This is a genomic window from Stenotrophomonas sp. LM091 (genome assembly GCF_001806305.1).
In the GTDB taxonomy this organism is placed as follows: Bacteria; Pseudomonadota; Gammaproteobacteria; order Xanthomonadales; family Xanthomonadaceae; genus Stenotrophomonas; species Stenotrophomonas bentonitica_A.
Window position 1 is genome coordinate 917,610 of the sequence record NZ_CP017483.1, and the last position, 55,801, is coordinate 973,410.

Genomic DNA, 55,801 nt, shown 5'->3' on the forward strand with positions numbered 1-55,801 from the left:
TTGCTGCTGTCGTCCTTGTTGATCAGCCAGATGATCAGCGGGCCGAGGAACCAGGTGAAGATGCCCAGCAGGTGGGCCACCAGCGCCATGGTGCGCTGATCGGCCGGTGCCGGGGCGCTCACCGGCGGCGGCGGGGTGGTGACGTTGTCGAAATCGCTCACGTGAAACTCCTTGTTCGAGGTAATGGGTATTGCACGCGGCAGGCTCCCCGCCTGCCAGGGCAGCCCCAATAGAATACGTCAATCGTTACCGGCAACGGTCATTCGTCCTACAAGGATCGAACCGGTGTGCACGTGCGAGCGGGTGTCGATGTCGGCACCCACCGCTTCGATGCTGGCGAACATCTCTTTGAGGTTGCCGGCGATGGTGATGCCGTCCACCGGGTAGCTGATCTCGCCGTTCTCCACGCGGAACCCGCCGGCGCCGCGCGAGTAATCACCGGTCACGCTGTTGACGCCCTGCCCCATCAGTTCGGTGACCAGCAGGCCATTGCCCATCTGCCGGGCGATCGAGACCAGATCGTCCGCGTTGGCGGTGACCTTGAGGTTGTGCACGCCACCGGCGTTGGCGGTGGTCGGCAGGCCCAGCTTGCGCGCCGAATAGCTGCCCAGGATGTAACGCTCCAGCACGCCATCGCGGATCAGCGCCGAATTGCGCGTGGCCACGCCATCGCCGTCGAAGGCGGCCGAACGCAGCCCGCGGCGCAGCAGCGGCAGTTCTTCAATGCCGAACCACGCCGGGAACAGCCGGGTGCCAACGCTGTCGAGCAGGAAGCTGGCGCGGCGGTACAGCGCCCCGCCGGAGACGGCGCCGAGCAGATGCCCGATCAGCGAGCGGGCCACCTCCGGCGAATACAGCACCGGCATCTGCGCGGTGGTCATCGAGCGCGGCTCCAGGCGGGCGACGGTGCGCTCGGCGGCGCGGCGGCCGATCGAGGCGGCATCATCCAGGTCTTCCCGGGCCAGGGCGCTGCTGTACCAGCCATCGCGCTGCATGCCATCGCCCTGCCCGGCGATCAGCGCGCAGCCGATCGAGTGGTGGCTGCTGCGCTCGCGGCCGATGAAGCCGTGCGAGTTGGCATACACCGACAGGCTCTGCGCGGTCGCGGCGGAGGCACCGTCAGAGTTGCTGATGCGGGTGTCGGCCTCACGCCCGGCCGCTTCGCAGGCCAGCGCCAGGTCCAGCGCCGCATCGGCGCTGAGCTCCCAGGGGTGCCAGCCGTCCAGATCCGGGAACTGGCGGGCCATCAGCGCCGCTTCGGCCAGCCCGGCGGCTTCGTCGTCCTCGGTGTGACGGGCGATCGCGCAGGCCTGGGCCACGGTCGACTCCAGGCTGCTCTCGCGCAGGTCGGCGGTACTGGCACTGCCCTTGCGCTGGCCGAAGTAGACGGTCACGGCGATGCCGCGGTCACGGGTGGACTCGACCGTTTCGACCTCGCCCAGGCGCACGTTCACATCCAGCCCGCGCTCATCGCTGCAGCTGACCTCGGCCTGGGTGGCGCCCAGGGCTTTGGCCCGCTCCAGCAGGCGTTGGGAGATGTCAGCCAGCTGCTCCAGGCGCTGCAGGCTGTCGTCGGCCGGGGAGACTTCAGGGGAGATCACGTTCAATGCTTTATCCTGTACAGGTGAGTGCCCGGCGCGACGCCGGCACAGTTTACGGATGTGGAAATAAGACGATGCGCGGACGCGACGAAGAAACCGGTGAATTCCTTGATATCAGCCGCAGCCAGAACCGCCGGGCTGCGCTGGACGTGCTGGCCCTGGGCGAGAAGCTGGTCTCGCTGACCCCGGCCCAGCTGGCGCGCCTGCCGGTGCCCGAAGACCTGCTGCCGCACATCGCCGAGGCCAAGCGCATCACCGCTCATATCGCCCACAAGCGCCAGCTGGCGTTCCTGGCCAAGCACATGCGCCGCGAAGACGACGCCGTGCTGGATGCGATCCGCAACGCGCTGGATGCCAACAGCGAGACCTCGCGCCGTGAAGTGGCCACCATGCACCGCGTGGAAGACTGGCGCGAGCGCCTGCTCAAGGACGGCGACAAGGCGCTGGGTGCGCTGCTGGATGAGTACCCGCATGCCGACCGCCAGGAGCTGCGCACGCTGGTGCGCAACGCCCAGGCAGAGAAGGCCAAGAACAAGCCGCCGCGCGCCTACCGAGAGATCTTCCAGGTGCTGCGTACGCTGCTGCTGCCGGCCGCGCTCGGCCTGGAGGGCGTGAACGCCTCGTCCGACGATGACCTGGACGACGCGGTCGATACCGATACCGACGGCGACGAGAACGCCGAGGACTGAGCCCCGGCGCTCACGCGGCACCGCCAGCACCAGGCTGGCGGCCGCGTCGTCGGGCAGCACGAGGGCACGCATCCCGGCTCAGGCCTGGGTGCCGCCCACGGTGATGCCATCGATCAGCAGGGACGGCTGGCCCACGCCGACCGGCACGCTCTGGCCATCCTTGCCGCAGATGCCCACGCCTTCGTCCAGGGCCAGATCGTTGCCGATCATGCGCACTTTCTGCATGGTTTCCGGGCCATTGCCGATCAGGGTCGCGCCCTTCACCGGCGCGGTGATGTTTCCGTCTTCGATCAGGTAGGCCTCGGTGGCCGAGAACACGTACTTGCCGCTGGTGATGTCGACCTGGCCGCCACCGAAGTTGACCGCGTACAGGCCACGCTTGACCGAGCGGATCATCTCTTCCGGATCGTGCTGGCCGGCGCGCATGTAGGTGTTGGTCATGCGCGGCATGGTCATGTGCGCGAACGACTCACGGCGGCCGTTGCCGGTCGGCGCCACGCCCATCAGGCGCGCGTTGAGCGAATCCTGCATGTAGCCGACCAGGATGCCGTCTTCGATCAGCGTGGTGCACTGGGTCGGGTGGCCTTCGTCATCGATGTTCAACGAGCCGCGGCGCCCGTCCAGGGTGCCGTCGTCGACGATGGTCACGCCCGGCGCGGCCACGCGCTCGCCGATCCGGCCGGCGTAGACGCTGGTGCCCTTGCGGTTGAAGTCGCCTTCCAGGCCGTGGCCGACCGCTTCGTGCAGCAGCACGCCGGGCCAGCCCGGGCCGAGCACCACGGTCATCACGCCGGCCGGGGCCGGGATCGCCTCCAGGTTCACCAGTGCCTGGCGCAGCGCCTCGCGGGCGAAGCCCTCCGGGCGCCCCTCGGCGAACAGTTCTTCATAGCTGTAGCGGCCGCCGCCGCCGGAGTAACCGGATTCGCGACGGCCATGCTGCTCGACGATCACCTGCACGTTCAACCGCACCAGCGGGCGGATGTCGGCGGCAAGCACGCCATCGCTGCGCGCGATCAGCACCGTGTCCACGCCCCCGGAGAGGCTGACCATCACCTGCTGCACGCGCGGGTCGGCGGCGCGCAGGTAGCGGTCCAGGCGCTTGAGCATCTCGACCTTGGCCTCGTTGCCCATGCCATCGATGGGGTCCAGCGCCGGGTACAGCGCGCGGCCGCTGCCACGCACCAGCGAGCGGGCCGACTGCGCCCCGCCCTCGCGCGAAATCGCGCGGGCCGACTGGGCGGCGGCCAGCAGCGCATCGCTGTGGATGTCATCGGAATAGGCGAAACCGGTCTTTTCACCGGCGATGGCGCGCACGCCCACGCCCTGTTCGATCGAATGCGCACCGTCCTTGACGATGCCATCCTCCACGCTCCAGCTCTCGCGGCGCGCGTGCTGGAAATAGAGATCCCCGAAATCGATGCCCGGCCCCAGCAGGGTGCCGAACGTGCGTTCCAGACCGCCCGCATCCAGCCCGGCGGGCAGCAGCAGACGGTCGGTGGCCAGCGAAAGTGCGTTGTTGTTCATGCTCTTTGATCTATGGGCGCCGGGCGCAATCGCAACCCGGGCGCGGGAAAGGGGTCAGCGCGCCGGGGGTGCGGCCGGCGCCGGCCTGGGCGCGGTGTCGCGGTCGATCACCTCGACCTTGGGTTCGGCCCAGGGGCCGGTCACGCGGTAGGTCTTGGCGCCGATCTCGCCCAGCGGCTTGGACAGCACCGCGTTGGCCGCCGCGCCTACCGCGGCGCCCACCGGGCCGCCGGCCACCGCGCCAACGACGGTCAGCAGGTTGCCCGCACGCGGGTTGACGTCGATGGTCTGGTCAAAGCGCTGCTGGCGCAGATCGGCCTGGCCGCGGATGGTGATGTTCGCCGCCGGGCCTTCGATCAGCACCTTGTCGGTGGTGGCCATGCCGTCGCCGAAGGCCACGCTGCCTTCGACCTGGTTGAAGGCGAAGCCCTTGGAGAAGAAATCGCGGAAATCGAACATCAACCGGCGCGGCAGCTGGGCCACGCTCAGCAGCCCGAGCACGCGACCGGCGCCCGGCTCCAGCTCCAGCAGCTGGCCGTTGCGGGCATGCACGTCGAGCTGGCCCTGCAGCGCGCCCAGCTGGAAATCCGACGGCCCCCCCTGCCACCCGGCAGTCATGCTCAGCTGGCCCTGCCCGCCACGCAGCTGGCCGCCGTAATCCAGGTTCTGCATCAGCCCGCCCAGGTCCTCGCTCCTGACCTGCACGTTGAACTGGCTGCGCGCGGCCGCGCCCATGCCCATCCAGCGGCCATCGACGTCGATCTCCTGCTTGGGCGCGCGGAACTGCAGCTGGTCCACGCTCAGGCCGTTGCCCATCGGGCGGGTGCGCAGCACCGCCTGGCCGAGCCTGGCCTTGCCGAACTGCAGGTCCTCGATATCCAGCGACAGCGGCGGCACCTTGGCCGGGTTGGTGTCATTGGCACTGGCCTGGACCCGTGCAGGCAACGCCACGTCCGGCGGCAGCAGGATCGGGGCGCCATCACTGGGCGCCTTGACCGGCGTGGGCAGCGATTGCCAGTGGACGCGGCTGAGCTTGCCGACGATGGTGCCGCCATCGGCATTGGGCACGCTCAGGCTGCCCGCCAGCGAGGGGCCATCCAGGCGCACGTCCACGCTGTTGCCGGTCGGACGCAGCTGCAGCCGGGTCTGCTCGAACACCCCACCGGCCAGCAACAGCTGGCCGACCTGCACATCCACATGGCGCAGCGGCATCGGGTCCTTGTCATCGCCCCCCTCGGGCGAACGGGCCAGGCCGATCCATTCCAGCGCATCCAATGAACCGCTGCGGCCGTTGACCACCAGCCCGCTGGCGGGGGGATCCCGATCCACATGGTCACTGCCGAGCGTGACCTGTACGCCGGTCTGGTTGTCATGGGTGCGGGCAGCCAGCGCCAGGCGCTGGCCGAACGCCACGTCCACGCGGCCACTGCCCATCGGCAGCTGCGCGGTCACGGCCGTGGCCAGCGGCGTGGCGGCCGGTTTGTCCAGCGGCGCGGGCAGCTCCAGCGTGGTGCCGACCAGGTCCGAATGCAGCTTGAGGACGGTCGGCGGCTCGACCTTGCTGCCGGCGGCGACCTTGGGCAGGGTCACCCCGATGGTCCAGCGCGAGGTGCCTTGGATATAGGGCTTGAGCCAGTTCAATTCCGGCGCGCGGTCCAGCAGCGCACCCGCCGCCAGCGAAGCGGTCAACTCGGATTCAAAGGCCTGCTGCGGGTCGCGCACGAACTCGCCGGCGCGCAGGCTGAGCAGCCCGTCCTGGCCTTGATGCCGCACGGCAAGCTGTTCCGCATCGAAGCCGCCATGGCCGTAACGGGCCTGGCCGCGCATGTTCTCGAAGACCAGGTCGAAACGCTTCTCGGTGAGCGTCGCACCGTTGAGATCGACCGTGCCCTGCAGGTGGCCGCCCCCTTCGTCGTGGTGCAGCGGCTGCAGCAGATCGAAGGTGACCGCAGCCGGTCCCTTCGCGGTCAGGTTGTCCAGGGTCTCGCCGTAGGTGGCCTGCAGCGGGCTCTGCTTGAGCATGGCCAGCAGTGCACCGGCATCGCTGCGGCTGGTCGCCTTGACGTACAGATCGGTCACGCCGAAATCCGGGATGCCGGCGTCGAAGTGGTCCACCGCCACGCCCGCCAGGTCGCCCTTGCCATGCAGTTCGAAGCCCGGACCAATGAAGGCGATGTCCGCATCGACCTTGTTCATCGCCGGCCAGTCGTGCTGGAAACGGATGCTGCCAGCGTCGATATGTCCGGTCGCTTCGAAGCGGCCATTGTTCTTGTCGAAGGGCCAGTCTTCCAGATCACCGGTCACCAGGCCCACGCCGCCGCGCACCTGCCCGGAGACCAGCGCGGCGTCCAGCCAATCGGTGGCGGCCTTGCTCATCTTGGAATGGATCCAGAAGCGTTTGGCGGCGGTCATCGGTACATCGTCGATCTTGGCCGCCAGCTCCAGCCACGGGCGCGTGCCGTTGTTCTGGAACCAGATCCCGCCGCGTACATCGGCCGCGTAATCGGTGCCCTGCACGCGCAGGGCCGGGGTGCCGATGCGCCATCCGCCGGCTTCATCGCGCCAGCCGACCAGGCGGCCAGCCAGGCGCACGTCGTGGCGCTCGCCGAAGCCGCTGGGCCAATCAAACTGCATGACCCGCTGCGGCTGCAGCTCCAAGGTGAAGCCATCGGCGTCGCCATCGAAGCGGCCACCCACGCCGCTGAGCCCTGGCGAATGCCCGACCGCGGCAAAACGGATGTCTTCCAGGTCGCCTTCGACCGACAACGGGCCGCCCTGTTCGCCCGCCACCCGCACGCGGGTCATCCGCACCTGCGGCGAGGCGTCATGCAGCCACTCGCGCAGGCCGGGATCGATCCTGTCGGTCAGCGCCAGGCCGCGCAGCAGCGCGGTGGCATCGATGTTGTCGCCGGCCAGCGCGAAATGCTGCCCGCCGGCCAGCAGCAGCCCATCCAGTTGCTGGGTGCTGCCTTCCATGCCGATCCGCAGGCGCGGCGCATCGGCGCGCCAGCCACCGTGCACCCAGCGCCAGCGCGCGCGCAACTCCAGCGTGTCCAGCGCCAGCTGCGGGTGGGTGCCGTCTGCAAGCTTCACGCCGCGGACCTGCACGTTCTGCAGGTCCGCATCCGTGGTGACCATCACCACCCGGTGGTCGCGCAGATCCACCCATGCATTGAATTCACCGGTGCCCTGCTGCAGACCGATGCCGCCGAACTGCAGCAGCGAGGACCACGCACGGAAATCGGCTGGATCGGCCGACAGCCACGCCTGCCCATCGCCGCGCTTGCGCTCGAACTCCAGCACCGCTGTAAGCGGCTGGGCGGCAGGATCGGCCCAGGCACGCGCGCCCACGCGAAGGCGCTGGCCGTTGACGCGCAGGCGAAGGTCGATCCGCGGCAGCGATGCGTTCACGCCCAGCGAGGGCGCATCGACCCGCAGCCGCCCGCCGATCACCTGCAGCTCGCCCAAGCGGCGCAGTGTTTCCAGCGGGTCACCCGCAGCCGACTGCGGCAGCCCTTGCACCGACCAGCGGCCGTCATCGGCGCGCTGCAGCACCAGCGCCAGGCCACGCAGGCGCAGCTCGGTCAACGAGTGACCCGGCAGCAGCCCGGCATACATCGACACCAGCACCTCGGCCTCGCCGATGCGCAGGCCCTGCCCTTCACCGATCCGCAGCCCTTTGAGCTGCAGCAGCGGCCCACGCCGGGTCCAGGCGGTATCCAGCGCATCGAAACGCACCGGCTGGCCGGCACGCGCGCTCAGCCATGCCGCCACCCTCTCCGGATGGCGCTCGGCCAGCGGCAGCAGCTGGCTGGCGGTGCCGACCAGCAGGGCCACGCCCACGAGCAGGACCGCCACCGCATACACGGCATGGCGGCGGATCCGGCGCAGGCGCAGGCGCAGCGGTGTGCTCATCGGAACCTGGGAACGCCGGACCGGCCGCGGTCAGAGCAGCACGACATCGAACTGCTCCTGCAGGTACTGCTCGTCCGCCTGGAAGCGGATGCTCTTGCCCAGGAACTCCTCCAGTTCGGCCACCGCCGAGGATTCCTCGTCGGTGATGCGCGCGACCACCTTCGAGGAGGCGATCACCAGCAGGCGGGCCGCATCGAACTGGCGCACCGCCCGGGTGATCTCGCGGAAGATCTCATAGGTCACCGTCTCGGCGGTCTTGATCGACCCCCGCCCGCTGCACTCCGGGCACGGCTCGGAGAGCTGGCGCTCCAGGCTTTCCACGGTGCGCTTGCGCGTCATCTCGACCAGGCCCAGCGGCGAGAAGTCATAGACGGTGGTCTTGGCATGGTCGCGGGCCAGCGCCTTCTCCAGCGTGCGCAGCACCTGGCGGCGATGCTCGGCGTCATCCATGTCGATGAAGTCGATGATGATGATGCCGCCCAGGTTGCGCAGCCGCAGTTGGCGCGCCACGGCCTGCGCCGCTTCAAGATTGGTGCGGAACACCGTCTCTTCGAGATTGCGCTGGCCCAGGAACGAACCGGTGTTCACGTCGATGGTGGTCATCGCCTCGGTCTGGTCGATCACCAGATAGCCACCGGACTTGAGCGGCACCTGCTTGTCCAGCGCCCGGCCGATCTCGTCCTCGACCCCGAACATGTCGAAGATCGGGCGATCGCCGCTGTACAGCTCCAGCTTCTCGGCCAGCACCGGCATGTACTTGGCCACGAATGCCTGCAACTGGTTGAAGGTCTCCTTGGAGTCGACCTTGACCTTGTCCACGTCCTTGCGGATCAGGTCGCGCACCGAGCGCAGCGGCAGGCTCAGGTCTTCATAGATCACGCTGCACGGGGCGGCATCGCGGCCACGGCGCTCGACCACGTTCCAGACCCGCGACAGGTAGGCCACGTCCTCGGCGATCGCTTCGGCCGGCTGGCCTTCGGCGTTGGTGCGCACGATATAGCCATAACCGCCGTGCTGGGCCGACAGTTCAGTCACCAGGGTCTTCAGGCGCGCGCGCTCGGCCTCGTCTTCGATCCGGGCCGACACGCCCACCACCTTGGACTGCGGCAGCAGCACCATGTAGCGCGAGGGAATGCTGATCTGCGTGGTCAGCCGGGCCCCCTTGGTCCCGATCGGATCCTTGACCACCTGCACCACGATGTCCTGGCCGTCGCGCAGCAACTCCACGATCGGCACCGAGGACGGCGGCGGCAGGGTGGTGCCTTCGGTATCGGCGCTGGCCACCGGGGCCGGGCGGATCACGTCGTTGGCGTGCAGGAACGCGGCGCGCTCCAGCCCGACCTCCACGAACGCCGCCTGCATGCCGGGCATCACCCGCTGGACCTTGCCTTTATAAATGTTGCCGACGACGCCACGGCGCCAGCCGCGTTCGATATGCAGCTCCTGCAGCATGCCGTTTTCGATGACGGCGACGCGGGTTTCCCGCGGGGTGACATTGACCAGGATTTCTTCAGACATGGGCGACTCCCTTCAGTTCAAACGCCTGCAGCAACTGCTCGGTCTGTTGCAGGGGCAAACCCATCACACCCGAATAGCTTCCCGCCAGGTGGCGGATATATCGTTCGGCGCCGCCCTGGATCGCATAGGCGCCGGCTTTGTCCATCGGCTCGCCCGTGGCCACGTAGGCGGCGATCCGGTCCTCGTCGATCGCCGCGAACGTCACCTCCGAGACCACCAGTACGCCCTGCTCCCGGCCGGCGGCGACCAGCGCCACGGCGGTCATCACCTGGTGGGTGCGCCCGGCCAGCGCGCGCAGCATCGCGCGCGCATCGTCGGCATCGACCGGCTTGCCGAACACGCGCCCATCCAGCACCACCTCGGTGTCCGAGCCGAGCACCACCGCGTCGGGGTCATGGGCGACCAGCGCCAGCCCGGCACGCGCCTTGTCGGCGGCGACCCGCTGCACGTAATCGGCGGCCGACTCGGCGGGCGCACGGACTTCGGGCACGTGAAGGTCGAGCGCCCGGAACGGTCGGTCCAGGCGCGCAAGCAGTTCGTTTCGTCGGGGGGATCGAGAGGCGAGATAAAGCATCGAGGAAGCATAACCTGAGGCTACTGTCTGAATCGCAAGCAACACCCTCCAATCGTCATCAACCCCATCAAACCTCACGACGCGTTCATCGCCCCGACACCAACCTCAACGTCTTCACAAGGAGATGTACATGCGCCGCCCGTCCCTGTCCCCGTTGCTGCTCGCCCTGTCCCTTGCCCTGGGAGCTTCGATGACCGCCCACGCCCAGTCCCAGCCCGCCATCGCCGTGCCGGCCGACGGCACCCTGCTCAACATTTCGGCCAATGCCGAGGCCAGGCGCGTGCCGGACGTGGCAACGCTGTCGGCCGGTGTCGTCACCCAGGCCGTGGACGGCAACACCGCCATGCGCCAGAACGCCGAGCAGATGACCAAGGTACTTGCCGCGATCAAGGCCGCCGGCATTGCCGAGCGCGATGTGCAGACCAGCGGCGTCAACCTGAGCCCGCAGTACCGTTACGCCGACAACGAGGCGCCGAAGATCACCGGCTACCAGGCCAGCAACACGGTCAGCCTGAAGGTGCGCGACATCGCCAAGCTCGGCAAAGTGCTTGATGCACTGGCCGCGCAGGGCGCCAACCAGATCAACGGCCCGCAGTTCGAGATCGACCAGCCCGAGCCGGTCTACGACGAAGCCCGCCTGGCCGCACTGAAGAAGGCCCAGGCCCGCGCCGAAACGTATGCCAAGTCGCTGGGCCTGCGCGTGCGCCGGATCGTGAGCATCTCCGAAAGCGGTGGCGGCAACTTCCGCCCGGTGATGATGCGTGCGGCGGCCGCGCCGATGGCGGCCGATGTCTCCACGCCGGTGTCGCCGGGCGAATCGACCGTGTCGGTCAACCTGGACGTGGTGTTCGATCTGGGCCGGTAACACGTCGCAGCAGAGCGGACCCACGGTCCGCTCCTGCCTGGGATGACGGCGCCTTGGGGCGCCGTCATGCTGTCCGCGGTCATAGCCCGACTGCAGTCCGCGGCGCACCGCCATCGTCGATGGTCAGGTCGCAGGGGCCGATGGCCGGGTGCCGGTGGAATTCTCGTTGCCGCGTTGGTGCGTCCGGAGAGCACCGCGACGGGGCTCTCCCCATTCATACAACGTGCTCACGCCATCGTTCCCGAATTAAGCAATTTTTCACACTTGCGTCACCTGCCGGAAACCTAGATTGGCGCCGTTGCCACCGTTCTGGTGTCGACTTATTGACATCTAGGTTTTCCCAGTCAGGAGAGAAGCTGTGAAACACCCGACCCAACGCCGCGACGACAGCCGCCGCAATACCCTGGCCCATTCCATTTCCACGATCCTGACCAGCGGCGCGCTGCTGCTGGTAGGGGCCATGGCGTCGTCCTCCGCGTTCGCGCAGGAGCAGGCGACCAACCTTGACCGGATCACCGTCACCGGGTCGAACATCCCCCGCACGAATACCGAAACCCCCTCCCCCGTCCAGGTGGTCACCCGCCAGGAAATCGACCGTACCGGCAAGACCACGGTCGCCGAGTATCTGCAGACCCTGACCGCGGACGGGTCAGGCTCCATTCCCAAGACCTTCGGCAACGGGTTTGCCGGCGGTGGCGCCGGCATCTCGCTGCGCGGCCTGGGCGCCGGCTCCACGCTGGTGCTGTTGAACGGCCGCCGCATGGCGACCTACGGCCTGGCCGATGACGGCCAGAAAGTCTTCACCGACCTGAGCACCATTCCGCTGGATGCGGTCGAGCGCATTGAAGTCCTGAAGGACGGCGCTTCTGCGATCTACGGTTCGGACGCCATCGCCGGCGTGGTCAACATCATCCTGCGCAGCGACTTCAACGGCGCCATCCTGCGCGCCTCCTACGGCCTGTCCGGCGACAGCGACGGCGATGCCAGGAAGGCCACCCTGACCGCCGGCACCGGCGACCTGGCCACCGATGGCTGGAACGCGTTCTTCAGTCTGGACGTGGGCAAGACCGACGCGATCAAGATCAGCGACCGCAAGAACCGCAAGTGGATCGGCACCGGTGATATCCGCCCGTGGGGCTATGGCAACAACGCCCAGTTCCTGGGTGGCGCCGCGCTTTCCGGCGGTACCCGTGGCGGTGTAGGTCCGAACGGTTCGGTGTTCGACGACCGTGCGGTGACGGATGACGACCCCGCCTTCCTCGTCGCGCTGCCGGGCTGCGCCGGCTTGACCACCATCCCCGGCCAGAACGATGTCACTGCCCAGCAGCAGGGCTGCCTGTGGGATCCGGCCCAGCTGTACCGTGACCTGACCCCGGAAGAGAAGTACGTCAACGTATTTGGTCGCGCCAGCTTCGCCTTCGGCGAGGGCGGTGAGATCTACACCGAAATCGGCTACTCCAAGAAGGAAACCACCTTCAGCAACACGCCCTCCGGCGTTTCCGGTGGCTGGGGCTATCCCGGTGGCCCGGTCAACGCCAACAGCGGCGATGGCGCCACCGTGCTCAGCCCGACCCACCCGGACAACCCGATCCCCGGCCAGGCCTCGCGCCTGCGCTACTCGGCCTGGGATGTCGGCCCGCGTGTGACCGAGAACACCAACGAGTTCAACCGCTTCCTGGTGGGCGTCAAGGGCAACTGGGGCGAGTGGAGCTACGACACGGCCTACCTGCATTCGGGCACCGACCTGGTCAACAAGCGTACCGGCTTCCTGAACTACGACGCCGTGCGTTGCGTGCTCGGCAACCCGGCCTGCCCGGCAGGCGTGTGGCGCATCGGCGACAACGCGGGGCTGAACTCGCAGGCCCTGTATGACTACATCTCGCCGGACATCAGCGCCCGCGCCAAGTCCAGCCTGGACATGTTCGACTTCACCGTGTCGCGCAGCCTGGCCGACCTCAAGGGTGGCCCGCTGGGCCTGGCGCTGGGTACCGAATGGCGCAAGACCAGCAACAGCCTGACCCCGCAGACCTTCACCGACCAGGGCCAGATCATCGGCCTGGGCTACTCGGCCTACGACGGTACACAGAACGTGTACGCCGGCTATGTCGAGCTGTCCGCCCCGGTGCTGGAGCAGTTGGAACTGTCCGGCGCGGTCCGTTACGACAAGTATGAGAGCGGCGAAGGCAAGGCGACGCCGAAGGTCGGGATCAAGTGGACCCCGGCCGACTGGATCGCCGTCCGCGGCAGCTATGCCGAAGGCTTCCGTGCCCCCAACCCGGCCGAGAACGGCGACGGTGGCCTGGCCGCGTTCTCCAACGCTTCCGATCCCGTGCGCTGCCCCGGCGGCAACCCGGCCCCGGGCGCGAACGATGACGATTGCGGCGCACTGCCGGTCGCCATCATCACCCGCCCCAACGCCGACCTGAAGCCGGAAGAGTCCAAGAGCTACTCGGTGGGTCTGGTGCTGCAACCGACCTCCAGCACCTCGATGACGGTCGACGCGTGGCAGATCAAGCGCACCAACGAAATCGCCCAGGGCAGTACGGCCGAAGCGATTGCCGCGGGCAATGTGCTGCGTGACAACAACCTGCTCAATGGCGTTCCGGGCACCGGCAGCATCCTGGCGGTCAATACGCAGTACATCAATGCGGCATCGACCCGCGTGCGCGGTATCGATACCGACATCCGCCAGACCTTCGACATCGGTCCGGGCCAGCTGGAGATGGACCTGCAGTGGAGCCACGTGCTCAAGTTCGAGCGTACCGATGCCGACGTGACCGTCGACTATGCCGGTACCCACGGCAACTGCGACGTCACCAACTGCATCGGCACCCCGAAGGACCGCATCAACTTCGGCACCACCTGGAAGCAGGGCCCGTGGAGCGTCAGCGGCGTGGCCAACTACATCTCCAAGATGGAGAACACCGACTTCCGCGGTCCGGACGGCTCGTATCAGTTCGCCTATGCCGACGGCACGGATGTCACCAAGATTTCCTCGTTCACCACCTTCGACCTGTCCGGTCGCTGGAACATCACCGAGGCCTTCGAACTGAATGCATCGGTGCAGAACCTGTTCGACCGCATCGCTCCGCTGGATCCGACCACCTACGGTGGCGTGAACTACAACCCGCTGCACTTCAGCGGTGCGATCGGCCGTTACTTCACCGTCGGTGCCAAGTACACCTTCGAATGAGGTAGCCGCACTTGGGGAACAAGGAGCCCGGGCAGTGCCCGGGCTTTTTGTTGCTCGGCCACGCGAGTTGCGCACATCGCAGGCAAAAAAAAGCCCCGCATCGCTGCGAGGCTTTTTTTCAAATCTTGGCGCCCGAAGTTGGACTCGAACCAACGACCCCCTGATTAACAGTCAAGTGCTCTAACCGGCTGAGCTATTCGGGCGGGGTGCGCATTGTAGCCCGTTTTTCGCGAGATGTAACCCGTCTGGCGACAACTATTTCACGCACGGTGATACGGATGATTGGCCAGCATGGCCGCAGCGCGGTACAGCTGTTCGGCCACGACCAGGCGCACCAGCATGTGCGGCAGCGTCAACGGCCCGATCGACCATTTCTCGTCGGCCATCGCCGACACCTCGGCCGAGTGGCCTTCCGGCCCGCCGATCAGGAACGCCAGGTCCCTGCCCTGCCCACGCCAATGCTCCAGACGCTGGGCCAGCTGCTCGGAACTGAGTTGGCGGCCCGGCACATCGAGCGCGACCACATAGGCATTCTTCGGCAGCGCGGCGATCACCCGCTTGCCTTCGTCATCGGTCGCGCGGCGCGCATCGCGGCCCTTGCCACGCAGGCCGGGCTCGATCTCGACCAGCTCGAACGGCAGCCAGTGCGAGAGCCGCTTCTGGTACTCGGCAAACCCCTGCGCGACCCAGGATGGCGCGCGCTCGCCGGTGGCGATCAACCTGGCTTTCATCGGTGTCCTCCGCAGCTACCGCAGGCGGCGCCGCAAAAGACAACGGCGCCATCGGCGCCGTTGTCGTGACCGGGCACGCTGCGATCAGCGTGCGTCGTAGTCGTCGTCCGCATCGTCGAGCAGCTCGATCGGCGGCTGGTCGCCCACGGTCCACAGGCGCTCGAGCGCGTAGAACTCACGCACGCGCGGCAGCATCACGTGGACGATCACGTCGCCCAGGTCGACCAGCACCCATTCGGCTTCGCGCTCGCCTTCCACGCCCAGCGGCATCACACCTAGCTTCTTGGCGAACTTCACCACTTCATCGGCAATCGACTTGACGTGACGGCTGGAGGTGCCCGAGGCGATCACCATGTAATCAGCGACGCTGGAGCGGCCGATGACGTCGATCTCAACGAGATCCTTGGCCTTCAGTTCTTCGGTGGCCCCGCGCACGCACTCGAGCAGCTGCATGACGGAGGGCGCCGGATTGGGCAGTTGGACCTTGATGGTCTGGGGCTGGGCTTGGTTGCTCAAAGCGGGTCAACTCGATAAATGTGGGGCCGATTATACGGGGCGGCGGGGCCGCGCGTATTCACGACGGTGTTGCGCCGTACAGGCGGTGACCGAGGATGTAGTCGGCCACCGGCGCCGGCAGCAGCGCCTGCCAGGGACCATCGGCCTGGATCTGCGCGCGTACGGCGGTGGCCGATTCCTCGCGCAACGGGGCCTGCAGACGCAGCAGGCGCCCGGCCGGGGCGGTGAACAGCGCGCGCTCGTGGCTGGCCCAGCGTCCTTCCAGGGCCTTGGCCAGGACCGGGTCGAGCGTCTCGGCCAGCGGGCTGCCCGGGCGGTCGGCCACGATGAAATGCGCCAGCTCGAACAGCGCGCCCCACTCGTGCCAGCTGGGCAGGGCCAACAGGCTGTCGGCCCCCACCAGCCAGGCGATGGGCTGGCGCGGGCCCAGTTCGGCGCGCAGCTCGCGCAGGGTATCCACGGTGTAGGACGGTACGCCGGGCTGGCGCTCGGCGCGGTCCAGCTCGTGCCGGTCCAGCAGCAGGCCCGGTTCGTCGCCGACGGCCAGGGCCAGCATGGCCAGCCGCTGCGCGGCATCGGCGCCAGGGGCGGCGCGGTGCGGCGGATCGGCGGCCGGCAGCAGGCGCACGGCCACCTGCAGCTGGTCGCGCGCGGCGCGGGCAATGGCCAGGTGGCCCAGATGAACCGGGTCGAAGGTCCCGCCGTAATAGATGCGCAGCCCCATGGGCTCAGGCCCGGGCGAGCAGGCGCACGGCACGGGCTTCGGACACGGCGATCAACAGCCGCTCCAGCGCCAGCCAGGCATCGCCATCGGCGCGCCCCTTGGCGATGCGGTCCACCAGCCCGGCCTCGGCCACGAAGCGCTCCCAGCGCTTGACCTCGGGATGGCGCTGCAGGGCGCGCTTGAACGGCGCCTGCCGCGATTCCCAGATGCCGCGGCTCTTCATTTCCGCGGCCAGGTTGCCACCGCGCGCCTGCACCCGCGCCAGACCGGCGGTGGAAAGCAGCTCGCGGATCACGATCGGGGTCAGGGCCGCCACGGCTTCGCCTTCGGCACGCAGCCCGGCGATCATGCGCAGCACCGCGGCAGGCTGGCCGGAGAAGGTCGCTTCCACCAGCCGGAACACGTCGTAGCGGGCGGCATCGGCCACCAGCGACTCCATCGTGTCCACGTCCAGCGTCTGGCCGTCGGCCAGCAAGGCCAGCTTGTCGATTTCCTGGGCGGCGGCCAGCAGATTGCCCTCCACCCGCTCGGCCAGGCGCTGCACGGCCTGCGGATCCGCGCGCAGGCCCTTGCCACGCAGGCGGCGCTCGATCCACTCAGTGAGTTCGTGCGGCTTGATCGCCCACGCCACCGAGATCACCCCGGCACGGCCCACCGCATCGGCCCACTTGGTCTGGTGGGCCTTGCTCCATTCGTTGCAGGTGATCAGCAGGATCACGTCCGGCGCCGGGTTGGCACAGAACTGGCTGATCACTTCAGCGCCTTCCTTGCCCGGCTTGCCGCTGGGCAGCCGCAGTTCCATCAGGCGCCGGGCACTGAACAGGCTGGGGGCGTTGAAGCTGGCGTCGAGCTGGTTCCAGTCGAAGTCACGGCCATCGGCATCGAACACTTCGCGTTCGTTGACGCCGTCGGCGCGTGCCCGTGCACGCACGGCGTCGGCCGCTTCCAGCACGCGCAGTGTTTCCGGCCCGGCGATCAGATACACCGGAGCCAGCGGCTGGCTGGCCGGTTGGCTGGCAAGCTGTTCGGGACGAAGTTCCATCCGGGCAGGCCGATCCGCGGGCGGAGCGGGCTCAGCGCCCCTGCGGCACGTCGGCCGGCACCGCCGGCGTGGCCGGGGTGGTGGCCGGCGTCGTGCCGGGCTTGGCCGGGGCACGGCCGTGCTCCAGCTCGGCACGGACCACGCTGTCGATGCGGCGCATGATCGAGGCTGACATTTCACGACGCAGTTCGTCGGCGAGGATCTCGCGCTCGGTGGTGGTACCGGTGGCGTCGGTCGGCGGCGACACGTAATCGCGCGAGAGCTCGATCACCTGCTGCGGCACCAGTTCGCTGCCGTCTTCGCGGCGGAAGATGAAGATCACCGCGTAGCGCAGGCTGTATTCCTGGGCACGGCCCTGGGCATCGATCGCGATCGGCAGATCGCCCCAACGCTCGGACAGCACCTGGAGCTGCGCGGCCGGTTCGGTGCTGTCGCTGTCGGCAATCTGCGCGCCCGAGGCCTGCAGGCCACGACGCAGCAGCTTGACCAGTTCGCTGTAGGGCGCGGTGGACACCACCTGCACCGCCGCCGTATCGGCTGGCAGCATCAGCTTGTTGCGCAGATGGAAGCCGCAGCCGGCGAGGGTTGCGGTCAGGACAAGGGCAAGCAGGAATCGGGTCATGGACACAGTCTGTAGGAGCCGGGCGGTCGCGGCAACAAGCAGTGATCGTGCCGGATGCCGCGTGAACAGGACTTGATACCGGGCGGCCTGCATGGCGCGTCCGGACCCTGCCCCTGGAGATCCGTGCCACCGGGCGCGCAGGCACCCGGTGGCACGACAGCATCAGCCCTGCGCAGCGGCCACGATGTTCACGATCTTGCCCGGCACGATGATGATCTTGCGCACGGTCAGACCTTCCAGGAACTTGGCCGCGTTCGGCTCGGCCAGGCCCAGCGCTTCGATCTGATCACGCGGGGCATCGGCAGCGACCTCGATGGTGCCGCGCAGCTTGCCGTTGACCTGCACGGCCAGCGTCACCGCATCGCGCACCAGCGCGGCCGGATCGGCCTGCGGGAATGCCTGGTCTTCCAGCAGTTCCTCAGCGTGGCCCAGCACCTGCCACAGCGCATGGCTGGCATGCGGGGTGATCGGGTTGAGCAGCAGCACGGTGGCGCGCAGCGCTTCCTGGCGGACCGCACGGCCCTGCTCGCTGACGTCATCGAACTTGGCCAGCGCGTTCATCAGTTCCATCACCGCGGCGATGGCGGTGTTGAAGCTGTGGCGGCGGCCGTAGTCGTCGCCGACCTTGCCGATGGTTTCGTGGGTCTTGCGGCGCAGCGCCTTCTGCTCGGCGTTGAGCGCGGCCACGTCCAGCGCCGGGGCGGCACCGTCGGCGGCGTGCTTCTGCACCTGCGCCCACAAACGGCGCAGGAAGCGGGCCATGCCGTCCACGCCGGCTTCGTTCCACTCCAGCGACTGTTCCGGCGGCGCGGCGAACATCGAGAACAGGCGCACGGTGTCGGCACCGTACTTGCCCACCATCACCTGCGGGTCCACGCCGTTGTTCTTGGACTTGGACATCTTCTCGGTGCCACCGATCACCACCGGCTGGCCGTCGGCGATCAGGGTCGCGCCGACGATGCGGCCGCGCTCGTCGCGCTGCACATCCACGTCGGCCGGGTTGATCCAGTCCTTGGAGCCGTCCGGGTTCTGGCGGTAGTAGGTCTCGGCGATCACCATGCCCTGGCACAGCAGGTTCTGCGCCGGTTCGTTGCTGTCCACCATGCGCGCATCACGCAGCAGTTTGTGGAAGAAGCGGAAGTACATCAGGTGCAGGATCGCGTGCTCGATGCCGCCGATGTACTGGTCCACCGGCAGCCAGTAGTTGCCGCGCTTGTCCACTGCGTCGCGGGCACCCGGGGAGGTGTAGCGCGCGTAGTACCAGCTCGACTCCATGAAGGTATCGAAGGTGTCGGTCTCGCGCTCGGCCGCGCCGCCGCAGTCCGGGCAGGTGGTCTTGCGCCATTCCGGATCGGCCTTGATCGGCGAACCGGTGCCGACGAAATTGACGTTCTCCGGCAGGACCACGGGCAGCTGCTCTTCCGGCACCGGCAAGGCGCCGCACTTCGGGCAGTAGATCACCGGGATAGGGCAGCCCCAGTAGCGCTGGCGGCTGACGCCCCAGTCGCGCAGGCGGTAGTTCACGCGGCGCTGGCCCTGGGCCTTGCGCTCGAAGCGCTCGGCCAGTGCTTCGAAGGCGCCCTGGAAATCCAGCCCGTCGAACTCTTCGGAGTTGACCAGTTCGGTGTCGCGGGTCTTGTCGCCATACCAGTCCTGCCAGCGCGTGGCGTCGTAAGCGCTTTCTTCCTTGCGCAGCGACTTCAACGCGATGACCTGGCGGATCGGCAGGCCGTACTTGTTGGCGAATTCGTTATCGCGCTGGTCATGGCCCGGAACGGCCATCACCGCGCCGGTGCCGTAGCCCATCAGCACGAAGTTGGCGACCCACACCGGCACCTGGGCGCCGGTGACCGGATGGATGGCGCGCAGGCCGGTATCCATGCCGCGCTTTTCCTGGGTTTCCAGTTCGGCTTCGGAGACGCCGCCCTGCTTCATCTCGGCCAGCAGCGCCGCGAGCGCCGGGTTGGACTTGGCCGCGTGCTGGGCCAGCGGATGCTCACCGGCGATGGACACGAAGGTCACGCCCATCACGGTGTCCGGACGGGTGGTGAACACGCGCAGCGGGTCCAGCGTGCTGCCATCGGCATCGCGCACGTCGAACTGGATCTCCAGCCCTTCCGAGCGGCCGATCCAGTTGCGCTGCATGGTCTTGACCGAGTCGGGCCAGCCCGGCAGTTCATCCAGGCCGTCCAGCAGTTCCTGGGCGTAATCGGTGATGCGCAGGAACCACTGCGGGATCTCGCGCTTTTCCACCAACGCGCCGGAACGCCAGCCGCGGCCGTCGATGACCTGCTCGTTGGCCAGCACGGTCTGATCGATCGGGTCCCAGTTCACCACCGCGTTGCGGCGGTAGGCCAGGCCCTTGCGCATCAGGCGGGTGAACATGCGCTGCTCGTGCACGTAGTACTCGGGCGTGCAGGTGGCGAACTCGCGCGACCAGTCGATCGCATAGCCCATGGCCTTGAACTGGCCACGCATGTGCTCGATGTTGGCGTAGGTCCACTTGGCCGGCGCGGTCTTGTTCTTGATCGCCGCATTCTCGGCCGGCAGACCGAACGCATCCCAGCCCATCGGCTGCAGCACGTTGTGGCCGGTCATCCGCTTGTAGCGGCTGATCACGTCACCGATCGTGTAATTGCGCACGTGGCCCATGTGCAGCGCACCGGACGGATACGGCAGCATCGAGAGGCAGTAGAACTTCGGCTTGTCCGAGGTCTCGGTGACCTCGAAGGCACGGGTGGCATCCCAGTACTGCTGGGCGGCGGATTCAACCTGCTGCGGATCGTAAACGTTGGGTTCGACGCTGGTCATAAAAACGCTAGTGCGGCGGCAAAGCGGCACAGGGTACCGCAGTGCGGCATAGGGCTCCAATCGAGGTGGCCCACCGCAGCGCCCAAACCCGTCATCTCATTGAATTGACTGGGGATTGGCCGAATACGTCATCGCCCTGCCCTGGCCCCGGCGCGGTGCCGGGGCGCAGCGGCAGGTGAACCGCGCTCAGGCACGGCGCGCGCCCGGGGCCAGCGGCAGTACCGCCACCAGCCAGACCAGCCACGCACCGAAGGCCACGCGCTGGGCCAGCGGTGCCGGCAGCAGGGCCTGCAGGGCGAACGCCGCCAGCAGCACGCCCAGCCCGCAGGCCAGGTGCAGCGCGCCCACGGCGCGCCACGCCGGCAGCCGCAGCGCGCCGATCCCGGACATCACCGCCCCGGGCACGAAGGCCAGCACCCAGACCATCCACGCGCTGGCGTGGTATTGGCTGGCCGGGTTGTCCAGGTCGCTGGTATCCAGCGGCAGCACGCCCATCGCGGTGAAGCCGACCCCGGCCAGCATCAGCAGCTGGGCGCCAACGCGCATCGACCACGGCGCCGTGCGCGGCACCCGCAGCAGCAGGCGCAGCGCCACCAGGCTGGCCAGCAGGCCGGGCAACGCGAACCCGACGATATTGAAGGCCAGCGCATGCGGCACGCCCATCGCGCCCAGCAGCGCCACCGGGTGGCCGATCGGATCGAACAGCGGCAGCGCCGCGCCGAAGCCCAGCACCGCGCCCACGAACAACACGGCGGCGGCAATGCCGAGCGCCCCTTCCCAACGTTGGATTCCCTGCATGTTGCTCACCCGGCTGCGTTACAAGGCCCGTATTGTCGCCGCTTCCACGCCGATCCCCGGCCGGGGTTGCGTCCGGCCGCGGCCGGCACCATACACTTGATCTCCAGTTTCCCGGTTGATTTGAAACCATGAGCGATCTGCCCCAAGTCTTTGACGCCACCACCGAGACCTTCGAGACCGAGGTCCTGCAGAAGTCCCTGCAGACCCCCGTGCTGGTCGATTTCTGGGCCACCTGGTGCGGCCCCTGCAAGACCCTGGGCCCGATGCTGGAAAAGCTGGCGGGCGAATACCACGGTGCCTTCGAGCTGGCCAAGGTCGATGTCGACAAGGAACAGCAGATCGCGGCCGCGTTCCAGATCCGTTCGGTGCCCACCGTGTTCCTGGTCAAGGGCGGGCAGATCGTGGACGGCTTCCCCGGTGCGGTGCCGGAGGGTCAACTGCGCGAGTTCCTGACCCAGCATGGCGTGGTCCCGCTGGAGGCGGCCCCGGACGAGGAAGAAGCCGTCGAGGCGCCCCCGCTGGATCCGCAGGCCCAGGTCGACGTGCTGCGCGCGGCGATCGCCGCCGAGCCGGACAAGGAAGAACTCAAGCTCGACCTCGCCCTGGCCCTGCTGCAGACCGGCGCCACCGCCGAGGCCACCGCGCTGATCGATGCGCTGCCGGCCAATCTGTCCACCGATGACCGCGCCGTGCGCGCCCGTGCCCGCCTGGAGTTCGCCAGTGCGCTGCAGGAGGCTCCGGCCGCGGAGGTGCTCGACGCGCGCATTGCGGCCAACGGCGACGACCTGCAGGCCCGCCACCTGCGCGGCGTGCAGCTGCTGCTGTCCGGCCAGGACGCCGCTGCGCTGGAGCAGTTCCTGGACATGCTGCGCCGGGATCGCACCTATGACGACGGGCGTCCGCGCAAACTGCTGATCGATGCCTTCAAGGTGATCGAGGATGAAGATCTGGTCGGCCAGTACCGCCGCCGCATGGCGTCGCTGCTGTTCTGATCGCCGGCGGCCAGCGCCTCTCGGGGCGCTGGCCAGTCGAACCTGCCTATCCCAACTGGCAGCTTTGATGTGTGACGTGAATCACGTTCAGAAACCCTGCACGGCTCCCGGGCAATAATGCCGCCGCGGCCCACTGGAGGCTGCGATCCATCGGGGAGGATGAGGTCTGGGCCATGGCGGCCTACCTGGCTGCGCCCCGCCTTGCAGGGCCGTGAATGACCGTGAGATTGACCCGATTGCCTCGTTTCGCTTTGGCTGCCCGCCTTGTGGTGCTGGTGGCGTTGCTGATATCCGCCGCGCCGCTGCTGGCACAGGACTGGACCTACCGGGTGCGTCCCGGCGACACGATCTGGGACCTGAGTGCCCGCTACCTCAAGCCGTCCATCGCCTGGGAACAGCTGCAGTCGCATAACGGCATCGCCGATCCCTACCGCCTGCCCCCCGGCAGCCAGCTGCGCTTCCCGGTGGCCTGGCTGCAGGTGCAGCCCGCGCCGGCACGCGCGCTCGCCGTGCGCGGCCCGGTGCAGAGCCAGGCCGACGGCCAGCCCCGTCGCGATGTGATCGAAGGCGATCTGCTGCGGATCGGCCAGGAGCTGGTCACCGGCGAGGACGCCAGCGTCACCGTGGTGTTCGCCGATGATTCGCGTCTTCAGCTGCGCGAGCGCTCGCGCCTGCGCTTCGACCAGCTCTCGCGCTACGGGCACACCGGCATGGTCGATACCCGCCTGCGGCTGGAACAGGGCCGCGCCAGCAACCGGGTGACCCCTGCCAAGGGACCGGCCTCGCGCTACATCATCGATGCACCGACCGCGACCAGCAGCGTGCGCGGCACCGTGTTCCGGGTCAGCGCCGGCCAGGACGGCCGCGGCGCGGCGACCGAAGTGCTGGAAGGCCGGGTGCAGGTCGGCAACCGCCGTGGCCAGCGCCTGGTCAGCCGCGGCCAGGCCACCCGCAGCCCCTCGCTGGACACGCGCCCGGCCGGCCTGGAGGCGTTGCTGCCCGCACCCATGATGGCGACCCAGCCGCAGCGGCTCGCCACCCTGCCGGCTGCCGTGGCCTGGCAGCCGGTCAGCGATGCTGCCGGATACCGGGTCGAGGTGGTCCGCGCCGATCAACCCGACGTGCTGCTGTTCGGGCGCGATACCGCTGCCACAACGCTCACCCTGCCCGACCTGCCGCCAGGCGAGCTGCGCCTGCTGGTACGGGCGGTCAGCGCAGCGCAGGTCGAAGGCCTGGACGCCAGGCAGGACTTCCTGGTGCGCGATCAGCCGGTCCCGCCGCTGACCGTGCGCCCACTGCATGGGCAGACCCTCAACAGCGCGCGCCCGCGCTTCGAGTGGACCCGGGTGGCCGAGGCCGAGCGCACGGTGCTGCAGATCGCCCGCGATCCGCAGTTCCTCACTCTTCTGCTTGAACAGGACACCCGCGCCACCCACCTGTGTCCCATCCTGGATCTGGCCCCGGGGGACTATGTCTGGCGCGTGGCGTCGGTGGATCGCAACGGCGACCGCGGCCGCTTCGGCCAGCCGCTGCCGCTGACCATCACCGACGAGCCGGTCGACCCGGCGCTGCAACCACCGGAAGCCGCCCAGGGCCAGCTGACCCTGCGCTGGCAGGCGGGCGAACCGGGCCAGCGCTATCGCGTGCAGCTGGACCGCCGCGGCGATTTCAGTGCGCCGCTGCTGGATCGCGAACTGGACCAGCCGGAGGTGTCGATCAAGCGCCCCTGGCGCGGCACCCTGCATGTGCGCGTGCAGTACATCGACGACGACGGTTACGCGGGGCCGTTCTCGCCGGCACAGCAGATCGCCCTGCCGTGCCGCACCTGCTACGCCACCGGGGGCAGTGCGCTGCTGTTGTGGCTGCTGCTGTGACGCCGCTGCATCTGCCCTGGCCCCACCGCCTCCTGCTGGCCGCGCTGGTCGGTGCGCTGGCGGTCGCGGCCAGTCACTGGCAATGGTTCTGGAAGCAGGACGAGGCGGTCTACGACGCCTACGTCGGCGGGTGGGAGTACACCCCCGACGCCCGCCTGCTGATCGTGGCGATCGACGACAACAGCCTGCAGCAGCTGGGCCAGTGGCCGTGGCCGCGCGGCACCCACGCGCGCCTGCTGGACCGGCTCACCGACGCCCGCGCCGAGCGCGTGGTGCTGGACCTGATGCTGTCCGAGCCGGATCGGCAGGACAGCTCCCAGGATGCCGAACTGGCCGCGGCGATCCGCCGCAACGGGCACGTGGTGCTGCCGGTACTGGCGGCCCCGGCCAGTGGCCCGCGCATGGCCGAGGAACTGCTGCCGATCCCGCTGATCGCCGCCAACGCGGCCAGCCTGGGGCACAGCGATATCGAAGTCGACGGCGATGGCGTGGCCCGTGGCCTGTACCTCACCGCCGGGATCGGCTCACCGCACTGGCCGGCACTGGGGCTGGCGCTGGCCGACACGCGCGGCCCGCTGCCGGGCCTGCATGACCCCCAGCCCGATCTGGCCTCGCCCTATCAATGGCGGCGCGACCACTATGTGCGCGTGCGCTACGCCGGCCCGCCCGAGCGCTTCCCGCAGGTTTCCTATGCCGACGTACTCAACGGCGAGGTTGATCCGGCCTTGCTGCGCGGGCGCCGGGTGCTGGTCGGAACGACCGCCAGCGGGATCGCGCCGCGCTTGCTGACGCCCACCACCCGCGAGCGCTGGATGAGTGGCAGCGAGTACCAGGCCAACGTCGCTTCGATGCTGCTGGCCGACAAGGTCATCAACCCGCTGCCGTCGGCATGGCAGAGCGCCCTCACCGGGGTGCTGGTCGCGCTGTGCTGCCTGTTGTTGACGCTGCCGCGGGCATGGCTCACCGGCGTGCTCGCCCTCCCGCTGACGCTGCTGCTCAGCTTCGTGCTGCTGCGTGCGGGCAACCTGTGGTTCGCACCGGCTGCGGCCCTGACCGGCATGCTGGCCGTGCTGCTGGCCTGGACGCTGTGGCGGGTCAGCGCCTGGCGTCGCCAGGCCAACAGCGATGCGCTCACCGGGCTGGGCAACCGGCTGCGCTTCGAGCAGACCCTGCAGGCCGAGCACGACGCCGGTCGGCGCAGCGGGCGGCCGCTGAGCCTGGTGCTGATCGATGTGGATCACTTCAAGCGCCACAACGACGAGTTCGGCCACCAGGCCGGTGACACCGTGCTGCGACGGATCGCCCAGGAGATCCGTGCGCACGCGCGCCGCCCGCGCGACATGGCCGCGCGCTTCGGCGGCGACGAGTTCGCGTTGATCCTGCCCGACACGACGCCGGAAGGTGCGGCGCAGGTGGTGCAGGACCTGGTCGCACGGGCGCAGGGGCTGGAGATTCCGGCCGGCCGCGGTGCGACCACCCATATCACCCTGAGCGCCGGCGTGTTCACCCGGGTGCCGACGCCGAGCACCGAACCGCGTCACTTCTTCGAAGGAGCCGATGCGGCGCTGTACCAGGCCAAGGCGGCCGGGCGGAACGGCTATGCGGCCGATGACGGCGGCCCGGGCTGAGCCCCCCGTCAAGCACCATACGCAAGCGAATGGTAGACTCCGGTCACCTCCCCAGCGTGACGTGATCCGAATGAAGGCCGCTGTCTTCCGCCACGGCATCAACCTGTGGCCGCCGTTCCTGTTCACCGGCATCCACGTGACCGATGTCAGCCCGGACTACCGCCATGTGCGCGTCGAGCTGCGCATGCGCCCGTGGAACCGCAACTACGTCGGCACCCACTTCGGTGGCAGCCTGTTCGCGATGACCGATCCGTTCTGGATGCTCACCGTGATGCAGAACCTGGGGCGCGATTACTACGTCTGGGACCGCGCCGGCGAGATCGAATTCCTCAAGCCGGGCCGCGGCACGGTGGCGGCCGAGTTCCGTCTGGACGAGCCATTGCTGGACCAGTTGCGCGCAGCCACCGCCGACGGCGGGAAATACCTGCACTGGTTCAGCAATGACATCGTCGATGCCCAGGGCGAGGTCATCGCGCGCGTGCGCAAGCAGGTCTACCTGCGCCTCAAGCCCGGGGCGCGCCAGCGCGCGGGGTGAACGACAGCGCGCTGCTATGCTCGCGCGCCGGCTCTACCCCACGGACGACCATGCGCCTGCCGCTTCTGATCACCCTGCTGCTCACCGCCCTGCCCGCCGTTGGCCAGGAACTTCGGATCCCGCCGGTCGCCTACCCGGTGCTGCCGGCCAGTGCCACCTCCGCGGCCGGCTTCGTGCCCGCCGGCTGGCGTATCGAGCAGCAGTTGAGCGGCGACCTCAACGGTGACAAGCGCGATGACCTGGTACTGGTGCTGCGCCAGCAGGACCCGCGCAACATCGTCGAACACGATGGCTTAGGGATCAGCCCGCTGGACAGCAATCCTCGCCTGCTTGCCATCGCCTGGGCCACGCAGGACGGCTACGCGCTCGCCGCGCAGAACCACACGCTGATCACCCGCCATGAGGCGCCGAACCTCTCCGACGTATTCGAGGACGGCGCAGGCGTCTCGATCGTGCGCGGCACCCTGCGCACCACCCTGTTCTTCTTTTCCAATGCCGGCAGCTGGTCCACCGGCTCGGCCAGCTTCACCTTCCGCTGGCAGGATGGCGCCTTCGCGCTGATCGGCTACGACCGCAGTTCGTTGATGCGCAACTCCGGGCAGACCGAAGAGCTGAGCATCAATTACTCGACCCGCCGGGTGCGCCACGCCGAGGGCAGCACCGACGCCGACCGCGAAACGGTGCGTTGGGAAACGCTGACCTCACCGCGCCGCTGGACCCTGGAGACGGTGGGCGACGGCAGCAGCTTCGAACCGCTGGCGGACGCCGAGGGGGGCTGAACCGCCGCCGCACCGCGCGCGGTTCAATGTGCCGGCGCCTGCATCGGCACCTGCAGGGTCGGCCCGCCCTCGTCCCTCACCACGCGCCGGTCCACCTGCAGCCACAGGCCATCGTCGCTGAGCACCGGGGTGCGGGTGGGCGAACGCAGCGCCTCCGGCAACCTCTCAAGCGCCACGGATGCCTCGCCAAGCTGCTGGCGCAGCCAGCGCTGTGCTGCTACCAGGCGCAGCATCGCGGCGGCGTCCTGCGGACGGCCCGCGTACTGCTGCATGTCCGGCCCAGGAAGATTGGCCAGGCTGCAGCCCAGCGGATTGGCGATGCACGCAAAGCGATCCTGCGCCGGCCCGGGAATCGGGGCGGGCGCATCGCGCGCTGCCACCAGCTCGGCACTGGCAGCGCACGCCCACGCGTAGCGCGGCGCCATGCGCGCCTGGGTACGGGGCACATCCAGCAGCAGGCGATTGCCCTTCGGGTCTCCGCTGGCCAGGCGCAACCCCGCCCCGGCCAGCGCGAACTCACCGCGCATCGCCGTGCACAGGCTCTGCTCGCCGGACGTCATGGGCGTCAGTGCGGCCTCACAGGCCGCAGGCAGCGTCGCATCGGCGGGCAGTTCGACCAGGATGTCGGCCAGCAGCCGCGCGTTGGTCTCCACCACCGCCGCGCCGATCATGCTGGTGATCAGCGTATCGCCCTGCCCCGTCATCCGGCGCCCACTGAGGATGTCCGCACACGCACCAGCGAGTGCGGCGCCACTGTCGCCACGCACGTGGGCAAGCGCATGCGCCGATACCGGGTCGAGCATCGGGTGGAAGACCGGCAGCGGCACCATCGGGTCGGTATCGAACGGCATGAACGGGGAGACGAAGTGCCCATGGCCGGCAATCGCGGCCACGCGCTGGTGAAGCGCATCATGACCGGCATGCGCGGCGGCGAAACGCTCCGGGTCGGCGCGCACCGCCGCAAGACAGCCCATGCCCCGTCGGCCACACCGCGCCAGCGCGGGCAGCGGCGTAGCGAGGTAGCGTCCTTCCGCGCTGGAGTCCACCGGCCGCTGGCCGGGCGTGCCGGTGCGCCAACGCTCCACATCCTGCGCCAGCACCGCTTCGCGTGCGTTGGCATCCAGTCCGTCGTAGCGCAGGGTCCACAACGCGGAGAAGCCGTTGCCGCCGTTCGTGGGCACGGGCGCCTGCAGCAGCCGCATCGCCTCGCGCTGCTCAACCGGCAGCGGCCAGAACCGCGAGGCCGCCCAGACCACCGCGACCGCCACCATCAGGCTCAGGATCGAGATGCCCACCCATTTCAGTCCATTCTTCAACACAGCATTCTCCCCGTACCCGCGTCCTGCGGGGACGGGCAGCGTAAACCGGGCATCGCCACCGCTACAATGCGCGGATGTCGCCCGAAGCCCCCCAACTCGTTCCGCGTCCCTCCCTGCAGCGCCTGTTCCTGACCGGCCTGCTGACCCTGCTGCCGATCTGGCTGACCTGGGTGGTGGTCAAATTCGTGTTCGTGCTGCTCTCGGGCATTTCCAGCCCGCTGGTGGTGCCGTTGTCCGAGCAGATCGCTGCCTCCTTCCCGCATTACCTGGGCTGGATCAAGGTCGAGTGGATGCAGGACATCATCGCCTTGGCCGCCACGTTGCTGGTGATCCTCTCGGTGGGTGTGCTCAGCCGCCGCGTGATCGGCCAGCGCCTGCTGCGCTGGTTCGGCGCGGTGATCAAACGCATCCCGTTGGCCAGCATCATCTATGACAGCGCCAAGAAACTGCTGGACATGCTGCAGACCGAACCGGGCAGCACGCAGCGCGTGGTGCTGATCGATTTCCCGCACCGGGACATGAAGTCGGTCGGGCTGGTCACGCGGGTGATGAAGGAAGAAGGCAGTGGGCGCGAGCTGGCCGCGGTGTACGTGCCGACCACCCCCAATCCGACCTCGGGCTATCTGGAAATCGTGCCGGTCGAGCTGCTGACCCCGACCGACTGGACCGTGGACCAGGCGATGAGCTTCATCATCTCCGGCGGTGCGGTCGCGCCGGAAACCATGCCGTTCACCCGCGCCGGCGATCGTTGAGCGTGGCGGCAGCCTCGCGCTGCCGCAGCTGACCGCGCGCCGTACATGACAAAGCTGACCGGGGGCCGATGCTGGCCGTACGCAGGCGAATCGGGCAAGCTCCCTCGTCTGTGCGTTTACGGAAACAGCCGATGCCCCACCCCGCCCGCGCCCTGGCGCTTGCCATCGCCGTACTGATGGCCTTCAGTGCCGCCGCTCCGGCCGAAGCCGCCAAGAAAAAGGCCACCCGGCCCGCCGCGGCCCAGTCCCGGCCCGCCGCCAAGCCCAAGGCCAAGCCGCGTGCACGCCCGGCCGCCGCCCCTGCCCGCCAGCCGCTGGTACGCCAGCAGAGCAAGGCCGCGCAGCTGGACCGGATCTACGATGAGTACTGGGATGCCTCGATGCGGCTCAACCCGCTGCAGGCCACCTTCCAGGGCGACAGCCGCCACAACGATCAACTCCCCAACATCCTCTCGGCTGCGTACCGCCAGCAGTCGCATGATTTCACCGTGGAATGGCTGGGCAAGGTCGAGAAGATCGGCCCGGATGGCCTGACCGGCCAGGACCTGCTGAGCTATGAAATCTTCGTGCGCGATGCGCGCATGTCGCTGGCGGCCGAACAGTTCCCGGGCTGGATGCTGCCGGTGAGCCAGTACTACAACCTCGGCAGCATCATGGCCATTCTCGGCTCCGGCTCCGGCGCCCAGCCGTTCAACACGGTGCAGGACTACGACGGCTGGTCGCGCCGTTCGCTGGGCATCCCCGCACTGTTCGAACAGGCCATCGCCAACATGCGCCAAGGCATGGCTGCCGGCGTGGTGCAGCCGCGCGACCTGATGGAAAAAGTGCTGCCGCAGCTGGATGCGGTGATCAAGCCCACCGCCGAGGAAAGCATCTTCTGGGCGCCGGTGCGCAATCTGCCCGAGGATTTCCCCGAGGCTGACAAGGCGCGCATCACGGCCGAGTACAAGCGCATGATCGAGTTGCGCATCATGCCGTCCTACCGCGCCCTGCGCGGCTTCATCGCCACCGAGTACCTGCCCGCCGCGCGCAGCACCGATGGCCTGGCCGGCCTGCCCGGCGGCAAGGCCTGGTATGCGCAGACCATCGTGCAGAGCACGGCCTCCACGCTGACGCCCGAGCAGATCCACGCACTGGCCGAACAGCGCGTGGCCTCGCTGCAGGCACAGATCGCCACGATCATGAAAGACAACCGGATCCGCGGCTCGCAACAGAAGCTGCTGCGCACGATGCGCACCGACCGCGATTTCCAGTACGCCAACGCCGATGCACTGATCAACCGCTACAAGCAGCTGCAGCGCCAGGTCAATGCGCGCCTGCCGACCCTGCTCGGCACGCTGCCCAAGGCGCCGATGGAGATCCGCGCGGTGGAGCCCGAGCGTGCCGCCACCGCCGGCGCGGTGAGCTACCAGCAGCCGCTGCCGGACGGCATGCGCCCGGGCGTGCTGTACATCAACACCGGCGATCTGCCGAGCCGCCGCCGCTGGGCCGCACCGATGCAGTTCCTGCACGAAGGCATTCCCGGCCACCACGTGCAGCTGGGCCTGCAGCAGGAGCTGGACAAGCTGCCGCGCTTCCGTCGCCTGGGCGGCGATATCGCCTTCGTGGAAGGCTGGGGCCTGTACGCCGAGTCGCTGGGTGAGCAGTTGGGCGTCTATCAGGATCCGTACGAACGCATCGGCTATCTCCAGGCCGCATTGACCCGCGCCGCACGCATGGCCGCCGACACCGGCGTGCACGCGCAGGGCTGGAGCAAGCGCCAGGCCGTGGACTACCTGGTCAAGACCGCGGACATGAGTGCCAGCGATGCCAATGCCGAAGTCGAGCGCTTCATGGCCCTGCCCGGGCAGACCCTGGCCAACGGCCTGGGCGAGCTGAAGATGATGGAGCTGCGCGACAAGGCCAAGGCGGCACTGGGGCCGCGTTTCGATGCACGTCGCTTCCATGAGGAAGTGCTGCGCGATGGTTCGATGCCGCTGGATATCCTGGATGCCAAGATCGCCCGCTGGATCGCCAACCAGGGCGGTGCAGCAGCACCCGCCCCCTGACCGCACAAGGAACCGGACATGCGCATCGTGCGGCATCTACGTGGGTGGATCGGCGCGATGTGCATCGCCGGCAGCGGATCAGTGATGGCCGCGCCGGCACTGACACCGCCGGATCAGGGCATCGATGCCCTGATGCAGCGCTACGACGGCCAGGTGCCGGGCGCCGCGGTGCTGGTCCTGCATGATGGCAAACCGGTGTTCCGGCGCGGCTACGGGCTGGCGGTTCTGGAAGATCGCACCGCCGTGACCGCACAGACCAACTTCCGGCTGGCCTCGGTCAGCAAGCAGTTCACCGCCGCGGCGATCCTGCTGCTCGCCGAGGACGGCGCGCTTGCTCTGGATGATCCGCTGAAGCGCTGGTTGCCCTCGTTGCCGGCCGCCGCCGATGCGATCACCCTGCGCCAGCTGCTCAGCCACACCAGCGGCCTGCTCGACTACGAAGACCTGATGGCCGCCGACGCGACCGCGCAGGTGCATGACCAGGATGTGCTGCATCTGCTGGAGGCTCAGGACCGGACGTACTTCACACCCGGCACGGCCTACCGCTACAGCAACAGCGGCTACGCGCTGCTGGCGCTGGTGGTCGGCAAGGCGTCCGGCAGCGATTTCGCGACCTTCCTGCGCCAGCGGATTTTCCTGCCGCTGGGCATGCGCGACAGCGTGGCCCATCAGGACGGGGTGGACGATATCGCCCGTCGCGCCTATGGCTACAGCGAGGTCGACGGGCGCTGGCAGCGCACCGACCAGAGCCTGACGAGTGCGGTGCTCGGGGATGGCGGCATCTATTCCTCGGTGGACGATCTGGCCCGGTGGGATGCCGCGCTGTATGACCAGCGGCTGCTGAAAGCGACATCGCTGACGCAGATGTTCTCCCCTGCCACGCCCACCGCCGAACCGGACGTGCCGTTCTACGGCTTCGGTTGGCGCCTCAACGGCGGCGCACACTGGCACAGCGGCGAGAGCATCGGTTTCCGCAACGTGATCCTGCGCTACCCGGCGCAGCGCCTCACCGTGATCGTGCTCAGCAACCGCAACGCACCCGAACCCTATCCGCTGGCGCTGCAGATCGCCCGGCGCTGGCTGGACACCCTGCAATGAACGCTTCGGACACCTCCCCGCTGACCGGCATCCACCACGTGGCCCTGATCGCCTCGGATTACGCCCGCTCGAAGGATTTCTATACCCGCGTGCTCGGTTTGCGGGTGATCGCCGAGAACTACCGCGCGGCGCGCGACTCCTGGAAGCTCGACCTGGCCCTGCCCGACGGCAGCCAGCTGGAGCTGTTCTCGTTCCCGGGGGCGCCGCCGCGCCCCAGCCGCCCCGAGGCCCAGGGCCTGCGCCACCTGGCCTTCCGCGTGCACCTGCTGGAGCCCATGATCGAACGTCTGGCCGCGGCCGGGGTGGCCTGCGAGCCGATCCGGGTGGACGAGTACTCCGGGCGCCGGTTCACCTTCTTCGCCGATCCCGACGACCTGCCGCTGGAGCTGTACGAGATCCCGGCCGACGCCGGCTGAACCGTGCGCCGGGCACGTTCCGTACCGGAGCGAATGGGTATACAGTCGGCCTTGTACCGGCCGTCTGCGCCGGCGTTCACGGACATCCCTGGGAGGGGAACATGCGCAAGACCTTCAAGACCCTGTTGCTGGCGCTGCCGCTGATGATGGCTGCGATGTCGGCCAGCGCAGCCGACGGCGCCGTCGGCCGCTGGAAGACCATCGATGACAAGACCGGCAAGGTGAAGTCGATCGTGGAGATCACCCAGGCCACCAACGGCACCCTGACCGGCAAGGTCGTGGACATCCTGCACTCGGACAAGGGCCCCAACCCGGTCTGCGATGGCTGCGAGGGCGCCAACAAGAACAAGCCGGTCAAGGGCATGACCATCCTGTGGAACCTCAAGGCCGATGGCGCCAACGCCTGGTCCGGCGGCACCATCCTGGACCCGGGCAACGGCAAGACCTACAAGTCCAAGATGAAGCTGCAGACCGGTGGCGCCAAGCTGGACGTGTCCGGCTGCGTGGCCTTCATCTGCCGCGCCCAGACCTGGGTGCGCGAGTAAGCCCCGCGCAGGTTCCAGCCTTGGTAACCCGGCTTCGGCCGGGTTACTGCGTTTTGGCATGCGATAATCCCCGGTTCCCCTGGCAACAGCGCTCACCATGACCCGCACCGCTCTCGTCACCACCGCCCTGCCCTACGCCAACGGCCCGCTGCACCTGGGCCACCTGGTCGGCTACATCCAGGCTGACATCTGGGTGCGCGCGCGTCGAATGAGCGGCGGCAAGACCTGGTTCGTCTGCGCCGATGACACCCATGGCACCCCGATCATGCTCGCGGCCGAAAAGGCCGGCGTGACCCCGGAAGCCTTCATCGCCAGCATCCAGGCCAGCCATGAGCGCGATTTCGCCGCGTTCGGCGTCGCGTTCGATCATTACGACTCGACCAACTCGGCGGCCAACAAGGCGCTGACCGAAGCCTTCTACCTCAAGCTCGAGGCCGAAGGCCACATCGCGCGCCGCTCGGTGGCCCAGTTCTACGACCCGGCCAAGGGCATGTTCCTGCCGGACCGCTACATCAAGGGCATCTGCCCGAACTGTGGCACCCCGGACCAGTACGGCGACAACTGCGAAGTCTGCGGCGCCACCTACAGCCCGACCGATCTCAAAGACCCGAAATCGGTGATCTCCGGCGCGACGCCGGAAATCCGCGATTCGGAGCATTTCTTCTTCGAGGTCGGCCGCTTCGAAAGCTTCCTGCGCGAGTGGCTGGCCGGCGACGTCGCCCTGCCGGGCGTGAAGGCCAAGCTGGGTGAGTGGCTCAATGCCGACGGTGGCCTGCGCGCGTGGGACATCTCGCGCGATGCGCCGTACTTCGGCTTCCAGATCCCCGGCCACCCGGGCAAGTACTTCTATGTCTGGCTGGATGCGCCGATCGGCTATCTGTCCAGCTTCCAGACGCTGTGCGCGAAGACCGGCGAAGACTTCGAGGCGCACCTGCGCGCGGGCACCAGCACCGAGCTGCACCACTTCATCGGCAAGGACATCGTGAACTTCCACGGCCTGTTCTGGCCGGCGGTGCTGCACGGCACCGGCCACCGCGCCCCGACCCGCCTGCACGTCAACGGCTACCTGACCGTGGATGGCGCGAAGATGTCCAAGTCGCGCGGGACCTTCGTGATGGCGCGCACCTTCCTGGATGCCGGGCTGGAACCGGAAGCGCTGCGCTATTACTTCGCGGCCAAGTCCTCCGGCGGCGTGGACGATCTCGACCTGAACCTGGGCGACTTCATCGCGCGCGTCAACGCGGACCTGGTCGGCAAGTTCGTCAACCTGGCCAGCCGCTGCGCGGGCTTCATCAGCAAGCGCTTCGAGGGCCGCCTGGCCGCTGCGCTGCCCGATGCCGCCCAGTACGACCGCTTCGTCGCCGCGCTGGCGCCGATCCGCGAGGCGTACGAGCGCAACGATCCGGCCAGTGCACTGCGCCAGACCATGGCGTTGGCCGATGAAGCCAACCGCTACATCGACGATGAAAAGCCGTGGGTGATCGCCAAGCAGGACGGCGCCGATGCGCAGCTGCAGTCGGTCTGCACCCAGGGCCTGAACCTGTTCCGCGTGCTGGTTACCGCGCTCAAGCCGGTGCTGCCGGCCACCGCCGCGCAGGCCGAGGCCTTCCTGGCGGCGCCGGTGCAGACCTGGACCGACATCGCCACCCCGCTGACCGCGCACACCATCGCGGTGTACGAGCCCCTGTTCACCCGTATCGACCCGAAAAAAATCGACGCCATGACCGACGCTTCCAAGGACACCCTGCAGGCCGCCACCCCGGCCCCCGCCGCCCCGGCCAAGCCGGCCAAGCCCGCTGCCGCACCGGCACCGGCGGTGGCCACCGATGGCGAGGCCGCGCCGGCCTACATCGGCATCGACGACTTCGCCAAGCTGGATCTGCGTATCGGCAAGGTGCTGGTCTGCGAGTTCGTGGAAGGCTCGGACAAGCTGCTGCGCTTCGAACTCGACGCCGGTGACCTGGGCAAGCGCCAGATCTTCTCCGGCATCCGCGCCAGCTACGGCGAGCCGGAGCAGCTGGTCGGCCGCAGCGTGGTGTTCATCGCCAACCTGGCCCCGCGCAAGATGCGCTTCGGCCTGAGCGAAGGCATGATCCTGTCGGCCGGTTTCGACGGCGGCGCACTCGCCCTGCTGGACGCCGACAGCGCCGCGCTGCCGGGCATGCCGGTCCGCTGACCGCGACGGCAGGGCGGCCACCGGGTCGCCCTGCCACGCTTTTCTGCCTGGAGGTGTGGGTTGGAACTGGCGCTGTTCGATTTCGACCACACGGTCACCACCTGCGATACCTACGGGCGTTTCCTGCGCCGTGTGGCCACCCCCGAACAGCTCGCGCAGGCCTGGTGGAAAGTGGGCCCGTGGCTGCTGGCCTATCGCCTGAAGCTGATCTCGGCCGAACGGCTCCGCCGCCGCGTCACCCGCCTGACCTTCACCGATCGCCATCTGGAGGACATCACCGCGCAGGCCGCTGGCTACGCGCGTGACGTGCTGCCCGGCGTGATGCGGCCGGAGATGCTCGAGCAGATCCAGTGGCACCTCAAGCAGCAGCACACGGTGGTGATCGTGTCCGGCTCGCTGGACCTGTACCTGCGCCCGTGGTGCGAAGCGATGGGGCTGGAGCTGATCTGCAACCGGCTGGAGAGCCGCGACGGGCGCCTCACCGGGCGCTATGCCGAGGGCGACTGTGCTCCGCACAAGGTGGCGCAGATCCGCCGTCGCTTCGACCTTCCGCGCTATCTGCGCATCCATGCCTACGGCGACAGCAGCGAGGACCGCCCGATGCTCGCCCTCGCCCACGAACGCTGGTACCGCGGCAACCCCATGAAGCCGCGCCGGACGGCGCCGGCCAGTGCCCCACCCGCCCGCGACAGCCGGGCCTGATGCCCCACCGCGCAGCCACCGCCACGCCATGAGTCTTCCCATCGACACCCTCACCGAACGCCTTGACCGGCTGTTGCCACAGACCCAATGCGGGCAATGCGGCTACGACGGCTGCCGCCCGTACGCCGAGGCGATGGCACGCGGCGAGGCGGGCGTCGATCATTGCCCGCCAGGCGGCGATGCCGGCGCACGCGCGTTGGCGGATGTGCTGGGGGTCGTCGCGCTGCCGTTCGACCGCTCGCGCGGCGAACACAAGGCACCGCAGGTCGCGGTGGTGATCGAAGCGGACTGCATCGGCTGCACCAAGTGCATCCAGGCGTGCCCGGTCGATGCGATCGTCGGCGGTGCCAAGTACATGCACACGGTCATCGCCGATCTGTGCACCGGCTGCGAACTGTGCATCCCGCCGTGCCCGGTGGACTGCATCGCACTGGTCAGCGTAACGCGGTAGGGCCGGCCGCGGCCCTGCTCGCGACAGCGGCGACAGCGGGGCGCATGGCGATGCGTCGATCTCCATGGCGCCCCTGCTTCACGGCACGGTTACGGCAGGGCCGCCGTCACCACGATCTCCACTTTCCAGCTCGGGTCGGCCAGCTTGGCTTCCACGGTCGCACGCGCCGGGGTCATGCCTGCCACCACCCACTCATCCCACGCGGCATTCATGCCGGCGAAATCGCCGATGTCGGCCAGGAAGATCTCCGCGCGCAGGATGTGCTGCTTGTCACTGGCCACCAGTGCCAGCAGCTTGTCGATCTCTTCCAGTACCTGACGGGTCTGCCCGGTGATGTCCTGGCTGGTGTCTTCGGGGATCTGCCCGGACAGATACGCGACCTTGTTGTGGACGGTCATTTCGGACATGCGCGGACCTACGTCGAAACGTTCCAACATGGCGTTTGCTCCTCTGGATGAAACCGCATTGTCACCGATGCAGCGTGCGCCTGCCGGGGCCGGTGCGCAAAGCAGCCACAGCACGCACAGCGCCGCCGCTTGGCAAGCGTCGGCATCAGGCGCACGATTTGCCGGACCCGGCAGGCACGCCCGCCGTTGACTCTTTCATCGCCCATCCCGGAGCACGCTGTACCGATGACCGACACCGCCCCTGCTCCCACGCCGGCCCGCGCCCCTTGGCGTCGCGCCGCAACCGTCGTCATCCCGCTGGTGATCCTGGCCCTGGCCCTGCGCGGGCTGGCCAACGAATTCGACGAACACGGTTACCGCGCGATCCGCGAGGCGTTCCGTCACCTCGGCGCCGGCCAGATCGCATTGACCGTGCTGCTCGGCCTGGCCAGCTACGCCTGCCTGATCGGCTTCGATGCGATCGGCCTGCGCCGCAGCGGCAAACGCCTGCATCCGGCGCGGGTCGGCATCACCGCCTTCCTCGCCCATACGCTGGGGCAGACGCTGGGCTTTGCCGCGCTCACCGGCGGTGCGGTGCGCCTGCGTGGCTATGGTCGCGCGGGGCTGACGCTCGGCGAGATCGGCCAGGTGGTGTTGATGAGCACGCTGGGCTTCATGTTCGGCGCCTGGCTGCTGCTGGCGCTGGCCTTCGTGCTTGAGCCCGGCGCGGCCGCGCTGGCGTTGCCGATCCCGGTGCAGGCGGTGCGTGTGATCGGCGTCCTTGGCCTGCTGGCCTATGCCGGCACGGTGCTGCTGGTGGGGCGCGAGGGCCGCAGTTTCCGGATCCGCGGGCATGCGTTGTGGCTGCCGGATCGCCGCACGATGCTCGGCGTCACGGCACTGAGCGTGGTCGAACTGGTGCTGGCCAGCGCAGCCTTCTATGTGCTGCTGCCGATGGATACGCCGACCGGGCTGCCCGGTTTCGTCGGTCTGTACCTGGTCGCGGTGCTGGCCGGCCTGATCTCCAGCGTGCCGGCCGGCCTGGGCGTATTCGAGTGGAGCCTGTTGAAGCTGTTGCCACAGGTTGCCCCCGCTGCGGTGCTGGCGGCGGCATTGATCTACCGCGTGACCTATTACGTGCTGCCGCTGCTGCTGGCCACGGTGCTGGCGGTGGCGCCCGCCCTGCGTCGCCCGCTGCGCGCCGGTGCCGGTGCGACCCGGGTCGGCTGGACCGCCCTGCGCCCGTGGCTGCCGCAGATCATCGCGCTGGCGGTGTTCAGCGTCGGCGCCGCGCTGGTGATCGACGGCACCCTGCCGACCCCTCGTCGGCACCTGATCACCGCGTCGCTGCCCATCCTGGAAACCTCGCATCTGCTGGGCAGTCTGGCCGGTGTCGCGCTTTTGTTGATCGGTCAGGGCCTGCAGCGGCGCAGCCATGCCGCGTGGATGCTGGCACTCGGCATCTGCGTGCTGTCCCCGCTGCCGATCTGGCTGCGCGGCGGGCAGGTATTGATCGCACTGTCGGCGCTGCTCGTGGCTGCCGCGCTGTGGGCCTCGCGCCGCGAGTTCTACCGCCAGGGCGCGCTGCTGGATGAGGCCTGGTCGTGGCCGTGGATCCGCAACCTCGGGCTGGTGCTGGTGGCGGTGATCTGGCTGCTGTTCTTCGTCTACAGCCACGTCGAATACCAGAACGAGCTGTGGTGGCAGTTCGCGCTGCAGGGCAACGCGCCGCGTGCATTGCGGGCGCTGTTGCTGGTGGCGATCGCGCTGACCATCTTCGGCCTGGCGCGGTTGCTGCACAGTACGCGCAGCCCGCTGCCGGCCGCCGATGCCGCCACGCTGGACGCACTCGCCCCGATCCTCGCCGCCGCCGAGGACACCCAGGCCTGCCTGGTACTCACCGCGGACAAGGCCGTGCTGCGCGACGAGGCGCAACGCGGCTTCGTGATGATGCAGCGCTACGGCGGCTCGCTGATCGCGATGGGCGATCCGGTCGGCCCGCCGGAGGTGGTGCGTGCGCTGATCTGGCGCTTCCGCGAGGAAGCCGACCGGCTCGGCCTGCGCCCGGTGTTCTACCAGGTGGGCGAAGCGCATTGGCAGACCTACCTCGATCTCGGCCTGACCCTGGTCAAACTCGGCGAAGAGGCGATGGTCCCGCTGCAGGACTTCACCCTGGAAGGCCGCGATCGCGCCGATCTGCGCCAGGCCTGGAACCGCGGCAAGCGCGGCGGGTTGAGCTTCCGCGTCGCGCCCCCCGAGGAAGTACCGGCCCTGCTGCCGGCCCTGTCGGTGGTCTCCCAGCAATGGCTGGACGACAAGGCCGGTGATGAAAAGGGCTTCTCCCTGGGCAGCTTCGACCCGGCCTACCTGTCCCGCTTCCCGGTGGCGCTGGTCGAGGCCGAGGGCCGCATCGTGGCCTTCGCCAATCTATGGCAGGCGCCGGCCGGCAATGAACTGTCGGTCGACCTGATGCGGCATGTCGACGATGCGCCCAAGGGCACCATGGATTTCCTGTTCATCGAGCTGTTCCTGTGGGGCCGCGCGCAGGGTTTCCACCGCTTCTCGCTGGGCATGGCGCCGCTGTCCGGGCTCGCCCAGCATCGCCTGGCCGGGCGCTGGAACCGTTTCGCCAACGTGGTCGCGCGGCACGGTGAGCGCTTCTATGGCTTCAGCGGCCTGCGCCGCTTCAAATCGAAGTTCGCCCCGGTCTGGCGCGCCCGTTATCTGGCCGCGCCGGGCGGCGTGCACCTGCCCGCCGCCCTGCTCGATGCGACCCGGCTGATCTCCCTGGATCCACGTCGGCACGATTGAGGCCGCACCGGGACTGCCGGCGCTCAGCGCGCCGGCAGATGCTGCACGATGGTATCGGCGAGGCGATCGTAGTCACCTTTGAAATGATGATCGCCGGGCAGCTTGATGATCTGCGCGTTGCCCGCTGCAGGCAGCGACGGACACAGTGCATCGCGATCCTCTTCGCCATACACGCACAGTGTTTTCCCGGCGGGCAGCCGGGCCACTTCCGGCGCGATCGGCAGGCCATCGCCACCGCCGCCGAGCCAGTTGCTGACATGGAACTCATAATCGGCATTCTTGCCGACCGACAGCAGCGCGATCATCGAGACCGCCTCGCGCGTTGCTGGTGACAGCTGGTTGATCGCCGCAGGCAACACGTCGGCGCCCTGCGAGAAACCGACCAGCACCACGTTGCGGCGCTGCCACTGCCGGCTGTAGTGAGTGGCGATGCGCTCCAGGTCGCGGGCGAACCCTTCCGGCGTGCGCGCGGTCCAGAAGTAACGCAGTGAATCCACGCCGACCACCGGCACGCCGGCCTCGCTCAGCGACGCGGCCACTTCCTTGTCCAGCCCCGCCCAGCCACCATCGCCCGAGACAAAAATGGCGAAGGTGTCACCGGCTTTGGTGGTCGGCACATCGACCACCGGCAGGCCGTTGAGGTCATCCGGCGGCGGCGCCAGGCTGACGCCCTTCTGGGCGCCGATCACCTTGGCCGCCGCCAACAGCCCGGGCAATGCGTCGCCCTGCGCGGTGCGCTCGAACTGGCGCCCCATGCCGACCTTGCGCACGAACGCCGCCGACTCGCCCGCCGGGCAATGCACATCGCCGGCCGCGTTCAACCACGGGAAATTCAGCTCGGTCGGCTGCAGGCGGCCATGGCTGCTGCCGGCCCCGCAGACCTTGCGCTCGCGCACGCCGGACGGGCAGAACCCCGTGGTGATCAGCCCGGCGAACACCTGGGTGTCGGCCTGGGCGGCCACCGCGTAGGCCAGCGCCGCCCCCTCACCATCGCCGCCGATCAGCGGCAGGTGGTAGCCGGGCACGTGCAGATAAGCCTGGAACCAGCGCGAGAAATTCTCGACGTCGCCCGCACCGAACGCGCAGTCACCGCTCTTCTCGCGGGCCAGCACCTGGCGCAGATGCGCGACATCGACCTGGGCGACCAGCGCGCCCTCGGCACGCAGCGCGTCGATCCGCTGCTGGCTGTCGGCGCGGCCGGCCGTGCCGTCGAACCACACCACCACCCGTTGCGGGTGGCCGTCGGGCAGATGGACCGGCACGTTCTCGAAACGACCATGGCTGAGCTGCTGCGGTGGCGCGGCCAGCGCCGCCCCCGTCATCGCTGCCATCACCAGTCCCAGCATCACCCCCAAACCGGCTCGCCGCATCGTCGCGCATCCCATGGATAGAGTGCCAACGATACGCCCCTGCCCGGCCAAGGGCATGTACAGACCGTGGCCGGACGCTCAGCGCGACTCACGGCGCGCCTGGCGCCACAGCTGCCAGGCCACCGACACCAGCCACACCACCACCACTGCGATCACCAGCTTCTGTCCCGCGCCGCGGGGCGGGCCCCGCCACAGCACGTGCAGCCACAGCAGTGCGAAGCACAACCAGGCCCACCACCAGGCCGGAGCGGCCCAATCGCGCCAGCGCGGGTCGGCCCGCAGATACCAGCTCTGCAGCAGCATCGCCACGCTCACGCACAGGAACGCGGTATTGGCCGACAGCCCGTGCACCAGCGGCGCCAGCAGCGGCGCGCGCTCGGGCAGCCAGCTGTCGCCGATCGCCACCCCCATCAGGCCCAGCGCGGCGACCCAGAACAGCAGCGGCGCCGCCGCACTGCGGCGCGGCGAACGACTGTTGGCATGCAGCGAGACCGCCAGCAGCATGATCGCCAGCGCCAGCACGCAATAGGCGGTGCGCAGGGCCAGTCCCCAGGGGCCATGCAGGTACAGGCTCAGGGTGGCCTGCACCCAGTCCAGATCATCGCGTGCCCATTGCGTCCACAGCGCGGTGGCGACGAACAGCGCCAGCGCCACCAGGGTCGCCATGGCGACGCGTCCATGATGCTGGGCGGGCCAGCGGGAGGGGCGTGGCAGCGGCAGCGACATCGCGGCTCCTGGGGTCAGTCGGTGGCCTCGGGGTGGCGCTGTTTCCATGCAGCCAGGGCAGCGCGGTAACGCTGCAGCTCATCGCTGTACAGATCCAGCACGCACAGCGGGCAGCCGCTGCCGCAGCACTCGTTGGGGCCGGGTTCTTCCGGCGGCTGCGGACGCGGATCGGAGGCTGGAACGGACACAGGCATGGCCACACAGGGAGGAAAAACAGCGCACACAGTGTAACGGGCATGCTTCGCGCCGGGGCTTCAGCGCCCGACCCGCCGGCGCAGGTTGTCGCGCGCGGCCGCATCCAGCCGCTGGTGGAAGAAGTCGCTCAGGAAGATCCGCGGCTGCCCCAGCACCTGCTTGAGAAAGCGCCGCCGGTTGAGCCGGAACACAAAGCCCGGCACGTGTCCGGCGTATTCCTCGGCGATACCGCGGTCGTAGGCGTCGAACACTGCCGCCGGCGCCCCGAGAATGGCCATGTCGCAATCCAGGAACAGCGCCGCTTCGGGGTCGACATCGCCGGGCGCGAGCTTGCTGTGGCGGGCGGTCAGTTCGATCAGCTCGACCACCCGGCCCGCATCGATCCCGGCCGCCGGCAACCAGCGCGCGATCGCCTCGCGCGCCAGCGCCGCCGAACGGGCTTCGTTGTCGCCCCGTCCCGCCTCGTAGATGGCGTCGTGGTACAGCGCGGCCAACTGCACCTCGCGCGGCCGGGTCCAGCCCGGGCCGGCCTCGGCGACGGTGTTGCAGTGCTGCAGGACGGCCTGCACGTGCGACCAGTTGTGGTACGCCCGCGGCGGCAGGGCGTAGGCGGTTTCCAGCTGGGCACGCTGCCCGGCAGGCAGGGGGATCGGTTCGAAGCGCATGCACCATGATTGGCCGTCGCCGCGACGCTGGCAAGCCGGGCGGTGGTTTTTTGACCACCTTCCCAGAACCGTTGCCGTGCAGGCGGTGCGCGCGGTTATCCACACGTTTGTCGACCGCTGGTCCACATCCTCTGTGGATGGCGCGGACAGCCGATGAACGGCATGCCGGGGGCCAACAACGCGCCTAGACTGGACCCGACGGACCCCAGCGCCCTGCGAGGTGACGGCGATGACCGCGTGCAGATTCCTGCTGATGATGTGCATGGCCCTGGCCGCCGCACCGGCCTGGGCAGCCGACCCCGCGCCCGTTGTGACCACCGCCGGGCCAAGCGCGGCCGCCCCACCCACGCCCGCGCAGATCCTGGAGGTGCCCGCGCCGCTGCTGGCGCTGCTGCACGAACGGGTCATCGATCCCGGCTACTCGCGCGAGCGCCGCCTGCAGCGGCTGGTGGAGATGATCTTCGACGCACAGGGGCTGCACCTGGCCTACGACCCGGAGGCGACCTACACGATCACCGAAACCTGGCAGACGCGGCGTGCCAACTGCCTGTCCTTTACGCTGCTGTTCGTCACCCTGGCCAACCTGGCCGGCATCGACGCGCATGTCCAGGAAGTGGCGCAGGTGGTGAGCTGGTACCAGGCTTCCGGGGTGATCTACAGCGTGGGCCACGTCAACGCGGGCATCGTGCTGGACGGGCGCAACGGCACCGTCGATCTGGACCACAACGTGCTCTACGACCACCTCGGCCCGCAGCGCATCAACCGGCAGCGCACGCTGGCCCATTTCTACAACAACCGCGGCGCGGACCACATGACCGCCGGCGATATCGATACGGCCCGCGCCTACTTCAGCGCAGCCCTCGGCATGGCACCGGACTTCGTGGCGGCCTGGAACAACCTCGGCGTCCTCGATGCACGCATCGGCAACCTGGACCAGGCCCGCAGGGACTATGAAACCGCGCTGCGCCTGCAGCCGCGGCATGGCGCCAGCCTGAGCAACGCCAGCGCCCTGTACCGCCGCATGGGCGACACCCGCCAGGCTGGGCTGCTGGCGAGCCGGCTGGCGCGTGTGCAGCGCAGCGATCCGTTCGCCCAGTACATGTTCGGCGCCCAGGCCGAGCAGCGCCGGGACTATGCAGCAGCCGTGCGTTTCTACCGCCGGGCGGTCCATCTGTACGAGACGGCGCATCCGTTCCACTTCGCGCTGGCCCGGAGCTATTTCCTGGCCGGCGATGCACGCCGGGCCTCGATCGAAATGCAGCGCGCGCGGGACCTGGCCGGGGAGAGCGGCGATGCGCTCAGGTCCCGCTACCAGGCCAAGCTGGACAGCCTGCAGCGTTGGCGCCAGCGCGGCACAAATGCCAACTGAGCCGGCTCAGGCCTTCTTGAGGAAGCAGGTCTTCAGGACCAGGCCCTTGATCTTTTCCGAGTTGCCCTCGATGTGCTCGGCGTCGTCCTCGACCAGGCGGATGTTGCGGATCACCGTGCCCTGCTTGAGCGGGATCGAGGAGCCCTTGACCTTCAGATCCTTGATCACGGTGACCGTGTCACCGGCGGCCAGCACGTTGCCGTTGCTGTCGCGTACCACCAGGGCCTCGCCGCCGCCGTCACCGGCCGCCCACTCGTGGCCGCAGTCCGCGCAGATGAACAGCGCGCCATCGGCATAGGTGTTTTCCAGGGTGCACTGCGGGCAGGCGGGAATGGCGGACATCGACAGCTCTTCGGTAACGAAACGGCCACTAGTGTAACCGCCCGTTACCGCCTGCCCTTGCGTCGGCGGTCCCGTTGCCGCAAAGTGCGCGCCCCCTGACCACCGGCCCGGCCCACCGCATGAAACTCGGCATCGACTTTGGCACCAGCAACTCCGCCGCCGCCGTGGTGATCGACGGCAAGGTGGTGCCGATCCAGTTCGGCCAGGCCGAACAGTTCCGCACCACGGTGTATTTCCCCGAGGTGATGCGCGACCCGAACGACTTCGAACTGACCCCGGCGCTGGAGCACGATCTGGCCCGGCTGGTCGACGCCGCCGCGCGCGATGCCCGCGCCGCCGGCCAGGAACGCGCGCCTGATGCACTGCGCCGGGAGGCCCTGCGCGTGGTGCGCCGGCAGTGGATGGAAGAGCAGATGCGGGCCCCGCTCAGCTCCACCACCCTGCTGCAGAACGCCGTCTACGGCGATGACGCGCTGGAGGCCTACTTCGAAGAGAACGAAGGCAACCTGGTGCAGAGCCCGAAATCGATGCTCGGCTACAACCTGCACCCGCGCGCGCGCCAGACCATCGCCGGCATCGCCACGCACATCCTCGAGCACATCCGCCTGACCGCCTCGCGCCAGCTGGACACGCCGATCCGCACCGCCACGCTGGGCCGTCCGGTCCAGTTCCGCAGTTCCATCGGCGAGGCCGGCAACGCCCAGGCGCTGGAGATCCTGCACGGCGCGGCGATCGCCGCCGGCTTTGACAGCATCGATTTCCTCGAAGAGCCCGCGGCCGCGGCCATGCATTACCACGCCGAAAGCCCGCAGGAACACGACGCGGTGGTGGTGGACATCGGCGGCGGTACCACCGATATCGCCCATGCCCGGGTGGGCGGTGGCCAGGCCCCGACCATCCACCGTGCCTGGGGTATCGCCCGCGGCGGTACCGATATCGACCTGGCGCTGAGCCTGGGCGGCTACATGCCGCTGTTCGGCCGCGGCATCACCCGCGTGCCCGCGCATCACTACGTGGAAGCGGCGATGGTGCAGGACATGACCCGCCAGCGCGATTTCCGCCAGCACACCTACCGCGATGTGGATGCGCCGTTCGGCCCGCGCCTGACTGCCCTGCAGGACACCGGCAACACCGCGCGCCTGTACCGCGAGGTCGAACGCTGCAAGATCGCCCTGAGCGGTGTTTCCAGTCACGACAGCGCGCTTGGGTTCATCGAACGCGGCCTGCAGGTGCAGATCGATGCCTCGCGTCTGGAAACCGCCGCCGGCGGCTATCTGGGCGAACTGACCGCCCTGCTCGAGCAGGTCCGCAGCGATATCGGCCACGACCCGGCAGCGGTGTTCCTGACCGGGGGCATGTCGCGTGCCGGCTACCTGCAGCAGGCCGTCGCCAATGCCTTCCCGGGCTCGACCCTGGTCCGCGGCAATCCGTCCTTCGGTGTGGTCCACGGGCTGGCGCTGGCCGCCGCCAACTGACCCTGTTTTTGCACCAGGCCTTGTCGCACAAGGCCTGAAGAGGCGTGAACGGCCTTATTAACAAAACGTTACGCCGGAAGCGCTATCATCTTTCGGCTTCAAAGCGCAATGCGCTTGACGCAACAAGCACCATCTTCCGGGCCTCCCAGGCCACCGTCCTCTTCGATGCTGCCACCGTCCGGATTCGTCCGCGGTGCCGGGATCGCTCATCGCTGTGATCCGGCTCGTTCACAGCCTGCTGCACCCCGAGCCGCCAAGAGATCTTCAGATTGGGCGAACGCCTGGCTGCACTCCTTACATCGTCCGAGCCCGACCCCATCGACTGCCGTCGTTGCGATGCGGTGTGTTGTCGGCTCACCGTCACCGTCATGCCTGACGACAACGTGCCCGGCTACCTGCTGGACACCGATGCGCGTGGCGGCACGGTGATGGCACGCAACGAAGAAGGCTGGTGCGCCGCGATCGACCCGTATCACCTGCGCTGCACGATCTACTCGCAGCGACCCGCGATCTGCCGCCAGTTCGACATGGGCGGCGATGATTGCCGCCTCGTGCGGCAGGACTACCGTCGACAACAGCAGGATCTGTCGACGTTTTCTTCCACGCTTCATCCATAGCAGGAGCATCCATGGCTCGTACGCCAAAGACCTCCCCCAAGGCAAGCAACACCGTTCGCGTCGACCGCAAGCAAGGGTCCAACTCCGCCGTCAGCAGCCAGAGCATCGCTGCGGATCTGGCTGCCTTCCGTAAAGGTGGCGGCAAGATCGAAGTGCTGGGCAATACCCTGGCGCTGAAAAAAGCCGGCTGACGTTGCTGCCGACCGCACCGGCATCGGCCGGTGCGGTGGCCGCACTCAGCGGCCCAGGCTGACCCGCACGCTCCCGGAATGGGAGTTGATCGAAATATCCCCATCGCCCGAGCCCAGACGTGCATCCAGGCTGCTGCCCGGGCCATAGCGCGGCTTCTCCACCTGCCCGGCATCGGACTGGATACCCCCACTGAACGTCTTGACGTTCAGCTGCGCCGAGACATTGACCGGCAGCTTCAGCGCGACCGATCCGCTGACCGTCTGCATCGTCACCTTGCCGCCCGGCGCCATGCCGGTCGCGCTCACGTCCAGGCTGCCCGAGACGGTTTCCACCGCCAGCCGCTGGATCCGCCCGGCAGTGACGTTGACCCGGCCGGAGACCGATTCGGCCGCCACCTCGCCCGAGGCACCGCCGCCCGCCAGCAACTGGCCACTGACCGTGCGCGCGTCCAGCCGCGGGGTCTGCACCTGCGAGCGGATGCCGCCACTGACCGTGTTCAAGGTGGTTTCTCCGCTGCGCCCGGCCGCGATGATGCTGCCGCTGACACTGTTGGCCTGCAGGCGACGCACGTCGATGTCGGCCACGTCGATGTCGGCGCTGACGGTGCCCAGCTGCACTTCCACCGCGCGCGGAACGCGCAGCTCCAGCGTGGCCCCACCGTTGCTGCGGCCGCGCGGATACTCCACTTCCCAGCGCACGCGGTTGCTGCTCCTGTCCTGCTTGAGGGTGAGCCCGTCGGCCATCGAACCGGTCAGTGCCACGTCGTTGCGATCCCAGCCACGCACGGTGACCTTGCCGGCGATGTTGCTGATTTCCACGCGCCCGCCGGCGCCCAGTGGATGGCGCTCATTGACGCTGGTGGCGGCCTGGGCGACCAGCGGCAGGCACAGCGCCAGGGCCGCGATCAGGGACAGAGGACTACGCATGGGGATCTCCTTCAGGTGGGCAGGCCGGCGGAAAACACCGCCTGCTGGGTGAGTTGCAGGCGCAGCGCGTAGGTGCGCTGCAGTTGCCCGAGCAGATAGCCCGAGCGGGGGTTTTCAGCGATGGCGGCGCGGATGTTGACCGCACTGGCATCGAGTTCGTGCAGGGCCGGGCGCCACTCCTCGGTGACACCGTCGCTGGGCAAGGCGGCGATGGCCTGCTGGTATTCACCGGCCATGGCGTCGGCCTGGCGCTGCAGCAACGAGGGCGCCGGCGTATGCGGGACCGGCGTCGGCACCACCATCAGCAGCGCCAGCGCGGCGGCCAGGCCGAGCCCGATGCGCAGCGGCCAGCGCTCCCGCCGGCGGCGTGTCGACAGCGTTGCCACGGCAGCCGCCGGGGTCGGGGCCAAGGTCTGCGCCGGCAACTGTGCGGCAATGCCCTGCCACACCCGTGCCGGCGGGAGACGCTCGGCCGGCAGGGCGCGCAGCCGTGCGCTCAGTGCGTTGTCATCGGAATCATGGGGGCTCATGCGGTTTCTCCTAGGCGCGCGCGCAGCAGGCCACGCGCACGGTGCAACTGTGCTTTAGAACTGCCGACCGCCATCTGCAGCTGGTCGGCGATTTCCTGGTGTTTCCAGCCTTCTATGTCGTGCAGGACCAGCACTGCCCGGGCACGGGGCGGCAGTGTTTCCAGCGCGCGCTCCAGGTCCATGGAGGTACCGGCGCAGCGGTCCTGGGCCGGCAGCGTCGCCAGCGACTCCCAGCCCTCCTCGCCGGCATCGCGCGCATCGCCGGTGGCGTTGGCGCGCAGTTCCATCAGTGCCGCGTTCACGCCCAGGCGGTGCAGCCAGGTGCCCAGGCTGCTTTCGAAGCGGAACCCCGGCAGGGCGCGCCATGCCTGCAGGAAGGCCTCCTGCAGCGCATCCTCGGCACGGGCCGCGTGGCCGCCGCACAGCCGCCACAGTACGGCGTACACGCGCGGCGAATGCCGCCGGTAGATGCGCTCGTACGCGGTGACGTCACCGGCCGCCGCGGCACGCACCAGGGCGTGGTCATCGGCGGCGTCGGCCTCGGTCGGGGCGCTGGAAGGGGACATGGTGGTGTCGAGCATATCCGTTGGATGCGGGGCGCACGGAAAAGGTTTAAGCCGCCGCTGGATTTCTTTTTCTGCGCGGCCTTTAAACCTTTCCGGTGGCAGCGGCATCCAATCCGATGTCACTACCGGCGCTCGCCAAGGAGTATCCCCATGTCTTCCAGTTGCCTGGCCGTGCTGCTCTCACTGGCCACCAGCTGCACGCTGCCGTGGAGCCCGCTGCAGATACAGCTGTCGTTGGCGCCCGCAGCACCCGATGTGTGTGTGCAATACGCGCAGAACGCGCCGCTGTGCGCCTCGGCGATGATTGCTGCATTGGATGTGTACGGCAGGCCGCTGCAGTATGCCGATACCACGATGCGGTGACGCGCATCGGCATTACCATGGTGGGATCGGCACTATCGCTGCAAAGGAATTCCGCCCCCATGAAAGACCATCTGCCCGCCTGGACCCACGAATGGCTGCACTACGGGGTCCCTGCCCTGCAGATCCTGGTGACGCTGCTGGTGGCTTGGCTGCTGCGGCTGGTCGCCCGGCGCCTGATCCGCCGGGTCGGCGACCACTACACACTGCCGCCGGAAATGATCATGGGCGCGCGCCGGGTGTTCACCTTCGTGGTGTATTTCACCGTACTGCTGATCGTGCTCAACATCGTGGGCGTTTCGGCGACGGTACTGTGGACGGCATTCACCGGCTTCGCTGCGGTGGGCGCGGTGGCGTTCTTCGCCGCCTGGAGCGTGTTGTCCAACATTTTCTGCACGCTGCTGATCTTCACCACGCGCCCGTTCCGCCTGCACGATTACATCGAGCTGCTGGAGAACGGTGAGAAGCCCGGGCTCAAGGGCCGGGTGATCGACATCAACCTGATCTACACCACGCTGCAGGAAACCGGCAGCGGGCACGAAGGGACGGTGCTGCAGATGCCCAACAACATGTTCTTCCAGCGCACCGTGCGCCGCTGGCGGGATCCGTCGCAGGCACCGGGCGGGATCCAGGGGGACGGTTGAGGGCGCGTGCCACGCCGGTTGTAGATACCGACCGTTGGTCGGTATCTACCGAAGCTGGCTGTCCTTGCTGCCGCGGCGGTTGTAGCCGGTGCCTTCGTGCTGGGCGGCGTCTTCTTCTTCCTGGCAGCGCACGCACAGGCGCACACCGGGCACGGCCTTGCGCCGCGCCTCGGGAATGGGCGTCTCGCAGTGTTCGCAGTGGGTCAGCCCGGGGCCGTCGCGCAGCTGTGCGCGGGCCCGCTGGATGGCGTCATCGACAGTGGCGTCGATCTGATCCTGGACGGCGCCGTCGCCTGCCCAACCTGTCGCCATGATGTATCTCCCATGCCGGTGTCAGGACACCAGCATAGACCCGGCCCGACGCGGCCAGCCGACGTGGGGCTGAACGCGCACGGCGCCGGGTGAACGCTTCAGGCAGCGCTTACCAGACCAGGTCGTCGGGCACCTGGAACTGGGCGTAGTACGCATCATCCTCGGCGTTGCCGGTGCTCGGCTCGCTGCCGGCGGGCTGGCTGTTGTCGAGCAAGATCACGCTCGCATCGCGCTCGCGGACCTTCTCGGCCGCGGCGCGGGGCAGCAGCTCGAAGCCCTCGCCGTGGCGGGCGATCACCAGGCTGCCCGAGGCCAGTTGCCGGCGCAGCACGTTGTTGACCAGCAGGGTGCGGATCACGGTGCCGTCGTTGAAGCGGTATTCACTCTCGCCCTCGCGCTTGACCTTGTGCGCCTCGATGATCTGGCGGACCTGGGCCTGCAGCTCCTGCGCGTGCGCCCTGGCCTTGCGCTCGGCTTCCAGCGCGCGATCACGCTCGGCTTTCTCCGCACGCAGGCGCTCGGCCTCGCGCTGGCTTTCGCTGGGCGCGACCGGGGCCTTGCCGTGGCGGGCTTTCACCTGTTCACGGGCGGCCTGGGAGACCTGGGATTTCTTGACCAGCCCAGCCTTGAGCAGCTGCTCCTGCAGGGGATTTGCCTTCGCCATACACCTAGCATCTGTTGTTGCGGGATTCCGGGGGCCATCATACTGGTCTGCCCGCCCCGCCCCAACCGCCCGCATGACCGCCCTGAAGTACCTTGCCGGCTATCCCGACGCCCTGCAGCAGCAGGTGCGCGAGCTGATCGCGGGCGACCGGCTGGGGCCGTGGCTGGAGCGCCGCTATGCGCAGCTGCACACCGTGCGCAACGACCGCCAGCTCTACGACTACACCCAGGGCCTGAAAGAGCGCTATCTGCGCCAGTCCGCGCCGTTGTCCAAGGTGATCTACGACAGCAGGCTGCAGGTGCTCAAGCATGCCCTGGGCACCCACACTACCGTCTCACGGGTACAGGGCAGCAAGCTCAAGGCCAGCCGGGAGATCCGCATCGCCACGGTGTTCCGCGAGGCGCCGGCCCCGTTCCTGAAGATGATCGTCGTGCACGAACTGGCCCACCTGAAGGAATCGGACCACAACAAGGCGTTCTACCAGCTGTGTACCCACATGGAAGCGGATTACCACCAGCTGGAGTTCGATCTGCGCCTGTACCTGACCCACCTGGAACGCACGCCGGCCTGAGCCGCAGCGGCCATCATCGCGCAGCACCGGGCCCCAGCCAGTACACTCCCCGCCCGCTTCCCGTTTTATGTTGCCTGCCCGATGACCGACCCGATCCGACTCGACAAACGCCTGACCAGCCTGATCGGCTGCTCCCGTGGCGACGCCCAGCGCTATATCGAGGGCGGCTGGGTGACCGTCAACGGCCAGGTGGTGGAACAGCCGCAGACCCTGGTCACCGACGAAGTGATCGTGCTGCGCGAGAACGCCGAGGCAACCCGCACCGAGACCGTGAGCATGCTGCTGCACAAGCCGGCCGGCATGCGTTCGGACGAACTGTGTGCGCTGGTGACACCGGAAAGCCGCAGTGAGCTCGACGCCACCGGGGTGACCCTGCTGCAGCGGCATTTCCACGCCTTGCAGCTGGTGATGCCGCTGTCCGATGACGAAAGCGGCCTGGTCGTGGTCAGCCAGGACGGGCGCGTGATCTCGCACCTGAAGGACCGCGGCGCGACGCTGGAGCAGGAGTACCTGGTGGAAGTGAGTGGCGAGCTGGCGCCTTACGGCATGAAGCGGCTCGCGCATGGCCTGAGCTTCCGCAACTGGCCGCTGCCGCCGTGCAAGGTGAGCTGGCAGAACGAAACGCGCCTGCGCTTTGCGATCAAGCCGGTGCATCCGGGCCAGCTGCGCGACATGTGCCGCCAGGTCGGGCTGGAGGTCGTCAGCATCCGCCGCCTGCGCATTGGCCGCGTGGCGATGGGCAAGCTGGTCCCGGGCCAGTGGCGTTACCTGGCGCCGGACGAGCGTTTCTAGACCGTCCCGGCACTCGCCCTGCACGCCCCTGCCGCTTACGATCGGGGCATGACCGAGAAACGACCGTTCTGGCGCCGGCTGCTGCGCTGGCTGGGGATCATCGTGGCCTTGCTGGTGCTGCTGGTGCTCAGTGGCCTGCTGCTGGCCGATCACCTCACCCCGCAGGCGCTCGGCGAGCGCTCCACGGTGCTGCCCACGCAGGCCGACCAGACCGCGATCGATCGCGAGCTGGTCCGCCTGCAGGCCGAGCATCCCGGCCAGACCGGCGTGGCCTTCCTCTCCGATGGGCTCGATGCCTACGCCGCGCGCTCGGTGATCACCCAGCACGCCGGGCGCAGCCTGGACCTGCAGTACTACATCTGGCAGGACGACCTGATCGGCCACCTGATGGCCAACGAGCTGTACCGCGCCGCCGAGCGCGGCGTGCGGGTGCGCATCCTGCTCGATGACATGAATGCCCAGGACAAGGACGCGCTGATGATGGCGCTCGATGCGCACCCCAACATCGAGATCCGCCTGTACAACCCGTTCCGCAACCGCAGCGGGCTGTGGCGGCTGGTCGAGATGGTCCAGCGCGTTTTCAGCGTCAACCACCGCATGCACAACAAGTCGTGGATCGCCGACGGGCGCGTGGCGATCGTCGGTGGCCGCAACATCGGCGAGGAATACTTCAGCGCGCGGCAGGACGTGAACTTCCGCGACCTGGACCTGCTGGTGGCCGGCGAAGCGGTGAAGCAGGCCAACACGATTTTCGACGATTACTGGAACAGTGATACCGCCGTGCCGATCCGCGCGCTGGCGTTCTACACCGAGCCGCAGCTGCGCCTGCTGATCCGCGAAAGCGAGCACGAAGCGCGGCTGGACAGTGCCAAGCCCTACCTGGAGAGGGTCGCGCGCTCGCAGGCGCAGCGCTCGTACTACCGCGATGCACTGGACCTGCACTGGAGCGGCGAGGTGGAAATCGCCTCGGACCCGCCGATGAAGCACCGCCGCGACGACCAGGCCGGCTGGCTGGTGACGCGGCTGGTGGAGGAACTGGAAAGCACGCGGCACAAGGCGCTGTTGATCTCGCCCTACTTCGTCCCGGGCGAGGACGGAACCGAAGGGCTGGGCGCAATGGTCGCGCGCGGTGCCCAGGTCGGGGTGATCACCAACTCACTGGCGGCCAACGACGTGGCCGCCGTGCACAGCGGCTACATGCACTACCGTGCGCCGCTGCTGCGCAGTGGCGTGCAGCTGTACGAGCTCAAATCACGCGGCAACGTGGATGGCGGTGGCCTGTTCGGCAGCAGCGGGGCCAGCCTGCACACCAAGGCGTTCATGATCGATGACCAGCGTGGCTTCGTCGGCTCGTTCAACCTGGATCCGCGCTCGGCGTACCTCAACACCGAGATGGGCGTGTTGTTCAACGATCCGGTGCTTGCCGCGCAACTGCGCCAGGAGTATCTGCGCCTGGCCAGCCCGAGCCAGAGTTACTGGGTGGCCTTGGGCCCGGAGGGCGACGTGCGCTGGCTGGAACGCGATGCACAGCCGCCGCACTGGCTGTACCGCGAACCGGACGCTGGTTTCTGGCTGCGTGCCAGCGCGCGTGCGATCAGCTGGCTGCCCCTGGAATCGCAGCTCTAGCTCAGCCCGCCCGGGCCACGTCGTACTCGGCCTCGTCACAGTCCACGGTCTCCACCGCCCGGCCGTGGACCCGCCGCCAGATCCACTGCAGCGCGTGCGGCGGCGTGTCGTCCAGCTGTTCCAGCAGGGCCAGCGCCTGGGCCTGGCCGATCTGGCCGTGGCGGCACAGCAGGCTGGCCGCGGCCGCCGCGCGCGCCAGGCGCAGGCTGGCCGCCAGCCCACTGCCGCTCTGGCGGATCAAGGCATCGTGCACGGCCTTGGGCAGCTCCCATGCGGCGGCGATCCGGCTGGCCACCGGCAGGGTCCAGCTGTCCAGCAGTTCGGCCGCCAGCGCGCGCGGCGGCACCGCCACGCCGTGCTCGGCGCAGGCATCGAGCAGGTGCCGCATCACCAGCGCCGCCCCCAGGCCCTGGGTCAGACCAAGCCACTGCGCGGCGAAGCCATCTTCATGGGTCACCGTGCGCGCGTGATCGGCGGCGGCGCGCGATGCCAGCAGCGCGTGCTCCCAGATCACCGCGCTGAACTGCGGAAAGGCATCGCACTGCAGCTGCATCACCGGCTGCACCAGCACCGCGCTGATGATCTGGCGGATGCCATCGGTCCCTACCAGCGTGACGGCCCGCTGCAGCGTTTCCACCGGGCGTGTCTGTACCCGGTAGACCGGGCTGTTGGCGATGCGCAGCAGGTTGCCGGTCAGCACCGGGTCCTGGCTGATGATCCCGGCCATCGCGCGCGCCGAGGCGTCGCTGTCGTTGACGGTCTGGATCAGCTGCGGCAGCAGTTGTGGGCGGCGAGGCAGGTGGCGGGCCGACCAGTCCCGCGCCAGCAGCGAGGCGGTGACTGCATCGCGCAGCTCAAGCGCGTGCGGGGCCGCTGCATCGGCAGCATCGCCACTGCGGGGCACCAGCGCCAGCGTGTGCAGCCCGGCCTGCAGCACCGCCACGGGGTCGGTGCCTGGCGAAACGCTGCCCGCGGGCAACGCTCCGCATGCCTGCGTGGCGGCTGCGCGCGCCGTCGCGGGTACCGGCGCGACACGCCGCTGGCGGAGCAGCGCGACCCCACCCAGCAGCACCAGCACCGCAACCCCCACCCAGATCGCGACGCTCATGCCCATCGCCCCGGATGCACCGGGTCCCGCACCTGCCCTGTTGCGACTGCGCCCACGTGATCCTTCCTGCGATGACCGGCCATCCACACCGTTGCCACGGCATCGGCCTGCGCTTCAGCAACTTTAATGACAGCACGACGGGAGATCCCCTGACAGCACCCTCCATCGGAATGGACTAGAATGGCGCCGCGCGACCCGTCCGAGACCCGACGACGTCGCTTTTTTTGTTTTACAACCCACCTTTTGCTGGCGCGTTCGCCGCTGTTCGCCACCGTTCGCACCATCGGAGCCACCATGTTATTTGAAACCCTCGAAACCACCGGTCACGAACAAGTGGTGTTCTGCCACAGCCGCGATGCCGGTCTGAGGGCGATCATCGCCATCCACAACACCACCCTGGGCCCGGCCCTGGGCGGTGTGCGCATGCGTCCCTACGCCAGCACCGACGAGGCCCTGGCCGATGCGCTGCGCCTGAGCCGCACCATGACCTACAAGAACGCCCTGGCCGGGCTCAACGTGGGCGGCGGCAAGGCGGTGATCATCGGCGATCCGAAGCGGGACAAGAGCGAAGTGCTGTTCCGCGCGTTCGGCCGCTATGTCGATTCGCTGGGCGGCCGCTACATCACCGCCGAGGACGTGGGCACCGATGTCAACGACATGGAGAACATCTACCTGGAAAGCGAGTACGTCACCGGCGTGCACCAGGTACATGGCGGCTCCGGCGACCCGGCCCCGTTTACCGCTTATGGCGCGCTGCAGGCGCTGATGGCGGCGATGCAGCACAAGCTGGGCCATGAGGAAGTGGGCAAGGCCAGCATCGCGGTGCAGGGCCTGGGGCACATCGGCATGGAACTGGTGAAGCTGCTGCGCGACCGTGGTGCCAAGTTGTACGTCAGCGACCTGGACAGCGCGCGCGTGGATCGCGCCGTCACCGAGTACGGTGCCGAAGCGGTCAAGCCGGAGGACATCTACGACGTCAACGCCGACATCTTCGCGCCGTGCGCGCTGGAAGGCGCGATCAATCCGGACACGTTGCCGCGCCTGAAGTGCAGGATCGTCTGCGGCACGGCCAACAACCAGCTCTCCAGCCTGGAAGTGGGTGACGAACTGCATGCC

At 68.5% G+C, this 55,801-nt stretch carries 53 protein-coding genes and 1 tRNA gene (2 of these 54 only partly in view); 27 read left to right on the forward strand and 27 right to left on the reverse strand.

Annotated features, from left to right (window positions below; translation table 11 throughout):
* Together BIZ42_RS04100 and pmbA are read right to left on the reverse strand one after the other, a co-directional pair.
* Positions 1 to 161 carry the beginning of a DUF4870 domain-containing protein gene (locus tag BIZ42_RS04100; protein ID WP_019182616.1) on the reverse strand. 217 nt of this gene lie to the left of the window's left edge, so only the first 161 of its 378 coding nucleotides appear in the window; the start codon lies at positions 159 to 161; its stop codon lies off the left edge, out of view.
* A gap of 78 nt (positions 162 to 239) precedes the next feature.
* Positions 240 to 1,607: a metalloprotease PmbA gene (pmbA, locus tag BIZ42_RS04105; protein ID WP_070425620.1), complete on the reverse strand. Its 1,368-nt coding sequence runs from the start codon at positions 1,605 to 1,607 to the stop codon at positions 240 to 242.
* A 68-nt stretch (positions 1,608 to 1,675) separates the two neighbouring features.
* Here pmbA and yjgA point away from each other — a divergent pair, with 68 nt between their 5' ends.
* Positions 1,676 to 2,290, forward strand: a complete 615-nt coding sequence (yjgA, locus tag BIZ42_RS04110; RefSeq protein WP_019182614.1) for a ribosome biogenesis factor YjgA — start codon at positions 1,676 to 1,678, stop codon at positions 2,288 to 2,290.
* A 78-nt stretch (positions 2,291 to 2,368) separates the two neighbouring features.
* Here yjgA and tldD read toward each other — a convergent pair whose 3' ends face one another.
* The 4 genes from tldD to BIZ42_RS04130 are packed head-to-tail and all read right to left on the reverse strand — an operon-like array spanning position 2,369 to position 9,821.
* Positions 2,369 to 3,814: a metalloprotease TldD gene (gene tldD, locus BIZ42_RS04115; protein ID WP_070425621.1), complete on the reverse strand. Its 1,446-nt coding sequence runs from the start codon at positions 3,812 to 3,814 to the stop codon at positions 2,369 to 2,371.
* A gap of 54 nt (positions 3,815 to 3,868) precedes the next feature.
* Entirely contained in the window at positions 3,869 to 7,729 is a 3,861-nt protein-coding gene (locus BIZ42_RS04120) for a YhdP family protein (RefSeq protein WP_070425622.1), read from the reverse strand.
* 30 nt (positions 7,730 to 7,759) lie between these two features.
* Positions 7,760 to 9,247, reverse strand: a complete 1,488-nt coding sequence (rng, locus tag BIZ42_RS04125) for a ribonuclease G (protein WP_019182611.1) — start codon at positions 9,245 to 9,247, stop codon at positions 7,760 to 7,762.
* Positions 9,240 to 9,821 (reverse strand): Maf-like protein, encoded by a 582-nt coding sequence (locus BIZ42_RS04130; RefSeq protein WP_070425623.1) that lies wholly within the window; start codon positions 9,819 to 9,821, stop codon positions 9,240 to 9,242. The genes rng and BIZ42_RS04130 overlap by 8 nt, the downstream gene beginning before the upstream one ends.
* Positions 9,822 to 9,951: 130 nt before the next feature.
* Between BIZ42_RS04130 and BIZ42_RS04135 the strand changes: the two genes are divergently transcribed.
* Positions 9,952 to 10,686 (forward strand): SIMPL domain-containing protein, encoded by a 735-nt coding sequence (locus tag BIZ42_RS04135; protein WP_070427441.1) that lies wholly within the window; start codon positions 9,952 to 9,954, stop codon positions 10,684 to 10,686.
* A gap of 358 nt (positions 10,687 to 11,044) precedes the next feature.
* Entirely contained in the window at positions 11,045 to 13,879 is a 2,835-nt protein-coding gene (locus BIZ42_RS04140; RefSeq protein ID WP_070425624.1) for a TonB-dependent receptor, read from the forward strand.
* Between the two features lie 126 nt (positions 13,880 to 14,005).
* On the opposite strand, the gene BIZ42_RS04145 is transcribed toward BIZ42_RS04140, so the two are convergent.
* The 8 genes from BIZ42_RS04145 to BIZ42_RS04180 form a co-directional block, all read right to left on the reverse strand.
* Positions 14,006 to 14,082: transfer RNA gene (locus BIZ42_RS04145), tRNA-Asn, on the reverse strand.
* 57 nt (positions 14,083 to 14,139) lie between these two features.
* Positions 14,140 to 14,610 carry a 23S rRNA (pseudouridine(1915)-N(3))-methyltransferase RlmH gene (gene rlmH / locus BIZ42_RS04150; protein WP_019183383.1) on the reverse strand — a complete coding sequence of 157 codons (471 nt, stop codon included), beginning with the start codon at positions 14,608 to 14,610 and terminating at the stop codon, positions 14,140 to 14,142.
* Between the two features lie 84 nt (positions 14,611 to 14,694).
* Positions 14,695 to 15,063, reverse strand: a complete 369-nt coding sequence (gene rsfS, locus BIZ42_RS04155; protein ID WP_087947504.1) for a ribosome silencing factor — start codon at positions 15,061 to 15,063, stop codon at positions 14,695 to 14,697.
* Positions 15,064 to 15,184: 121 nt separating this feature from the next.
* Positions 15,185 to 15,850, reverse strand: a complete 666-nt coding sequence (nadD, locus tag BIZ42_RS04160; protein WP_070425625.1) for a nicotinate-nucleotide adenylyltransferase — start codon at positions 15,848 to 15,850, stop codon at positions 15,185 to 15,187.
* A 4-nt stretch (positions 15,851 to 15,854) separates the two neighbouring features.
* Entirely contained in the window at positions 15,855 to 16,892 is a 1,038-nt protein-coding gene (gene holA / locus BIZ42_RS04165; protein ID WP_070425626.1) for a DNA polymerase III subunit delta, read from the reverse strand.
* Positions 16,893 to 16,923: 31 nt separating this feature from the next.
* Entirely contained in the window at positions 16,924 to 17,514 is a 591-nt protein-coding gene (lptE, locus tag BIZ42_RS04170; RefSeq protein WP_070425627.1) for an LPS assembly lipoprotein LptE, read from the reverse strand.
* 162 nt (positions 17,515 to 17,676) lie between these two features.
* The gene (gene leuS / locus BIZ42_RS04175) at positions 17,677 to 20,325 is read right to left on the reverse strand and encodes a leucine--tRNA ligase (protein WP_019183388.1); all 2,649 of its coding nucleotides are present in this window, start codon (positions 20,323 to 20,325) and stop codon (positions 17,677 to 17,679) included.
* Between the two features lie 186 nt (positions 20,326 to 20,511).
* On the reverse strand, positions 20,512 to 21,123 hold the full coding sequence (locus BIZ42_RS04180; RefSeq protein ID WP_046273321.1) for a DUF998 domain-containing protein: 612 nt from the start codon (positions 21,121 to 21,123) through the stop codon (positions 20,512 to 20,514).
* A 128-nt stretch (positions 21,124 to 21,251) separates the two neighbouring features.
* Here BIZ42_RS04180 and trxA point away from each other — a divergent pair, with 128 nt between their 5' ends.
* The 5 genes from trxA to BIZ42_RS04205 all read left to right on the forward strand — a co-directional run bounded on the left by trxA (position 21,252) and on the right by BIZ42_RS04205 (position 26,931).
* Positions 21,252 to 22,115, forward strand: coding sequence for a thioredoxin (gene trxA / locus BIZ42_RS04185; RefSeq protein WP_070425628.1), 864 nt, complete (start codon positions 21,252 to 21,254; stop codon positions 22,113 to 22,115).
* Between the two features lie 215 nt (positions 22,116 to 22,330).
* A complete protein-coding gene (locus tag BIZ42_RS04190; protein WP_070425629.1) occupies positions 22,331 to 23,989 on the forward strand; it encodes a FecR domain-containing protein in 1,659 nt (552 codons plus the stop codon).
* Positions 23,986 to 25,617 (forward strand): CHASE2 domain-containing protein, encoded by a 1,632-nt coding sequence (locus BIZ42_RS04195; RefSeq protein WP_070425630.1) that lies wholly within the window; start codon positions 23,986 to 23,988, stop codon positions 25,615 to 25,617. The genes BIZ42_RS04190 and BIZ42_RS04195 overlap by 4 nt, the downstream gene beginning before the upstream one ends.
* Positions 25,618 to 25,687: 70 nt before the next feature.
* Positions 25,688 to 26,152, forward strand: coding sequence for a DUF4442 domain-containing protein (locus BIZ42_RS04200; protein ID WP_019183393.1), 465 nt, complete (start codon positions 25,688 to 25,690; stop codon positions 26,150 to 26,152).
* Positions 26,153 to 26,202: 50 nt separating this feature from the next.
* On the forward strand, positions 26,203 to 26,931 hold the full coding sequence (locus tag BIZ42_RS04205) for a hypothetical protein (protein ID WP_070425631.1): 729 nt from the start codon (positions 26,203 to 26,205) through the stop codon (positions 26,929 to 26,931).
* Between the two features lie 23 nt (positions 26,932 to 26,954).
* On the opposite strand, the gene BIZ42_RS04210 is transcribed toward BIZ42_RS04205, so the two are convergent.
* Positions 26,955 to 28,247, reverse strand: coding sequence for a hypothetical protein (locus BIZ42_RS04210; protein WP_156785687.1), 1,293 nt, complete (start codon positions 28,245 to 28,247; stop codon positions 26,955 to 26,957).
* Between the two features lie 77 nt (positions 28,248 to 28,324).
* Here BIZ42_RS04210 and BIZ42_RS04215 point away from each other — a divergent pair, with 77 nt between their 5' ends.
* The 8 genes from BIZ42_RS04215 to rnfB all read left to right on the forward strand — a co-directional run bounded on the left by BIZ42_RS04215 (position 28,325) and on the right by rnfB (position 36,438).
* Positions 28,325 to 29,002, forward strand: a complete 678-nt coding sequence (locus BIZ42_RS04215) for a DUF502 domain-containing protein (RefSeq protein WP_070425632.1) — start codon at positions 28,325 to 28,327, stop codon at positions 29,000 to 29,002.
* Positions 29,003 to 29,133: 131 nt separating this feature from the next.
* Entirely contained in the window at positions 29,134 to 31,050 is a 1,917-nt protein-coding gene (locus tag BIZ42_RS04220; protein WP_070425633.1) for a DUF885 family protein, read from the forward strand.
* 18 nt (positions 31,051 to 31,068) lie between these two features.
* Positions 31,069 to 32,148 carry a serine hydrolase domain-containing protein gene (locus BIZ42_RS04225; protein ID WP_070425634.1) on the forward strand — a complete coding sequence of 360 codons (1,080 nt, stop codon included), beginning with the start codon at positions 31,069 to 31,071 and terminating at the stop codon, positions 32,146 to 32,148.
* Entirely contained in the window at positions 32,145 to 32,564 is a 420-nt protein-coding gene (locus tag BIZ42_RS04230; protein ID WP_070425635.1) for a VOC family protein, read from the forward strand. The genes BIZ42_RS04225 and BIZ42_RS04230 overlap by 4 nt, the downstream gene beginning before the upstream one ends.
* A 101-nt stretch (positions 32,565 to 32,665) precedes the next feature.
* Positions 32,666 to 33,109 carry a DUF2147 domain-containing protein gene (locus BIZ42_RS04235; protein ID WP_070425636.1) on the forward strand — a complete coding sequence of 148 codons (444 nt, stop codon included), beginning with the start codon at positions 32,666 to 32,668 and terminating at the stop codon, positions 33,107 to 33,109.
* A 97-nt stretch (positions 33,110 to 33,206) separates the two neighbouring features.
* Positions 33,207 to 35,285 carry a methionine--tRNA ligase gene (gene metG, locus BIZ42_RS04240; protein WP_070425637.1) on the forward strand — a complete coding sequence of 693 codons (2,079 nt, stop codon included), beginning with the start codon at positions 33,207 to 33,209 and terminating at the stop codon, positions 35,283 to 35,285.
* 60 nt (positions 35,286 to 35,345) lie between these two features.
* The gene (locus tag BIZ42_RS04245) at positions 35,346 to 35,987 is read left to right on the forward strand and encodes an HAD-IB family phosphatase (RefSeq protein ID WP_070425638.1); all 642 of its coding nucleotides are present in this window, start codon (positions 35,346 to 35,348) and stop codon (positions 35,985 to 35,987) included.
* Positions 35,988 to 36,015: 28 nt separating this feature from the next.
* Positions 36,016 to 36,438 (forward strand): Rnf electron transport complex subunit RnfB, encoded by a 423-nt coding sequence (rnfB, locus tag BIZ42_RS04250; RefSeq protein ID WP_019183403.1) that lies wholly within the window; start codon positions 36,016 to 36,018, stop codon positions 36,436 to 36,438.
* An 89-nt stretch (positions 36,439 to 36,527) separates the two neighbouring features.
* Here rnfB and BIZ42_RS04255 read toward each other — a convergent pair whose 3' ends face one another.
* The gene (locus tag BIZ42_RS04255) at positions 36,528 to 36,875 is read right to left on the reverse strand and encodes a RidA family protein (protein WP_019183404.1); all 348 of its coding nucleotides are present in this window, start codon (positions 36,873 to 36,875) and stop codon (positions 36,528 to 36,530) included.
* Positions 36,876 to 37,070: 195 nt separating this feature from the next.
* Between BIZ42_RS04255 and mprF the strand changes: the two genes are divergently transcribed.
* Positions 37,071 to 39,635, forward strand: coding sequence for a bifunctional lysylphosphatidylglycerol flippase/synthetase MprF (gene mprF / locus BIZ42_RS04260; RefSeq protein WP_070425640.1), 2,565 nt, complete (start codon positions 37,071 to 37,073; stop codon positions 39,633 to 39,635).
* A gap of 23 nt (positions 39,636 to 39,658) precedes the next feature.
* Here the strand turns inward: mprF and BIZ42_RS04265 are convergent, their stop codons facing one another.
* From BIZ42_RS04265 to BIZ42_RS04280, 4 genes are all read right to left on the reverse strand, one after another.
* Positions 39,659 to 41,005, reverse strand: coding sequence for an AcvB/VirJ family lysyl-phosphatidylglycerol hydrolase (locus BIZ42_RS04265; RefSeq protein WP_070425641.1), 1,347 nt, complete (start codon positions 41,003 to 41,005; stop codon positions 39,659 to 39,661).
* A gap of 78 nt (positions 41,006 to 41,083) precedes the next feature.
* Positions 41,084 to 41,671, reverse strand: coding sequence for a DUF998 domain-containing protein (locus BIZ42_RS04270; RefSeq protein WP_156785800.1), 588 nt, complete (start codon positions 41,669 to 41,671; stop codon positions 41,084 to 41,086).
* Positions 41,672 to 41,745: 74 nt separating this feature from the next.
* Entirely contained in the window at positions 41,746 to 41,925 is a 180-nt protein-coding gene (locus BIZ42_RS04275) for an oxidoreductase-like domain-containing protein (RefSeq protein ID WP_037553198.1), read from the reverse strand.
* Between the two features lie 60 nt (positions 41,926 to 41,985).
* Positions 41,986 to 42,591: a hypothetical protein gene (locus BIZ42_RS04280; RefSeq protein ID WP_070425643.1), complete on the reverse strand. Its 606-nt coding sequence runs from the start codon at positions 42,589 to 42,591 to the stop codon at positions 41,986 to 41,988.
* Between the two features lie 229 nt (positions 42,592 to 42,820).
* Between BIZ42_RS04280 and BIZ42_RS04285 the strand changes: the two genes are divergently transcribed.
* Complete coding sequence (locus BIZ42_RS04285; RefSeq protein WP_070425644.1) at positions 42,821 to 43,960, forward strand: tetratricopeptide repeat protein; 1,140 nt, start codon at positions 42,821 to 42,823, stop codon at positions 43,958 to 43,960.
* Positions 43,961 to 43,966: 6 nt separating this feature from the next.
* Here the strand turns inward: BIZ42_RS04285 and BIZ42_RS04290 are convergent, their stop codons facing one another.
* A complete protein-coding gene (locus BIZ42_RS04290; RefSeq protein WP_019183411.1) occupies positions 43,967 to 44,302 on the reverse strand; it encodes a zinc ribbon domain-containing protein YjdM in 336 nt (111 codons plus the stop codon).
* Positions 44,303 to 44,421: 119 nt separating this feature from the next.
* Between BIZ42_RS04290 and BIZ42_RS04295 the strand changes: the two genes are divergently transcribed.
* The 3 genes from BIZ42_RS04295 (at position 44,422) to BIZ42_RS04305 (ending at position 46,585) form a co-directional block, all read left to right on the forward strand.
* Entirely contained in the window at positions 44,422 to 45,777 is a 1,356-nt protein-coding gene (locus BIZ42_RS04295; RefSeq protein WP_070425645.1) for an Hsp70 family protein, read from the forward strand.
* 317 nt (positions 45,778 to 46,094) lie between these two features.
* Positions 46,095 to 46,394, forward strand: coding sequence for a YkgJ family cysteine cluster protein (locus BIZ42_RS04300; RefSeq protein ID WP_080114834.1), 300 nt, complete (start codon positions 46,095 to 46,097; stop codon positions 46,392 to 46,394).
* Between the two features lie 11 nt (positions 46,395 to 46,405).
* Positions 46,406 to 46,585 carry a hypothetical protein gene (locus tag BIZ42_RS04305; RefSeq protein WP_019183415.1) on the forward strand — a complete coding sequence of 60 codons (180 nt, stop codon included), beginning with the start codon at positions 46,406 to 46,408 and terminating at the stop codon, positions 46,583 to 46,585.
* 45 nt (positions 46,586 to 46,630) lie between these two features.
* Here the strand turns inward: BIZ42_RS04305 and BIZ42_RS04310 are convergent, their stop codons facing one another.
* From BIZ42_RS04310 to BIZ42_RS04320, 3 genes are read right to left on the reverse strand one after another with little or no spacing between them, the layout of a single operon-like run.
* A complete protein-coding gene (locus BIZ42_RS04310) occupies positions 46,631 to 47,512 on the reverse strand; it encodes a DUF4097 family beta strand repeat-containing protein (protein ID WP_070425646.1) in 882 nt (293 codons plus the stop codon).
* Between the two features lie 11 nt (positions 47,513 to 47,523).
* Complete coding sequence (locus tag BIZ42_RS04315; protein ID WP_070425647.1) at positions 47,524 to 48,042, reverse strand: hypothetical protein; 519 nt, start codon at positions 48,040 to 48,042, stop codon at positions 47,524 to 47,526.
* Positions 48,039 to 48,623 carry a sigma-70 family RNA polymerase sigma factor gene (locus tag BIZ42_RS04320; RefSeq protein ID WP_019183418.1) on the reverse strand — a complete coding sequence of 195 codons (585 nt, stop codon included), beginning with the start codon at positions 48,621 to 48,623 and terminating at the stop codon, positions 48,039 to 48,041. Before BIZ42_RS04320 ends, BIZ42_RS04315 begins: the two co-directional genes overlap by 4 nt.
* A 135-nt stretch (positions 48,624 to 48,758) precedes the next feature.
* On the opposite strand from BIZ42_RS04320, the gene BIZ42_RS04325 reads away from it, so the two are divergent.
* Positions 48,759 to 48,971: a hypothetical protein gene (locus BIZ42_RS04325; RefSeq protein WP_070425648.1), complete on the forward strand. Its 213-nt coding sequence runs from the start codon at positions 48,759 to 48,761 to the stop codon at positions 48,969 to 48,971.
* Positions 48,972 to 49,030: 59 nt separating this feature from the next.
* Complete coding sequence (locus BIZ42_RS04330; protein ID WP_019183420.1) at positions 49,031 to 49,612, forward strand: mechanosensitive ion channel family protein; 582 nt, start codon at positions 49,031 to 49,033, stop codon at positions 49,610 to 49,612.
* Positions 49,613 to 49,657: 45 nt separating this feature from the next.
* Here the strand turns inward: BIZ42_RS04330 and BIZ42_RS04335 are convergent, their stop codons facing one another.
* Both BIZ42_RS04335 and BIZ42_RS04340 read right to left on the reverse strand, forming a co-directional pair.
* Entirely contained in the window at positions 49,658 to 49,924 is a 267-nt protein-coding gene (locus tag BIZ42_RS04335) for a DksA/TraR family C4-type zinc finger protein (protein ID WP_070425649.1), read from the reverse strand.
* Between the two features lie 109 nt (positions 49,925 to 50,033).
* Complete coding sequence (locus tag BIZ42_RS04340) at positions 50,034 to 50,588, reverse strand: DUF2058 domain-containing protein (RefSeq protein WP_070425650.1); 555 nt, start codon at positions 50,586 to 50,588, stop codon at positions 50,034 to 50,036.
* Between the two features lie 73 nt (positions 50,589 to 50,661).
* On the opposite strand from BIZ42_RS04340, the gene BIZ42_RS04345 reads away from it, so the two are divergent.
* From BIZ42_RS04345 to BIZ42_RS04355, 3 genes are all read left to right on the forward strand, one after another.
* Positions 50,662 to 51,159, forward strand: a complete 498-nt coding sequence (locus BIZ42_RS04345; protein ID WP_070425651.1) for a M48 family metallopeptidase — start codon at positions 50,662 to 50,664, stop codon at positions 51,157 to 51,159.
* Between the two features lie 81 nt (positions 51,160 to 51,240).
* Positions 51,241 to 51,951, forward strand: a complete 711-nt coding sequence (locus tag BIZ42_RS04350; RefSeq protein ID WP_019183424.1) for an rRNA pseudouridine synthase — start codon at positions 51,241 to 51,243, stop codon at positions 51,949 to 51,951.
* A 48-nt stretch (positions 51,952 to 51,999) separates the two neighbouring features.
* Positions 52,000 to 53,577 carry a phospholipase D family protein gene (locus BIZ42_RS04355; protein WP_070425652.1) on the forward strand — a complete coding sequence of 526 codons (1,578 nt, stop codon included), beginning with the start codon at positions 52,000 to 52,002 and terminating at the stop codon, positions 53,575 to 53,577.
* 1 nt (position 53,578) lies between these two features.
* On the opposite strand, the gene BIZ42_RS04360 is transcribed toward BIZ42_RS04355, so the two are convergent.
* Positions 53,579 to 54,691 carry an HDOD domain-containing protein gene (locus tag BIZ42_RS04360; protein ID WP_156785688.1) on the reverse strand — a complete coding sequence of 371 codons (1,113 nt, stop codon included), beginning with the start codon at positions 54,689 to 54,691 and terminating at the stop codon, positions 53,579 to 53,581.
* 288 nt (positions 54,692 to 54,979) lie between these two features.
* On the opposite strand from BIZ42_RS04360, the gene BIZ42_RS04365 reads away from it, so the two are divergent.
* Positions 54,980 to 55,801, forward strand: partial view of a Glu/Leu/Phe/Val dehydrogenase dimerization domain-containing protein gene (locus BIZ42_RS04365; RefSeq protein WP_026069816.1) — the 5' portion only. 276 nt of this gene lie beyond the right edge of the window; only the first 822 of its 1,098 coding nucleotides appear in the window; it begins with the start codon at positions 54,980 to 54,982; its stop codon lies off the right edge, out of view.

Coding starts and splice junctions, on each gene's coding strand:
- mprF (WP_070425640.1), top strand. CDS start 37,071: ATGACCGACACCGCCCCTGCTCCCACGCCGGCCCGCGCCCCTTGGCGT.
- BIZ42_RS04280 (WP_070425643.1), bottom strand. CDS start 42,591: ATGCGCTTCGAACCGATCCCCCTGCCTGCCGGGCAGCGTGCCCAGCTG.
- BIZ42_RS04265 (WP_070425641.1), bottom strand. CDS start 41,005: ATGCGGCGAGCCGGTTTGGGGGTGATGCTGGGACTGGTGATGGCAGCG.
- rnfB (WP_019183403.1), top strand. CDS start 36,016: ATGAGTCTTCCCATCGACACCCTCACCGAACGCCTTGACCGGCTGTTG.
- BIZ42_RS04325 (WP_070425648.1), top strand. CDS start 48,759: ATGTCTTCCAGTTGCCTGGCCGTGCTGCTCTCACTGGCCACCAGCTGC.
- BIZ42_RS04305 (WP_019183415.1), top strand. CDS start 46,406: ATGGCTCGTACGCCAAAGACCTCCCCCAAGGCAAGCAACACCGTTCGC.
- BIZ42_RS04285 (WP_070425644.1), top strand. CDS start 42,821: ATGACCGCGTGCAGATTCCTGCTGATGATGTGCATGGCCCTGGCCGCC.
- BIZ42_RS04220 (WP_070425633.1), top strand. CDS start 29,134: ATGCCCCACCCCGCCCGCGCCCTGGCGCTTGCCATCGCCGTACTGATG.
- BIZ42_RS04290 (WP_019183411.1), bottom strand. CDS start 44,302: ATGTCCGCCATTCCCGCCTGCCCGCAGTGCACCCTGGAAAACACCTAT.
- nadD (WP_070425625.1), bottom strand. CDS start 15,850: ATGGGGCTGCGCATCTATTACGGCGGGACCTTCGACCCGGTTCATCTG.
- holA (WP_070425626.1), bottom strand. CDS start 16,892: ATGGAACTTCGTCCCGAACAGCTTGCCAGCCAACCGGCCAGCCAGCCG.
- rsfS (WP_087947504.1), bottom strand. CDS start 15,063: ATGCAGCTGCTCGAGTGCGTGCGCGGGGCCACCGAAGAACTGAAGGCC.
- BIZ42_RS04230 (WP_070425635.1), top strand. CDS start 32,145: ATGAACGCTTCGGACACCTCCCCGCTGACCGGCATCCACCACGTGGCC.
- BIZ42_RS04310 (WP_070425646.1), bottom strand. CDS start 47,512: ATGCGTAGTCCTCTGTCCCTGATCGCGGCCCTGGCGCTGTGCCTGCCG.
- BIZ42_RS04190 (WP_070425629.1), top strand. CDS start 22,331: ATGACCGTGAGATTGACCCGATTGCCTCGTTTCGCTTTGGCTGCCCGC.
- rlmH (WP_019183383.1), bottom strand. CDS start 14,610: ATGAAAGCCAGGTTGATCGCCACCGGCGAGCGCGCGCCATCCTGGGTC.
- lptE (WP_070425627.1), bottom strand. CDS start 17,514: ATGACCCGATTCCTGCTTGCCCTTGTCCTGACCGCAACCCTCGCCGGC.
- tldD (WP_070425621.1), bottom strand. CDS start 3,814: ATGAACAACAACGCACTTTCGCTGGCCACCGACCGTCTGCTGCTGCCC.
- BIZ42_RS04335 (WP_070425649.1), bottom strand. CDS start 49,924: ATGGCGACAGGTTGGGCAGGCGACGGCGCCGTCCAGGATCAGATCGAC.
- BIZ42_RS04295 (WP_070425645.1), top strand. CDS start 44,422: ATGAAACTCGGCATCGACTTTGGCACCAGCAACTCCGCCGCCGCCGTG.
- BIZ42_RS04200 (WP_019183393.1), top strand. CDS start 25,688: ATGAAGGCCGCTGTCTTCCGCCACGGCATCAACCTGTGGCCGCCGTTC.
- BIZ42_RS04135 (WP_070427441.1), top strand. CDS start 9,952: ATGCGCCGCCCGTCCCTGTCCCCGTTGCTGCTCGCCCTGTCCCTTGCC.
- BIZ42_RS04315 (WP_070425647.1), bottom strand. CDS start 48,042: ATGAGCCCCCATGATTCCGATGACAACGCACTGAGCGCACGGCTGCGC.
- metG (WP_070425637.1), top strand. CDS start 33,207: ATGACCCGCACCGCTCTCGTCACCACCGCCCTGCCCTACGCCAACGGC.
- BIZ42_RS04180 (WP_046273321.1), bottom strand. CDS start 21,123: ATGCAGGGAATCCAACGTTGGGAAGGGGCGCTCGGCATTGCCGCCGCC.
- BIZ42_RS04255 (WP_019183404.1), bottom strand. CDS start 36,875: ATGTTGGAACGTTTCGACGTAGGTCCGCGCATGTCCGAAATGACCGTC.
- BIZ42_RS04360 (WP_156785688.1), bottom strand. CDS start 54,691: ATGGGCATGAGCGTCGCGATCTGGGTGGGGGTTGCGGTGCTGGTGCTG.
- BIZ42_RS04215 (WP_070425632.1), top strand. CDS start 28,325: ATGTCGCCCGAAGCCCCCCAACTCGTTCCGCGTCCCTCCCTGCAGCGC.
- BIZ42_RS04340 (WP_070425650.1), bottom strand. CDS start 50,588: ATGGCGAAGGCAAATCCCCTGCAGGAGCAGCTGCTCAAGGCTGGGCTG.
- BIZ42_RS04120 (WP_070425622.1), bottom strand. CDS start 7,729: ATGAGCACACCGCTGCGCCTGCGCCTGCGCCGGATCCGCCGCCATGCC.
- BIZ42_RS04345 (WP_070425651.1), top strand. CDS start 50,662: ATGACCGCCCTGAAGTACCTTGCCGGCTATCCCGACGCCCTGCAGCAG.
- BIZ42_RS04275 (WP_037553198.1), bottom strand. CDS start 41,925: ATGCCTGTGTCCGTTCCAGCCTCCGATCCGCGTCCGCAGCCGCCGGAA.
- BIZ42_RS04320 (WP_019183418.1), bottom strand. CDS start 48,623: ATGCTCGACACCACCATGTCCCCTTCCAGCGCCCCGACCGAGGCCGAC.
- BIZ42_RS04355 (WP_070425652.1), top strand. CDS start 52,000: ATGACCGAGAAACGACCGTTCTGGCGCCGGCTGCTGCGCTGGCTGGGG.
- BIZ42_RS04130 (WP_070425623.1), bottom strand. CDS start 9,821: ATGCTTTATCTCGCCTCTCGATCCCCCCGACGAAACGAACTGCTTGCG.
- BIZ42_RS04330 (WP_019183420.1), top strand. CDS start 49,031: ATGAAAGACCATCTGCCCGCCTGGACCCACGAATGGCTGCACTACGGG.
- leuS (WP_019183388.1), bottom strand. CDS start 20,325: ATGACCAGCGTCGAACCCAACGTTTACGATCCGCAGCAGGTTGAATCC.
- BIZ42_RS04350 (WP_019183424.1), top strand. CDS start 51,241: ATGACCGACCCGATCCGACTCGACAAACGCCTGACCAGCCTGATCGGC.
- yjgA (WP_019182614.1), top strand. CDS start 1,676: ATGCGCGGACGCGACGAAGAAACCGGTGAATTCCTTGATATCAGCCGC.
- rng (WP_019182611.1), bottom strand. CDS start 9,247: ATGTCTGAAGAAATCCTGGTCAATGTCACCCCGCGGGAAACCCGCGTC.
- BIZ42_RS04235 (WP_070425636.1), top strand. CDS start 32,666: ATGCGCAAGACCTTCAAGACCCTGTTGCTGGCGCTGCCGCTGATGATG.
- BIZ42_RS04270 (WP_156785800.1), bottom strand. CDS start 41,671: ATGGCGACCCTGGTGGCGCTGGCGCTGTTCGTCGCCACCGCGCTGTGG.
- BIZ42_RS04205 (WP_070425631.1), top strand. CDS start 26,203: ATGCGCCTGCCGCTTCTGATCACCCTGCTGCTCACCGCCCTGCCCGCC.
- trxA (WP_070425628.1), top strand. CDS start 21,252: ATGAGCGATCTGCCCCAAGTCTTTGACGCCACCACCGAGACCTTCGAG.
- BIZ42_RS04225 (WP_070425634.1), top strand. CDS start 31,069: ATGCGCATCGTGCGGCATCTACGTGGGTGGATCGGCGCGATGTGCATC.